The organism is Paenibacillus sp. D9 (genome assembly GCF_001188365.1).
Lineage (GTDB): Bacteria > Bacillota > Bacilli > Paenibacillales > Paenibacillaceae > Paenibacillus_O > Paenibacillus_O humicus.
Genome location: NZ_JZEJ01000001.1, coordinates 4541912 through 4595126, shown reverse-complemented (window position 1 = coordinate 4595126; position 53215 = coordinate 4541912). Strand labels below are relative to the sequence as shown.

At 59.5% G+C, this 53215-nt stretch carries 46 protein-coding genes; 11 read left to right on the top strand and 35 right to left on the bottom strand.

All coding sequences use genetic code 11. From position 1 onward, the window contains the following. The 3 genes from VE23_RS20610 to VE23_RS20600 all read right to left on the bottom strand — a co-directional run. The coding region (locus VE23_RS20610) for an ABC transporter permease subunit (protein ID WP_232317007.1) at positions 1-627 on the bottom strand (627 nt) is incomplete at its 3' end. Between the two features lie 167 nt (positions 628-794). Beyond that, a complete protein-coding gene (locus VE23_RS20605; RefSeq protein WP_049868950.1) occupies positions 795-3245 on the bottom strand; it encodes a helix-turn-helix domain-containing protein in 2451 nt (816 codons plus the stop codon). Between the two features lie 747 nt (positions 3246-3992). Then, complete coding sequence (locus VE23_RS20600; RefSeq protein WP_048746058.1) at positions 3993-4259, bottom strand: hypothetical protein; 267 nt, start codon at positions 4257-4259, stop codon at positions 3993-3995. 195 nt (positions 4260-4454) lie between these two features. Here VE23_RS20600 and VE23_RS20595 point away from each other — a divergent pair, with 195 nt between their 5' ends. Beyond that, positions 4455-5534: a copper amine oxidase N-terminal domain-containing protein gene (locus VE23_RS20595; protein ID WP_049868949.1), complete on the top strand. Its 1080-nt coding sequence runs from the start codon at positions 4455-4457 to the stop codon at positions 5532-5534. Positions 5535-6225: 691 nt separating this feature from the next. Here the strand turns inward: VE23_RS20595 and VE23_RS20585 are convergent. The 6 genes from VE23_RS20585 to VE23_RS20565 all read right to left on the bottom strand — a co-directional run bounded on the left by VE23_RS20585 (position 6226) and on the right by VE23_RS20565 (position 16360). Continuing rightward, positions 6226-9240: a glycosyl hydrolase gene (locus VE23_RS20585; protein WP_049868947.1), complete on the bottom strand. Its 3015-nt coding sequence runs from the start codon at positions 9238-9240 to the stop codon at positions 6226-6228. Then, complete coding sequence (locus tag VE23_RS26690) at positions 9161-9553, bottom strand: hypothetical protein (protein WP_127509161.1); 393 nt, start codon at positions 9551-9553, stop codon at positions 9161-9163. The genes VE23_RS20585 and VE23_RS26690 overlap by 80 nt, the downstream gene beginning before the upstream one ends. After that, the gene (locus VE23_RS20580; RefSeq protein WP_021879996.1) at positions 9550-10764 is read right to left on the bottom strand and encodes an ATP-binding response regulator; all 1215 of its coding nucleotides are present in this window, start codon (positions 10762-10764) and stop codon (positions 9550-9552) included. The genes VE23_RS26690 and VE23_RS20580 overlap by 4 nt, the downstream gene beginning before the upstream one ends. A 27-nt stretch (positions 10765-10791) precedes the next feature. Then, positions 10792-14313, bottom strand: coding sequence for a response regulator (locus VE23_RS20575; RefSeq protein WP_232317006.1), 3522 nt, complete (start codon positions 14311-14313; stop codon positions 10792-10794). A 492-nt stretch (positions 14314-14805) separates the two neighbouring features. Further along, positions 14806-15918, bottom strand: a complete 1113-nt coding sequence (locus VE23_RS20570) for an NADH:flavin oxidoreductase (RefSeq protein WP_048746054.1) — start codon at positions 15916-15918, stop codon at positions 14806-14808. A 109-nt stretch (positions 15919-16027) separates the two neighbouring features. After that, positions 16028-16360, bottom strand: coding sequence for an ArsR/SmtB family transcription factor (locus VE23_RS20565; RefSeq protein WP_048746052.1), 333 nt, complete (start codon positions 16358-16360; stop codon positions 16028-16030). A gap of 281 nt (positions 16361-16641) precedes the next feature. Here VE23_RS20565 and VE23_RS20560 point away from each other — a divergent pair, with 281 nt between their 5' ends. Continuing rightward, complete coding sequence (locus tag VE23_RS20560; protein WP_048746050.1) at positions 16642-16881, top strand: hypothetical protein; 240 nt, start codon at positions 16642-16644, stop codon at positions 16879-16881. A 1-nt stretch (position 16882) separates the two neighbouring features. On the opposite strand, the gene msrA is transcribed toward VE23_RS20560, so the two are convergent. The 4 genes from msrA to VE23_RS20540 all read right to left on the bottom strand — a co-directional run bounded on the left by msrA (position 16883) and on the right by VE23_RS20540 (position 20406). Continuing rightward, on the bottom strand, positions 16883-17938 hold the full coding sequence (msrA, locus tag VE23_RS20555) for a peptide-methionine (S)-S-oxide reductase MsrA (protein WP_269746001.1): 1056 nt from the start codon (positions 17936-17938) through the stop codon (positions 16883-16885). Between the two features lie 60 nt (positions 17939-17998). Further along, a complete protein-coding gene (locus VE23_RS20550; protein WP_049868945.1) occupies positions 17999-19615 on the bottom strand; it encodes a gamma-glutamyltransferase family protein in 1617 nt (538 codons plus the stop codon). 114 nt (positions 19616-19729) lie between these two features. Continuing rightward, on the bottom strand, positions 19730-19924 hold the full coding sequence (locus tag VE23_RS20545; RefSeq protein ID WP_048746048.1) for a hypothetical protein: 195 nt from the start codon (positions 19922-19924) through the stop codon (positions 19730-19732). Between the two features lie 5 nt (positions 19925-19929). Beyond that, complete coding sequence (locus VE23_RS20540) at positions 19930-20406, bottom strand: DUF6843 domain-containing protein (RefSeq protein WP_049868944.1); 477 nt, start codon at positions 20404-20406, stop codon at positions 19930-19932. Between the two features lie 519 nt (positions 20407-20925). Between VE23_RS20540 and VE23_RS20535 the strand changes: the two genes are divergently transcribed. Further along, a complete protein-coding gene (locus tag VE23_RS20535; protein WP_049868943.1) occupies positions 20926-22701 on the top strand; it encodes a proline--tRNA ligase in 1776 nt (591 codons plus the stop codon). Positions 22702-22831: 130 nt separating this feature from the next. On the opposite strand, the gene VE23_RS20530 is transcribed toward VE23_RS20535, so the two are convergent. The 5 genes from VE23_RS20530 to VE23_RS20515 all read right to left on the bottom strand — a co-directional run bounded on the left by VE23_RS20530 (position 22832) and on the right by VE23_RS20515 (position 28029). Further along, positions 22832-23272 carry a GNAT family N-acetyltransferase gene (locus VE23_RS20530; protein WP_049868942.1) on the bottom strand — a complete coding sequence of 147 codons (441 nt, stop codon included), beginning with the start codon at positions 23270-23272 and terminating at the stop codon, positions 22832-22834. A gap of 118 nt (positions 23273-23390) precedes the next feature. Then, positions 23391-23639, bottom strand: a complete 249-nt coding sequence (locus tag VE23_RS26090; RefSeq protein WP_084781605.1) for a GNAT family N-acetyltransferase — start codon at positions 23637-23639, stop codon at positions 23391-23393. A gap of 498 nt (positions 23640-24137) precedes the next feature. After that, positions 24138-24716: a TMEM175 family protein gene (locus VE23_RS20525; protein ID WP_048746044.1), complete on the bottom strand. Its 579-nt coding sequence runs from the start codon at positions 24714-24716 to the stop codon at positions 24138-24140. A gap of 471 nt (positions 24717-25187) precedes the next feature. After that, on the bottom strand, positions 25188-26558 hold the full coding sequence (locus tag VE23_RS20520) for a (Fe-S)-binding protein (RefSeq protein ID WP_048746077.1): 1371 nt from the start codon (positions 26556-26558) through the stop codon (positions 25188-25190). Positions 26559-26613: 55 nt separating this feature from the next. Next, positions 26614-28029, bottom strand: coding sequence for an FAD-linked oxidase C-terminal domain-containing protein (locus tag VE23_RS20515; RefSeq protein WP_048746076.1), 1416 nt, complete (start codon positions 28027-28029; stop codon positions 26614-26616). Positions 28030-28189: 160 nt separating this feature from the next. On the opposite strand from VE23_RS20515, the gene VE23_RS20510 reads away from it, so the two are divergent. Continuing rightward, positions 28190-28900: a FadR/GntR family transcriptional regulator gene (locus VE23_RS20510; protein WP_048746043.1), complete on the top strand. Its 711-nt coding sequence runs from the start codon at positions 28190-28192 to the stop codon at positions 28898-28900. 546 nt (positions 28901-29446) lie between these two features. Here the strand turns inward: VE23_RS20510 and VE23_RS27665 are convergent. Continuing rightward, on the bottom strand, positions 29447-29713 hold the full coding sequence (locus tag VE23_RS27665; protein ID WP_021880997.1) for an ATP-binding cassette domain-containing protein: 267 nt from the start codon (positions 29711-29713) through the stop codon (positions 29447-29449). Positions 29714-29978: 265 nt separating this feature from the next. Here VE23_RS27665 and VE23_RS20505 point away from each other — a divergent pair, with 265 nt between their 5' ends. Both VE23_RS20505 and VE23_RS20500 read left to right on the top strand, forming a co-directional pair. Beyond that, a complete protein-coding gene (locus VE23_RS20505; protein ID WP_048746041.1) occupies positions 29979-30437 on the top strand; it encodes an RrF2 family transcriptional regulator in 459 nt (152 codons plus the stop codon). A gap of 305 nt (positions 30438-30742) precedes the next feature. Next, complete coding sequence (locus tag VE23_RS20500; protein ID WP_048746074.1) at positions 30743-31657, top strand: NAD(P)/FAD-dependent oxidoreductase; 915 nt, start codon at positions 30743-30745, stop codon at positions 31655-31657. A gap of 138 nt (positions 31658-31795) precedes the next feature. On the opposite strand, the gene VE23_RS20495 is transcribed toward VE23_RS20500, so the two are convergent. From VE23_RS20495 to VE23_RS20480, 4 genes are all read right to left on the bottom strand, one after another. Beyond that, complete coding sequence (locus tag VE23_RS20495) at positions 31796-32773, bottom strand: ring-cleaving dioxygenase (protein WP_021881720.1); 978 nt, start codon at positions 32771-32773, stop codon at positions 31796-31798. A gap of 93 nt (positions 32774-32866) precedes the next feature. Then, positions 32867-33481: an alpha/beta hydrolase gene (locus VE23_RS20490; protein WP_198156234.1), complete on the bottom strand. Its 615-nt coding sequence runs from the start codon at positions 33479-33481 to the stop codon at positions 32867-32869. Positions 33482-33489: 8 nt separating this feature from the next. Next, positions 33490-34434: a ring-cleaving dioxygenase gene (locus tag VE23_RS20485; protein WP_021881722.1), complete on the bottom strand. Its 945-nt coding sequence runs from the start codon at positions 34432-34434 to the stop codon at positions 33490-33492. Positions 34435-34529: 95 nt separating this feature from the next. Then, the gene (locus tag VE23_RS20480) at positions 34530-34982 is read right to left on the bottom strand and encodes a MarR family winged helix-turn-helix transcriptional regulator (protein WP_174806384.1); all 453 of its coding nucleotides are present in this window, start codon (positions 34980-34982) and stop codon (positions 34530-34532) included. 1059 nt (positions 34983-36041) lie between these two features. Here VE23_RS20480 and VE23_RS26080 point away from each other — a divergent pair. Beyond that, entirely contained in the window at positions 36042-36188 is a 147-nt protein-coding gene (locus tag VE23_RS26080) for a hypothetical protein (protein ID WP_157054011.1), read from the top strand. 3 nt (positions 36189-36191) lie between these two features. Here the strand turns inward: VE23_RS26080 and VE23_RS20475 are convergent, their stop codons facing one another. Continuing rightward, positions 36192-37172 carry a C40 family peptidase gene (locus VE23_RS20475; protein WP_083436388.1) on the bottom strand — a complete coding sequence of 327 codons (981 nt, stop codon included), beginning with the start codon at positions 37170-37172 and terminating at the stop codon, positions 36192-36194. A gap of 254 nt (positions 37173-37426) precedes the next feature. On the opposite strand from VE23_RS20475, the gene VE23_RS20470 reads away from it, so the two are divergent. Both VE23_RS20470 and VE23_RS20465 read left to right on the top strand, forming a co-directional pair. Next, positions 37427-37801: a VOC family protein gene (locus tag VE23_RS20470; protein ID WP_021881717.1), complete on the top strand. Its 375-nt coding sequence runs from the start codon at positions 37427-37429 to the stop codon at positions 37799-37801. 137 nt (positions 37802-37938) lie between these two features. Continuing rightward, the gene (locus VE23_RS20465; RefSeq protein WP_021881716.1) at positions 37939-38124 is read left to right on the top strand and encodes a hypothetical protein; all 186 of its coding nucleotides are present in this window, start codon (positions 37939-37941) and stop codon (positions 38122-38124) included. 136 nt (positions 38125-38260) lie between these two features. Here VE23_RS20465 and VE23_RS20460 read toward each other — a convergent pair whose 3' ends face one another. The 4 genes from VE23_RS20460 to VE23_RS20440 all read right to left on the bottom strand — a co-directional run bounded on the left by VE23_RS20460 (position 38261) and on the right by VE23_RS20440 (position 43279). Beyond that, positions 38261-39802 carry a solute symporter family protein gene (locus VE23_RS20460; protein WP_021881715.1) on the bottom strand — a complete coding sequence of 514 codons (1542 nt, stop codon included), beginning with the start codon at positions 39800-39802 and terminating at the stop codon, positions 38261-38263. Next, positions 39799-40140 carry a DUF485 domain-containing protein gene (locus VE23_RS20455; protein WP_021881714.1) on the bottom strand — a complete coding sequence of 114 codons (342 nt, stop codon included), beginning with the start codon at positions 40138-40140 and terminating at the stop codon, positions 39799-39801. Before VE23_RS20455 ends, VE23_RS20460 begins: the two co-directional genes overlap by 4 nt. A gap of 326 nt (positions 40141-40466) precedes the next feature. After that, the gene (locus VE23_RS20445) at positions 40467-41453 is read right to left on the bottom strand and encodes a LytR/AlgR family response regulator transcription factor (protein WP_049868939.1); all 987 of its coding nucleotides are present in this window, start codon (positions 41451-41453) and stop codon (positions 40467-40469) included. Next, entirely contained in the window at positions 41450-43279 is a 1830-nt protein-coding gene (locus tag VE23_RS20440) for a LytS/YhcK type 5TM receptor domain-containing protein (RefSeq protein ID WP_049868938.1), read from the bottom strand. Before VE23_RS20440 ends, VE23_RS20445 begins: the two co-directional genes overlap by 4 nt. A 236-nt stretch (positions 43280-43515) precedes the next feature. On the opposite strand from VE23_RS20440, the gene VE23_RS20435 reads away from it, so the two are divergent. Then, complete coding sequence (locus VE23_RS20435; RefSeq protein WP_049868936.1) at positions 43516-43923, top strand: VOC family protein; 408 nt, start codon at positions 43516-43518, stop codon at positions 43921-43923. A gap of 130 nt (positions 43924-44053) precedes the next feature. On the opposite strand, the gene VE23_RS20430 is transcribed toward VE23_RS20435, so the two are convergent. From VE23_RS20430 to VE23_RS20420, 4 genes are all read right to left on the bottom strand, one after another. Next, a complete protein-coding gene (locus VE23_RS20430) occupies positions 44054-44449 on the bottom strand; it encodes an MmcQ/YjbR family DNA-binding protein (RefSeq protein WP_049868935.1) in 396 nt (131 codons plus the stop codon). Between the two features lie 34 nt (positions 44450-44483). Then, on the bottom strand, positions 44484-44627 hold the full coding sequence (locus VE23_RS26685) for a hypothetical protein (RefSeq protein WP_232317004.1): 144 nt from the start codon (positions 44625-44627) through the stop codon (positions 44484-44486). A gap of 192 nt (positions 44628-44819) precedes the next feature. Continuing rightward, the gene (locus VE23_RS20425; protein ID WP_232317080.1) at positions 44820-48251 is read right to left on the bottom strand and encodes an OmpL47-type beta-barrel domain-containing protein; all 3432 of its coding nucleotides are present in this window, start codon (positions 48249-48251) and stop codon (positions 44820-44822) included. Positions 48252-48541: 290 nt separating this feature from the next. Beyond that, positions 48542-48925 (bottom strand): VOC family protein, encoded by a 384-nt coding sequence (locus VE23_RS20420; RefSeq protein ID WP_232317079.1) that lies wholly within the window; start codon positions 48923-48925, stop codon positions 48542-48544. A 260-nt stretch (positions 48926-49185) separates the two neighbouring features. Between VE23_RS20420 and VE23_RS20415 the strand changes: the two genes are divergently transcribed. Next, positions 49186-49626, top strand: a complete 441-nt coding sequence (locus tag VE23_RS20415) for a VOC family protein (RefSeq protein ID WP_049868931.1) — start codon at positions 49186-49188, stop codon at positions 49624-49626. Positions 49627-49765: 139 nt separating this feature from the next. Here the strand turns inward: VE23_RS20415 and VE23_RS20410 are convergent, their stop codons facing one another. The 3 genes from VE23_RS20410 to VE23_RS20400 form a co-directional block, all read right to left on the bottom strand. After that, positions 49766-50053, bottom strand: coding sequence for a hypothetical protein (locus VE23_RS20410; protein ID WP_127509221.1), 288 nt, complete (start codon positions 50051-50053; stop codon positions 49766-49768). 289 nt (positions 50054-50342) lie between these two features. After that, on the bottom strand, positions 50343-51107 hold the full coding sequence (locus VE23_RS20405) for an SDR family oxidoreductase (RefSeq protein ID WP_049868929.1): 765 nt from the start codon (positions 51105-51107) through the stop codon (positions 50343-50345). A 295-nt stretch (positions 51108-51402) separates the two neighbouring features. Beyond that, a partial coding sequence (locus VE23_RS20400) for an ABC transporter ATP-binding protein (RefSeq protein ID WP_157054093.1) occupies positions 51403-53215 on the bottom strand: 1813 nt, incomplete at its 5' end.

Sequence of the window (53215 nt, the reverse complement as noted above, 5' to 3'; positions counted from 1 at the left end):
CCGGCTCGCGCCATCCATCTTGGCCGCTTCATACAGCGTCGGATCGATGCCCGAGATGGCGGCCAGGTACAGAATCGTGCCCCAGCCGATCTTCTGCCAGATCTCGGAGCCGACATAGATCGTCCGGAACCAGCCCGGCTCGCCGAGGAACATGATCGGCTCCAGGCCGAACAGCCGCTCCAGCGCATGGTTGACGACCCCGGTCGACGGAGACAGGAAGGTGACGAGGATGCCGGCGATGACGACGGTCGACAGAAAATGCGGCATGTAGCTGATGCTCTGCACGAGCCGCTTGAACCAGGTGATGCGGATTTCATGGAACAGGATCGCCAGAAGGATCGGAGCGGGAAAATGGAAGAGCAAATCGTACACATTGAGCAGGACCGTGTTGCGGATCAGCTTCCAGGCATCCGGCGTTACATAGAAAAACTCGACGAAATGCTTGAATCCGACGAACTTGCTGCCGAGAATGCCTTTGCCGACGGAGTAGTCCTGGAAGGCGATGATGATGCCGTACATGGGGACGTATTTGAAAATGATGTAATACAGGATGCCGGGAAGCATCAGCAGGTAAAGCGCCCGGTGCTTCCTCAGAACCGGCAGCAGCCGGCGGCCGCTCGTCAACATGACCACCTCCTCGTGGATTCCGGAAGATGGCTCCACTATACGAAGTGGATCGCGGTGTCGTAAAGCATGCATCCTTGCGGCTTGTAGCCGTTTTCGCAGCGCCTGTCAGGACGGGAATCGGCAGCGTTGGCGGCGCAAAAAAGGACCCTTGGGGAAAAAACGGACCCTCAGGCGCCCGGGCGGGCGCCGGGGCGGGAGGAGCGGTATTGCGCGGGCGTGACGCCCTCGTATTTGCGGAATACGCGAATGAAGGAATGGCGTCCCCAATAACCGACCTTGCCCGCGATGTCGTCGATGCGCAGGTCGGTGGACAGCAGCAGCTCCTTCGCTTTCTTCAATCGGTACATCGCCAGATACTCCACATACTTCTCCCCGACCTCTTCCTTGAACAAGCGGCTGAAATGGCCGGCGGACATGTTCATCTGGCAGGCGAAATAATCGAGAGAGAGCTCCTCGTCGTAATGCTCGTGGATATAGTCCAGCACGGCGGCGAACTTCTTGGCCTTGCGATCCTCGCACGGTTTGGGGAAAAGCACTCCGTGGATAAGCGCGAAGCATTTGCGGAGCTCATCTCCGGTCATGCAGCGGCCCAGCTGCTCGTAGAGGCCCGCATGGACATGACCGGCATCGTCCCGTTCGGACGACGAGACGCGGATCCAGGCGTTGAGCAGATCGGCGCAGAGCGACTTCATCCGCACGGCCGGCATTCCCCGGAGTGCTCCTTCGCTGATCACAGAGTAGGCGGCTTCGAGCAGCCCGTCGTAGTTCTTGCTGCCGCACAGGTTCGTCACCCGGTTGAGCTCCTTGACGGGAAGGAAGGCCCGCGCGGCCACGGCCGATTGCTGGCTTCCGGGTTTCGGGACCGCGCAAATCTCCACATCCGTGCCGAGACTCCTCTGCTGCAGAGACTCGATTGCCTGCCTGCAGGAAGCCGGCAGCTCCTCGGCCGTCTCCGCATCGCTGCCGACGCCGATCGTCGCGGTGTAATACGCGGCATGATGCAGGAGCGCAGCCCGGATTCTGCCGGCGCATTCGGCCGGAGAAATTCCTCCGGGAGCGGATTCGGCGACGCATGCCAGCAACCCGGATGGAAGCTGGGCGAGCCGAATCGGGGGAGGCAGAAGCTCCATGATCCGTTCCTTCAGCTCCTTCATGAGAATATGGCGCGACTGCCCGGAGAGCGGCATCTCCGGATAGGCTCCGTAATGAATCTCGATGCAGAACACGGTCATGGCCTTCCCCGAGTCTCTGCGTGGCAACAGGCCCAGTTCCTCGGCATCTTCCGCCGGAGCTCTTCCTTCGCCAAGCAGCAGCCGAGCCAGAAGATGCTCGCGCAGCATCGGCAGCAAGCCGTCCACCCGCTTGGACAGCTGCCGGTTCTCCGAGACGATCAGCCGGGAGTAGTCCCGGATGGCATCGAGCTCGCTCCCTCTCGCCAGCCGCCAGCGGCTCGCCGGCTCCAAGGCTCGCTGCAGGCCGAAGCTTTCCCGGATTTCCCGGATCGGCCGGTAGCTCCTCCTGCTCAGATGGTAGGATGCCAGGCCGCCCACGACGAGGAAGAACAGCAGGAACGCCCAGCTGACGATCCGGATTGCGGTGACCGGCTTCATAAGCGCCGGCATGTCCACTACGCTCAGGTAGGCAAAGCCGTTGTCCAGCTTGGAAGGAACGAGGGCTATGCCTTTGTCCTCGGCCGTGCGGAAGGAGGAGCCGGGCATATCGGCAGAGACCGCGCCCGGCAGAGCCTCCGTGGCGGCGGGTTCTGATCGCGCCTGAGAGGCGGTTCCTGACAGAGCCTCCAAGGCAGCGGTTGCTGATAGCGCCTGCAAGGAGGAGACGGATTCTGACCTTGCCAGCGCCGAGAAGGAGCCCGGAAAGACAAGGGAGGACAGCCTGGCAGCCTCGCCGCGGTCCAGACCGCTTTGGCCGATGACCTCCCCTTCACGGTTCAGCAGCATCGTTCCCGCCGCCCAAGGCTCCGGGATGCGCAGCAGCTCGCCGAATGCCCGCTGATTGAGCTGGACGACCAGATAGGCTTCAGGCGAGTCGGTGTTGAAAGGATAGCTGATGACCGCGGACAGCTGCTCCGTGCCGGTTAGGACAAAGTCGAGCATCTTGCGTCCTTTTAGCCCCGCGGCCAGCTCGTGCCGCATCCCGTCGCTCAGCGGGTATCGCATGGTGAAATAATAGGACTTTCCGGTATAGGCATCGGGATCGATCACCATGTCTTCCTTGGTCATATACAGATAGACGCGGGAAGCGAGCGGATCGGCCTCCAGCTTGCCGAGCTGCTGCCTCAGGGAATGAATCATCTCGGAGCGCTCACGGTCCTCCAAGGAACCGCCGGCGGTCCGGAGCAGTCCGGACAGTCCGGAGCCGGACAGCATGCCGAGCATGCTGGCGCGCAGCGATTGGAAAGAAGCGTCCGTTTGATCGGATACGCGGGACACCATGACATCGCTCAGCTTGCGGGCGTCGTTCTCGATCAGGCGTACCGCCAGCACCTGGGCAAGCGCGCAGGCCGCGATGGCCGGAACGAGGATGAGCGCGAAGTAGCTGGCGAAGTACCTTCGGAACAACGAGATGCGGAACGAATGCTTGCCGGGAGAGGATGCCATAGCCTATACCACCTTTTTGGAAGGGTAGGTACCGCCTGTAACAGGATTTGGAAAAGGACAGCGGGCGGATCGATGACTGATGATTGATCAAGGACGGAGGAATTCGTATGGAGAGAACACGATGGGAAAATTTATTTCCATACTAACACAATTTACTAAAATTTTATTTTATTTCTTTCTTATTAGAACCGGGTTGACGGTCTCGGCAGCAATTGAACTCGCAGATCTTGCCGCTTTCCTCTTTCCTTCTTCCTCTCGCGCGATAAAGGTAGGGTGCATGAAAGCGCCTGGCAGCTTCCTGATGCTTGCCGTTGCAAGTCAAGCGGTTGCCGCTTTCCGTCGAGAACGGACTGCCCCCAACTTTGTTTGCTGCGCGACAGTTCTACGTTCTCACCGGAGCTGTTTTGGAACGTGGCACTCTAGCTAATTTATCGATAAAAAGTATGGATATATCGCTCTATTTACCGGAAATCGGACATACGTTCCGTTATTTATTCTCAAAAGTCCCTTTTCGCCATGTATCGGACCTACGATCCGTTATTTCGTATTTTTTATCATGAATGCAATAGGAATTGATAGAATAAGAGATCCTATGTCCGTTTCGCATCCCAAAAACGGTTTTTCCTCCAAATAGCGAATCCTATGTCCGATAACTCCTGGCCTGTATCATCCCTATACCAAAAAACCACCTCGAATGGAGGCGGTCATGGCATGAGGCATGATGGACGGTTTCGGCGCTGCGGATCGTTATTTTGAATTGACGAACCCCATCATCCCAGGGAACGCCAGGCAAATAAGTCCGATAACGAAGCCTGTCAGGCTCACAAAGGATACCGATGCCAAGTCAGCCCACACGGAACGCAGCGGAACCAGCCATGCATAGGCTAATGCCAGGTATCCGATGAAAGCGGCCAAGACAAGCGCCAGCGGAGAGCAGCCCATGGCAAACAGCAGAATCGTTCCGGCAAGGACAATCACGTGGAAAGCGAACGACAACCAAATATTGCGCCTCATAGTTCCCCCTCCGCTTCAATAATTCCCTGTTAAAGGAAGCGGTTCCAATTTATCATGAAACCTGGGTTCCACCCAAGAACTCTTTCGGAAAAAGCTGCTTCCATCTGTAACTTTTTCCTGACAGTCCCCGTCAGAGGAGGATGAAAAGGGCGGCCTGTCGCCGCCGAACCATGACATGACAGGAGAGATGCACCTATGAAAAAACATCCTAAAGGCAAGAAAGCCCTGCTGTCCGCAGCCATTCTGTCCCTTACCGCCGCTTCGGTCATTCCCATGGCCTCTGCCGCAGCTGCCTCCGAACCTGCCACGGCGGTTCCGATCAACGCTCCGATCAGTTCCCCGCAGCCTGAAGAACAGCAGCCCGTCGCTGCCTTCGCGCCCGTGACCGGCAAGGTCAAGGAAATCGCCGACTTCGGCAAGACGGGGGACAAGCTGGTCACGGTCGTGAGCGAAGGAGACTCCATCACCAACTTCGTCGTCAGCAAGAACACCTACTCGTCCGGAACCGATCTGGTGAAGAGCGGCGCCGAACTGACCGTTTTCTACGATACCCGCAAGCCGGCCATCATGATCTATCCGCCGCAGTTCCCGGCCGAGGTCATCGTTCCCGCAGCCGATGGCGCTTCCTCCTGGAAGGTGGATCAGTTCACCACGAGCAAGGAAGGCGCTGAAGGCCTGCTCAGTCTGGACAAGATGCTCCTGATCCGTCCGTCCGACCAGACGAAAATCATCCTTGAAGACGGAACGCCGTTCACCGGCGAGCTGTCCGGCCGCTCCCTCGCGGTCAAATACGGCATCAGCACGAAGAGCATCCCTGCCCAGGCTGCGCCGGAAGAGATCGTCGTCCTCTTTGAGGAAGCCGTGCCTCCGATCGGTCAAGCGCCCGGAGACGGCGCAGAGCCGGTAGCTCCTATCGACGTGACCGACAAAACCATCATAGTTGAAGGCAAGATCCTGAAGGGATCTGCCGCCTACACGGACGCCAAAGGCACGGTAATGGTTCCGCTGCGTCCGATCGCCGAAGCGCTCAAGTACAAGCTTACCTGGGACGCCAAAACCAAATCGACCCTAATCGGTCCGGGAAGCAGCCTCCAGATCGGCAAAGATTATTACGTCTACAACCGCACCGCTCCGATTGTGCTCGGAACGGCTCCGGCTCTCGTGAAGGGAAGCACGTACGTGCCGCTGTCCTACTTCACGGAAGTGCTCCGCATGAGCAACGCTTATGTATTTGAGGACACGATTGTCATCGACAACGGCGAAAAGATGCAATAACACAAGCTCAACAAAACTTATCCGCTTTTGTTCATTCCGGTTTAAAGGATGTCGTGGCACACACTTTGGCGGAGCAATCGAATGCAGGTAAGACTTTAAGAGGGATGCCCCAGTCAGGTAAAGAGTGGCTGGAGGCCCCCCTCTTTTTTCGTTTGCTTATTCCACTAGCTCGACATGCGACTTGAGCGTGAGTTAGACGGCTTATTCCGGCTTGGCATGCACTTGAGCAGCGAATAAGACGATTTTTTCGGCTTATTCCGGCTGGGCATGCGCTTGAGCAGCGAATAAGACGATTTTTTCGGCTTATTCCGGCTCGGCATGCGCTTGAGCAGCGAATAAGACGACTTTTTCGGCTTATTCAGGCTCGGCATGCGCTTGAGCAGCGAATAAGACGATTTTTTCGGCTTATTCCGGCTCGGCATGCGCATGAGCAGCGAATAAGACGACTTTTTCGGCTTATTCCGGCTCGGCATGCGCTTGAGCAGCGAATAAGACGATTTTTTCGGCTTATTCCGGCTCGGCATGCGCTTGAGCAGCGAATAAGACGGCTTTTTCCGCCAACTCTACCTTAGCCATCAAAAGGAAAGAGGAGGCGTCGGTTACGACGACCTCCTCTTTCCCACTCTCTTGAACGCATTCTCATTCTCGCTGCGGAACCCATTCAAAAGGATCCGCTAAAGGAACCACCGCCTCAATGCGTATACGTGTAATGAGCCGAATCGTATTGCGGTCCCGACTTCTCATAGGTGAACCACAGCTCGATCGACTGGCCTGCGGCCAACCCCTGGATCGTATGCGTCCAGTTGGTTCCGCTTTGAACCATGCGCACGTTCTGCTGGTTGGCTCCATTGATCGTGTAATGGACATCGACGTAAGCCGCCGCCGTCTTGGGAGCGAACACAAGCGCTTCCGACGTGCCCGACTTGGTCACTGTCGCGGTATAATCGGCGGCAGTGTAAGTCAGCACGTTGCTTGCAGAAGCAAACTGCAGCCAGTTGATATTGAACTGCGGACCGCTGATGTAGACGCGGAGCGTCTGGGGACCCGCTGCCAGCTGCACCTGCGCCGAGACGGTCGTCCAGGTCTGCCAGCCGCCCGTATTCGGCACCGTTACCGTAGCGAGCGTCGTGCTGCCGGAGCGCAGCTGGAATTGTCCCGTTGCATTCGGACTCGCCACCCTTGCCTGCAGCGTATACGTTCCCGCCTGGGCGACGTTGACGCTGTAATCCATCCAGTCGCCGGTATCCAGGTAGCCGACGTTCAACCCGCCGCCGGTATCCGTTGTCGCCTCCGTCTGCACGCCGCTCATGGAAGCGTAGCTCTCGGCTTCGATCTTGCCCGGAATCGCTCCCGCCGACGGAGCAGGCGTCGGGGTCGGGGTCGGGGTCGGGGTCGGCGTCGGGGTCGGTGTTGGGGTCGGTGTTGGGGTCGGCGTCGGCGTTGGGGTCGGCGTCGTTCCGCCGGCCCCTTCCGTCGCCGAGCCGTTCGCCGGCACCGACATCGTCTTGCCGTCGGAGAAGGTGACGGTAATTGCGGAGCTGCCTGCATTATAAGCTGTATAAGTGCGGACGCCGTTTTTCACGAAGACGGCGTAGAGCGGCGTATTCGCCGTCACGGTGCGGTCCTGGACGCCTATCGCATCCAGATTGTAGATCCAGTGGTACGCGAACGCCTTGGAGTTGCCCGCCTCGGCCGAGAGGGCGTTGCCGCGCGCGTTCCAGAAGCTTTTCGCTTCCGCCGGATTCGAGATTGCTCTGTACATATAGATCAAGTCTTCCCACGCGTCAAAGTTCGTGCCGCCATTCTCGGATACAAGCGCATTGTAGTTCTTGGCGGCGTAATCCGGGTACTGGGTCAGATAGAGCGATGCTCCCGTGAACGGCAGCCAGTTGATGCCGTGCACTTCCTCCGGGTTGCCGGTCCACCAGGTGCCGTCGCCTACCGTCTTGCCGCCCCAGACCATGCTCGCGGTAGAGCGGGTGAAGCCGGCCGGGCGGTTGCTGCCCGTGACGTCGAACCAGTATTCATTGATTGCGTTCATCTCGGTCGTGTACAGGGAGATGCCTGTATCGCGGATTGCGGTGTCTCCCGTCGCTTGTCCCCACAGAATCATGCCCGCCCAGGCGTTCATGCCCTCGGAGGAGGATTCGTTGTTGTTGCCGTCCCCGAACCGGGCATGGCCGGAAGCCCACGAATGGCCGGCATAAGGATCGAAGTTGCGCAGGTAAGGGAACATCGTGTCCGTGCGGCTGCTGCTGGCGATGTCGCGGATCAGCAGGTTGACCATCGGACCCCAGGCGGAAGCCCAGGCTTTGTCCGTCCTGGCGATTTCCGCAGCGGCTTTGATGAAGTAACCGTAATGGAAATGGTGGTCGTTGAGCTCATTGTTGGAGCCGTAGCTGGCCGGATAGCCGATGACGGTGCCCCAGTTGCGGTTGTAATAGAAGACATTGCCGCTCTTGAGGTTGCCGGCGGCGTCGCTGGACTTGAACCAGCCCTGGAGAATGGTCTTGATCGAGCTGCGGAACTTGTTCGCCGCCGTCGTGTCGCCGATCTGGTCGGCGATCGGAGCGAGCGAGGCCAGCTTGCCGAGCGTCTTGCCGACCCAGTAGGTGTCGGCGTCGCCGCTGTACGTCTCTGCCTCCGCCTGGTCCACATACTGCTGGAGCAGCGCGCGGTCATAGGAGCCTTTGTCCGGCAGGGAAGGCAGCACGCCGTTGAAATTCATGACGGTCTGGAAAGAGCTCCCTTCCCCCGTCTTCATGAGGCCGCGCACCGAATTGTACGTGTAGGAGAGCAGCGGGCTCGAGCTGTTCTTCCATTGATGCGGATAGAGGGCAAAAATCGTGCCCGTCTGCGTGCCCTGCTTGGCCTGCGTCGTGAAGGTGAAGGTCGACGTCACCTTGCTTGTCGAAGCGTTGTAGGCATACGACACCTGGGTTCCCGTCACATGCGAGTAGGCATACTGGGCGTATTTGTTCAGAGTCGCCTGCGTATTGTCCGGAAGGACGGCAACGGAGAAATACGTGCTGCCGTTGTTCGTCAGCGTTTTGCCGCCGATGCCGCTCCAGGTGCTGCCGCTCGCGCCGAACAGCCCGTAATGCGCGCCTGCCACCGTTATGCCTAGCACCGGAGTGCTTGCGCTGCCGGACCAGATCGTCGGAGCGTCGTAAAAGTCCACCTTCGGACTGCCGCCCGCATACGTAAAGTACACGTAAGGAGAACCGTGCCCGTACGTAACGTTCATTTCGTTCGCGCCGCTCTTGTATTGAGCCTTCACGAACCAGTCGCTGAAGCCGTCGACCTTGGCGTCGGGGAAGCTCGAGACGGCCGTATGCCCGACCGTGAAGTCATGGATATCGTTGATCCAGCCGCAGACGCAGCTGGAGTTCGCCGTAATCCGGTTGCCCGGATAATAGATGCGGATGCCTCCGGAGCCGTTTTTCATCGCCAGCGGATGCGGATATTGGGCTTCGGAATACGTATCCCAAGCCAGGTTGCTCCACCAGTCATTGGTAGGCATCGCTCCCGTGACGTTGGCCGTCTTGTAGATGTTGGACTGGGTGTCGACCGCTCCGGCCGGCAGCACCGTGGAATAAGAGCCGGAGCCGAGCGCGACTTCGCCGTTATAGGCTGTAGCTCTGCCCGCCGGCAGCAGGGACAGAATAAGGGCCAGCATGAGCAGGCCCGCCGTCATTTTCTTCATTTTGTTCCTCCTCGACTTTTGATAACGCTTTCATAAAACCGATTCGTCTTTCCAGCTCCTTTCCCATCCATGCATTCATACAGGGGACGACCCCGTATGTGATCATCGTACCAACACAATACCGGCCGATAAAGGCACCTTTTTTCGGGTTTATTCCCTTTTTTTCACATTCTCGGCGAAAATGAAAAAAGACGGCTTTTGCCGCCTGCCGGTCCTTGCTGTCGTCCGGATCGGAATCGTCCCGAAAAAAAGAACCAGCCCCTGGCAGCACGGGCCAAGGGCTTGTCCATTCTTTTGCAGAACCGGTCTTCAAGCGGAAACGGAAGGCCGGCCGCCGGCCGGCAGAGCGGCGATCATCGTAAAGATGAACATGGTGCCGTCCCCGACCTGGGAGGTCGCATAGATGGTTCCGCCCATCAGCTCGACCAAAGTCTTGCAGATGGACAGGCCGAGACCGGTCCCTTCCTGCTTGGAAGCGAACGGCGTCTGAAGCTGGATGAACGGCTGGAACAGCTCGTCCATCTTTTCCTGGGGAATGCCGATTCCCGAATCCTCCACGACGAACTCGAGCTGAACGGTTTCCTCCGTCTCGTCTCTCTTGTTCACGTAGATCTTGACGCCGCCCGATTCGGTGAACTTGATCGCGTTGCCGATCAGGTTGATCAGTATTTGCCGCAGACGGTTCGAATCGCCTTCCAGCACCGCAGGAACAGACGGATCCAGATAGGATTCGAGGCTCAGGTTTTTTTCCAGAGCGAGCCCCTTGAATAGATCAAGCGTTTCTCCCAGGCATTCCTCCACCTCGAACGGCCGGTAGTCCAGCTCCATCTTGCCGGATTCCATCTTGGAATAATCCAGGATCTGATTGACGACGGACAGCAGCCCTCGCCCGCTCTTATGGATAATCTCGGCCGTGCGGCGGTCCTGAGGCTTGAGCTCCGCCTCCAGCAGCATCTCGGACATGGAAAGGATGCCGTTCATCGGTGTCCGGATCTCATGGCTGATCATGGAGAGGAACCCGGACTTGATCCGCAGCGCGACTTCCGCCTTTTCCTTCAGTTCCATCAGCGCCCGGTTGCTCGCCTCCAGCTCGGCCGTCCGCTGCTGCAGCTGGTCGCTCTTGATCTGGAGCTCCTTGCGCGCTTTGTACAGGCTCACGAAGCCGTCGATCTTGCTGCGCAGGATGTCGGGCTGGAACGGCTTGGTCAAGTAATCGATGGCGCCGGCCGAATAGGCTTTCATGTAATCCTGCAGCTCCGAGGTGAGCGATGTGAGGAAGATGATCGGAATATCCTGCGATTTCTTTCTCATCTTGATGCGCCGGGCCGTCTCGAATCCGTTCATGTCCGGCATGAGCACGTCCATGATGATCAGCGCGACCTCGTTCTCCAGCAAGGCTTTGAGCGCAAGCATGCCGGAAGCCGCTCCCAGAAGCTGATAAGGCTTGTCGGCCAACAGCGCCGCAATCGACGTATATTCGTCCGGACGGTCGTCCACAAGCAGAATGTTAACGGGATAATCCATCCCAGCCCCACCTGTCTTTCGTTGTCGTTAGTTGATCAGCCAAGTCTTGAGCATCGTGACCAGCTGGGTTGTGTTGATCGGCTTGGGAATATAATCGGATGCTCCCGCATCCAGGCATTTGATCCGGTCCTCTTCCATGGCCCGCGCCGTCAGCGCGATGATGACCAGGCTGTCGTAGGCCGGAATGGCGCGAATCGCCCTCATCGTCTCATAGCCGTCCATCTCCGGCATCATGATGTCCATGAAGACGAGATCGACATCCTCCATCCTCTGCAGCATGGCGAGAGCTTCCTTGCCGTTCTGGGCGAACTGGATATCCATGTTGTAGCCCTCCAGCACGCTGGACAAGGCAAAAATATTTCTCATGTCGTCGTCGACGAGCAGAATGCGCCTTCCCTCGAAAGCAGCCTCCGGATTATGCAGCTTCTCGATGATGCGCTGCTTGTCCGGCGGCAGGTCCGCCGTGCGGCGGTGCAGGTAGAGGGCGGTCTCGTCGTACAGCCGCTCCATCGACCTGACGTTCTTGATGACGATGCTCTCGGCATAATGCTTGAGCTTCAGCTCATCCTGCTTGCCGAGCTCCTTGCCGGTGTAAATCGTCACGGGCAGCGTCTGCAGCTTGCGGTTGGTCTTCACCTGCTCCAGCAGGTCGAAGCCCGATATGTCGGCAAGGCCCAGATCCAGCACCATGCAGTCGAAATGCTGGACGGCCAGCTGCTCCATCGCTTCCCGGCCCGTGCCGACCGCGGTGATCCGGACGTCGGGATGGTCGATGTAGGCGACCAGGCTTTTGCGCAGATCGACATTGTCCTCGACGATCAGCAGGTTTTTGACCCGGCGCCGGATGTACGACTCGATGTCCAGAAATGCGGCTTCCAGCTCCTCCGGCCCGTTCGGCTTCTTCCAGAAGGAAAGCGCCCCGAGGCTGAGCGTCTGCTGGTCGCGGTCCTCCGTCGAGATGACGTGAACGGGAATATGCCTCAGCTCCGGCCGGCTCTTCAGCCTGCTTATAATCGACCATCCGTCCAGGACAGGAAGATCGGTGTCGAGCAGAATGGCGTCCGGCTTGTAGGCATGGGCGAGCGCGAGGCCCTGGTCCCCCTGGAAGGCGACGATCGCCTTGAAGCCGCGCCGCCGGGCGATCTGCAGCAGGATGGCCGCGAAGTCGGCATCATCTTCAATGATCAGGAGCACCGTATCGCCTTGCTGCAGATCGTCGCGGTCGTCCTCCATCTCGGAAAATTGCAGCAGCTTCGGATTGGAGATGGAAATGTCCGGAACGAACGATTCCATGAACTTGCCTTGGCCGGACCTCTCCGATTCGGATGCGATCGAGATCGGCTCCGCTTCCTTGCTTGCGGCGGCTTCCGGCAGTCTGGCCGGAATAATCAGGCTGAAGGTGCTTCCTTGTCCGTCCATGGAGGAAGCCTCGATCCGCCCCCCTAGCAGGCCCGCCAGCTCTCGGCTGATCGTCAGGCCAAGGCCCGTGCCGCCGTACTTGCGGCTCGTCGTTCCGTCCGCCTGCTGGAAGGCCTCGAAGATGGCCTCCAGCTTGGACGCGGGAATCCCGATCCCCGTATCCGCGACGGCGAATACGATTTCTTCCGGCCCGGCTCCCGGCGATGCCGGACTGCCGGAACCGATATGAAGAGAAACGGAGCCTTCCTCCGTGAATTTGAGGGCATTGGACAGCAGGTTGCGGATGATCTGCTGAACCCGGTGCCCATCCGTCAGAATCGAAGCCGGCAGGCTGCGGTCCATCCGGATGTCGAAGGCGATTGATTTCTTCTGCGCCTGCAGCTCGAAAGTGCGGTACAGCTGGTCGGCGATGCCGTGAAGCTCGGTCGCTTCGATGACAGGAGTCATCTTGCCGGTCTCCAGCTTGGCCAGATCGAGAATTTCGTCGATCAGCTGCAGGAGATCCTTGCCGGACGAGTAGATCGTATGAACATATTCCAGCTGCTTGGTCTGCAGATTGCCTTCCTTGTTCTCCGCCAATATTTGCGACAGGATGAGGAGGCTGTTGAGCGGCGTGCGCAGCTCGTGGGAGACGTTGGCCAGAAATTCCGATTTGTGCTGGGCGGCCAGATAGATTTCGTCCGCCTGGGCTTTGATTTCGATCTTTTGGCTTTCGGTCAGTTCCATCTGCTCTTGCAGCGAATGATTGAACATTTCAAGCTCCTCGGCTTGAACCTTGAGCTCGTCGGTCTGGGCCTGCAGCTCCTCCGACTGGGCCTGCAGCTCGTCGGTCTGAGCCTGCAGCTCTTCCGTCTGGGCCTGCAGCTCCTCGGACTGAAGCTGAAGCTCCCGCTTTTGGCGCTCCGTCAGCTCCATCTGCTCCCTGAGCCCTTCGTTCGACAGGCGAAGCTCTTCCGCCTGATCCTTCAGTTCGTCGGCCTGACGCTCGATCTCCTCCTTCTGGCGAAGCGCCATCTCGCCGGCTTCCTTCAACTGCTCCGTCTGCACACGCAGCTCTTCCGCCTGCAGCCGCAGCTGCTCGGCCTGCGCCTGCTCCTCCAGAAACTGAATCTCGATCTGCTCCTTCTGCCTGGCCGTCGTTTCCGTCTCTAGCCGCAGCTGGTCATTGGACTGCTCCAGCTGAATTGACTGGAGATGAAGCTCGTCCGCCTGGGCCTTGAGCTCCTCCGTCTGAGCCTGCAGCTCCTCCGTCTGATGCTGCAGCTCTTCCGTCTGGGCTTGCAGCTCTTCCGTCTGGGCTTGCAGCTCCTCCGTCTGGGCTTCAAGCTCTTTCTTCTGGTTCTGCGTTTCGCGCAGCAGCTCGTCGATCTTCGCCACATCCGCCAGCGTATTGATCAGCACGCCCATATTGTGGCTGACGCGGTCGATCAGCTGCCGCTCCTTGCCGGCGAATTCCCGGAACGAGGCCAGCTCCAGGACAGCGACGGTCTCCCCCTCGTAAAGAAGGGGAACGACCAGCAGGCTGGAAGGCACGGCGGCTCCCAGAGCCGACTGGATGCGGATATACCCATCGGGAATATGCCGCAGCTCCAGCGGAGCCTTGTCCAAAGCGCATTGCCCCACCAGGCCCTGCCCCGGCTGAATCGGCTCCCGCGGCAGCTCGCCGGCATCATGGGCATAACCGGCGGCGAAATGATACTTCGCGTCGCGTCCGACATACATGGAGCCGTAGCTTGCATCGACAGCTGCAGCCAGCTTGCGGATGAAAATCCGACAAGCCGCCTCCACCTCGATAGACCCTTGCAGCAGAATGGCCATCTCCGAGACGCTTGCATTGATCCATGCCTGCTCCTCCGCCTCCAGCCGCATGGAGCGTTCCTGCTCCGTCTTGTTGAACAGGGTGTCCGCCAGGGAGCGGAACGTCGCGGCCAGGGAGCGGAACTCGCCGGCTGCCTCTGCCGGACCGGCCTCCTCCACCTTCTCGCCTTCCTCCATTCTCTTCGCGATGCCGGCGATCTGCGCCATGCCGCTCCGCAAGCTGCGGACTGCTCCTATAGAAATGAAGCCGACAGCGGCAATGCCGGCTGCCCCAAGCGCCGTAGAAACGATCGCCCAGGATGAGTCCAACATGACCCACGACAAAGCTACAAAATAAGTTAGAAGTAGAATAGAAACGGCAACGCCTGTCCAAATTTTCTTCTGAATGTTCATCTATTCACCTCTGACGGATTAGTCCACTGGAATCAATTCATTATACTTCTCCTCGTATTCGTTTGATAGGCGCAGATAGGGAAGCCAATAAAAAACCTCTTTCCGGCAGCAGCCGGATTGCCTAAAAAAAGGCGGAAAACCGGTCCTCAATCTCCAATGGAAACGATGGAAAAGGGGGGCAAGTTGCGCGGGAGCACGGAGAAATCAGCTGCCGAAAGCAGAATTCCGGTCTGCCTGAGCGTTCATGTCCGGCCATTCCGGCATGGAAGCGGCCGGCCGGCGGGAAGCCGTCACGGTCGACAAATGGCCGGCGGAAAAAGAGTCCGAAAAGGATAAAAAGCTTCATCCCGCCGATGCGGGATGAAGCTTCTTTGAATTTTTATGACTGCGGAATGGTTCTTCTGCAGGCCTTTAGCTGAGCGAACCCAAAGCTTCCTTCGTGAACGTCTGCAGCTCATCCGTGCGGCCGCCGCGAATTTTCTCCGCCCATGCCGGATCTCCCAGCAGCGCGCGGCCGACGGCGACAAGGTCGAACTCACCCTTCTCGAAGCGCTCGATCAGGCTGTCGATTCCTTGCGCCTCCCCGCCTTTGCCTTCAGCGAACAGGCTGGTGAACTCGGAGTCGAGGCCGACAGAGCCGACCGTAATCGTAGGCTTGCCGGTAATTTTCTTGGTCCAGCCCGCCAGGTTCAGGTCGGAGCCTTCGAACTCCGGCTCCCAGAAGCGGCGCGTGGAGCAGTGGAAGATATCGACGCCGGCAGCGGACAGCGGGGCGAGGAACTTCTCGAGATCCTCCGGAGTCGGAGCGAGCTTGGCCGCATAGTCCACCGGCTTCCACTGCGAGAAGCGGAACACGATCGGGAAGTCAGGACCGACCGCCGCGCGGACCGCCTCGATGACTTCGACCGCGAAGCGGGTGCGTCCGACCATATCGCCGCCGTATTCGTCGGTGCGCTTGTTCGTCGTCTCCCAGAAGAACTGGTCGATCAGATAGCCGTGCGCTCCATGGATCTCCACGCCGTCAAAGCCGATGCGCTTGGCGTCGGCGGCCGCTTGGGCGTAGCCTTGCACAAGCCCGCGGATTTCTTCCGTCGTCAGCGGCTCCGACACGGGCTGGCCGGTGAGGCTGAGGCCGGAAGGGCCGATCGGGGCAGCGTCGGACTCCGGGAACTTCTCCCTCTCGCGGGCGGTGCCCACATGCCAGATTTGCGGAATGATCCTGCCGCCGGCTTCATGCACCTCGCGGACGACGCGCTCCCAGCCTGCCAGCGCTTCCTCCCCATAGAAGTGGGGCACGTCGCGGTCGGCGGCGGCCGCCGGATGGTTGATGACCGTTCCTTCGGTGATGATCAAGCCGACGCTGTGCTCGGCACGGCGACGGTAATAACCGGCCACGTCAGGGCCGGGAACGCCTTTCGGCGAGAAGCCGCGGGTCATAGGGGCCATTACGATCCGCGTATCTAGGTTCAGCTTGCCGCCTTCGAAAGGCTGGAAAAGCGCTGCTGCGGTTTTGGACAGAGTCATCTTGGTCTCTCCTCCTGTGTGATGCGGTATAGGATGCCTTATATATCTACAATCATGAATATATAGATTAACTCGATGAAATGCAAGCCCTGTGCCGAGCTTGAGCGCTTCAGTTCTCTTTACCCTGAAGATCCGACGCGAAACCGGCCAGGAAATTCTCGATTCCCTGCTCGTTGCGCCTGTAGTACGTCCATTGGCCGTAACGGCGAGATTCCAGCAGACCCGCCTTTTGCATGGAGGACAGATAAGAGGAGATGACGGACTGGGTCAGCCCGGCCTTTTCCTGGATGCTGCCTACGCAGACGCTGCCCGGAAATTCATTCTGAACCTCGCAGGGCTGGGCGCTGAACTGCTTCTCAGGCTCCCTGAGCCAGCAGAGAATATTCAGGCGAGTCTCGTTGGAGAGAGCTTTCAGCACGGCAAGCTTATCGTCTTGGTTCATCGCTCACACCCATTTCTACCCGGTAGTTTGCCTCTATTATAACAGAAGAATACGCCGAAGAAGAATGAACCTTCCTTGCGATCCCATCGTCGCTTTGCCGGACTGCCACGACCCATGAGAAAAATGATAACCACATTAGTATTTATTCAGACTGCGCTTGTCGCTTGCTTCGCCGTGCTAAAATTTGACGGGCGGAGGGGCTGCCATCATTCGCCAATTCCGCAAGGCCAGGCCTGTCCATGCAAGCCGGCCTTATATTCGCTAAGGGGGAATTCCCGTTTATGAGATCCATCGATGAACTTGAACATACAGCACGTGTGCATACGGTTATTGAAGTGGTAAAGGAGGTGCTGGACGATTCCGTCCTGACCGACGACTTCATCGCCGGGCTGAAGCGTCTGAGCTTCGACGAGCTGGGCAAATTCGTGCTTCGCCTTGTCATGACACGCACGCTCGACCAGGCTTGGGCTCCGCATCTTCAGGAAAAGGCCGGAGAGGGCAGTCCTTTGAACTACGCCTGATTCAAGAGCCCCGGCTCCACAGCGCGGGGCGGCCGGCGTAACCTTGCGAGGCCAGCTCTTCCTTGGGAATGAACCGAAGCGCGGCGGAGAAGATCCGGTAATGCCCTCCCTGCCTGCTGCCCGTTTCGCCGAGCAGGTGGCCGAGACAAGCTCCGCTCAGCCTTGCCTTGAGCCGGATCCGGGGCGGCGGCGTCGACAGATCCGCTTCGCGCCGCAGCAGCCCTTCGTGCAAAGGCCTGCGGAATGCCGGCCAGCCATCCCCTGCGTCGAATTGATCCATCGTCGAAAATAAAGGATCGCCTCCGACGGCATCGACATAGATGCCGTCTTCCTTGTTGTTCCAATACGGATTGTCATACGGAGGCTCCTGCGCGCCATGGCGGACGACCTCGTACTGCAGCGGGCTGAGCCGTCTTCGCAGCTCCCCGTCGGGCAGCAGGGCAGGCCAATGCTTGGCGGCATGCTCGTCTCTCCCCGAGGCCTGCCGGTACAGCCGGTAATGGCCGAAGCTCTTGCGGTGGTAATTCTGATGCTCCTCTTCCGCCGGATAGAAAGGGCCGGCCGGCACGATTTCCGTCACGATCCGGCCCTTGAAGCGGCGGCTCGACTGCAGCTCCCGGCGGGATGCCTCGGCGAGCCGCCGCTGCGCGCCGTCATGATAGAAAATCGCCGTCCGGTACGAGGCGCCCCGGTCCTGGAACTGGCCGCCCGCGTCGGTCGGATCGATCTGCTGCCAGAAGATGTCCAGCAGCCGTTCATACGGGAACAGATCCGGGTCGTATACGATCCGGACCGCTTCCGCATGCCCGGTCGTCTCCGAAGCGACGGCATCGTAGGTCGGATGGTCCGCATGCCCGCCGGTGTAGCCCGACAGGATCGACTCGATGCCGGGCAGATCCTCGAATGGCTGCACCATGCACCAGAAGCAGCCGCCCGCGAAGGTCGCCTGCTTGAGGCCGGATGCAGGGACAGAGGCGGTTGTGCTCTTCCTCTCCGTACATGCGGCTTCGTCGCCTCCCTGGCTGCCGACGGCTTCCGGCTTTCCTTCTTGGCTCAACGCTCTTGCCCCCCTCTTGATCCGTCTAGCGCCGCTTATACGGCATGACTCCGGTACGGGCTACCAGCCCGCCACGGTGCCGTCGGTGCGGAAATCGGTGCCTCCGCACAGCACGCCGCTTGCCGGATCGCGCAGGATGATCTGCCCCCGGCCGAAGGAGCCGAAGCCGGACTCCAGCGTGATCCGGTGGCCCATCCGCTCCAGCGCCTGGGCGGCCGCCAGCGGGAAATGCGGCTCCAGGGAAACCGACAGATCCTTATGCCACTGCCAGCGCGGCGTGTCGAGCGCGGCCTGCGGATGCAGGGCGAAGTCGACCATGTTCATGACGGCCTGGACATGGCCCTGCGGCTGCATGTAGCCGCCCATGACGCCGAACGGTCCGACCGCCTCCCCGCCGCGGGTCAGGAAGCCCGGGATGATCGTATGGTACGTTTTTTTACCGGGCTGAAGCGCGTTGGCATGGGCAGGATCCAGCGAGAAGTCGCTGCCGCGGTTCTGCAGCGCGATGCCGGTTCCCGGCACGACGAGGCCGGAGCCGAAGCCCATGTAGTTGCTCTGGATGAAGGAAACCATATTGCCTTCGGCGTCGGCGGCCGCCAGATAGACGGTGCCTCCCGAGGACGGCTCGCCCGCCTCCGGCATCCGAGCCTGCGGACCGATCATTCCCCGGCGCAGATCCCCGTAGGAAGCCGACAGCAGATCCTGGACCGTGATATTCATATGGGCCGGATCGGTAATGAACTTGAGGCCGTCGGCAAATGCGAGCTTCGTCGCCTCGATCTGGCGGTGCAGAGCCCCCGGAGCGAGCAGGCTGTCCGGAGCGAACTCCATTCCGCCCAAAATGTTGAGCGCCAGCAGCGCGATTAGCCCCTGGCCGTTCGGCGGAATTTCCCACACCTCGTAGCCGCGGTAGTTCACATGGATGGGGTCCACCCATTCCGGCCGGAATGCGGCGAGATCCTCCGCGGTCAGAAATCCGCCTTCGCCGCGCACATAAGCTGCAATGGCTTCCGCGAGCTCTCCGCGATAAAAGCTGTCGGCGCCCGACTCGCCGATCGAGGCCAACGCCCAGGCATGTCCAGGCGAGCGCCACAGCTCGCCCGCCGCCGGAGTCCTGCCGCCCGGAGCGAACGTATCGTACCAGGAGCGGGCTGTATTCTGAGGCAGCCTCTCCCGGTAGATGCGGGCGGCGCGCTCCCAGTAATAAGCCGCGGTCGGGGACACCGGGAAGCCTTCCTCCGCGTAGCGGATCGCAGGCTCCAGCGCCTCGATCAGCGGCAGCTTGCCGAAGCGGCGCGACAGCTCGCCCCATGCGGCCGGCGCTCCCGGCACGGTAACGGGGATGGCGCCGAACTTCGGCATCTCCGAGTGGCCCCGCTCCTTCACGGCGTCGATGGAGATCGAAGCCGGAGCCGGGCCGCTGCTGTTCAGGCCATGCAGGCGGCCTTCCGTCCACACCAGGGCGAAGGCGTCGCCGCCGATGCCGTTGGAGCAAGGCTCCACGACCGTCAGCGCCGCAGCTGCCGCGATCGCGGCGTCGATGGCGTTGCCGCCCTTTTTCAATATATCGAGGCCGGCCTGAGCGGCGAGCGGCTGCGAGGTGGCGACCATTCCATTGCGCGAGTACGTGGGAAGACGATAGGAAGGATGCGGATGATAGAGCGGATCGAAGGTCATGGCGATGGGTAAGCCTCCTGGGTGGAATGCAAGATGTTCGGCTGCAAAGCCGATTTTCTACGTGTGCAGTCGTTAATGCGGTTGGCTGGGGGGCGTGTCCCCTTGATGTTCAGGCTAATGCCCGTAATTGTGAATATCGTCGGAACCGGCTAGCAGAACGGCCGCCAGCAGCGCCAGGATCGAAAACAGGATCAGCATCATCCCCAACCCTTTTCCACTCCAGCTTCCGAATTTCCTTCTACGGACGAATAAAAGCCCGACACCGGCGACGAAAACCGGGACGGCTACCCAGGCAAAGGATGCATCCATTCCGCTCACGGCCTCCTCCATGCTTCGGCACGCGGCGATTCGCTTGTCCGCTGCTCGTACTGTTCTTCCGTTCCGACGTAGAAGTCGACGACTGTGGGCAGCTCGACCTGCTCCCCGCCCGCTTCCGAACGAGAGCCTCCATGTGTTCCCCCGCCGTTGACGAGTGCAACCCCGGCTGGAGCGGGCTTGACGCTGCCGTCGGCAGCCCTGTAATAAAGCTTCACGCTTCCAGGCTTCATCGGGCTGGATGTCCGCAGCCATCCGGTCGAGTCGATGGGATAGACGTAGTCCCCGTCCTTGCGTTCCAGAGGCGCGCTGCCCTGCTGGCCGAAGACGACGACCACCCAGCCTGCATACCCTTCCGGAACGATGTAGCGATTTCCGGAAGCGGGCTTGAACAGGAGCAGGTACAGGAGCAATAAGACCGATAACACCGTCAGCGCCCCCAGCAGGGACCTGTTTTTCTTCAAGCTGCTGCTCATGCCGCGGCATCCTTTCCGTTTCAAGCGTTATTTCATCGATTAGTTGTTAGACGCCTTGACCGCCATAGTTGTTTCGGCTTCAATTTGCCGCGCATGGCTTCCGCGTTCCCGCGTTCTCTTCTTGACCTTGCAACCGGTTTCCGATATGGTGGAAAAAACCCGATATCCGCATCTGCTGTGACCAAGGCCAGCATGCCCCGCCGTTCGCCGTCCAGAGAGGAAACCCCCAGGCTGCAAGGTTTCCCGCATCGAACCCCGGCATCCCCACCTTGCGAGCTGCATCCGTGCCTGTCCGCAGGCCCGGCGCCGGCTTCCTGCCGTTATCCGTCTCAAGGGCTTCCTGCCGCCAGTCCGGCCGGAGCCGAACTCAGGGTGGTACCGCGACGCATTCGTCCCTGGACGAATGGGTCTTATTTGTTTTATGCGGTCCATTCATCCGTTGACGAATGCGTCTTATTTGTTTTATCCGGCCCATTCATCCTTTGACGAATAGGTACATCACCCAAGGAGGGGTATTTCATGCTTCAAAGCAAGCTGCTTCTGTCCACCCTGCGCGACACTCCCGGCGAAGCCGAGGCTGCCAGCCACCGGCTGCTGCTGCGGGCAGGCTTCATCCGGCAGACCGCCGCCGGCATCTACTCTTATTTGCCGCTGGGACGCAAAGTTCTCCGCAAGGCCGAGCAGATCATCCGGGAGGAAATGGAAAAGGCCGGCGCCCAGGAGGTTCTTCTGCCCGCGCTGCAGCCGGCGGAGCTGTGGCGGGAGTCCGGCCGTTATGACGCTTACGGTCCGGAGCTGATGCGCATGCGCGACCGCCATGACCGGGAGTTCGCGCTCGGTCCGACGCATGAGGAGGTCGTCACCTCTCTCGTGCGGGATGAGGTATCCTCATATCGGAGGCTTCCGCTGACGGTCTATCAGATTCAGACCAAGTTCCGGGACGAGCGCCGCCCCCGGTTCGGACTGCTGCGCGGGAGGGAGTTCCTGATGAAGGATGCCTATTCCTTCGATACGACCCAAGAGGGGCTGGACCATTCCTATCAAACAATGTTCGAGGCGTACAACCGGATCTTCAGCCGTCTCGGCTTGACCTTCCGCCCCGTCGAAGCCGATGCCGGAACGATCGGCGGCGACGGAGGCACGCATGAATTCATGGCTCTTGCCTCCATCGGAGAGGATACGATCGCTTCCTGCACCTGCTGCGGGTATGCCGCCAATCTCGAGAAAGCCAAGCCAGGACGGAAGTCGGCGAACGATGCGGAGCCGGGCCGTCTATTCGGGAACGACAGCAGCCACAAGGATGAACCGGCACCCGCGGCCCTTGCCTCGGAGCCCGAAAAAATCCATACGCCCGGCGTTCGAACGATCGGACAGCTGACCGCGTTTCTGGAGCTGCCTCCCTCGCAGATTCTCAAAACCGTGCTGTTCGAGGCCGACGGAAGCATCGTAGCCGTCGTCGTCCGCGGCGACCATGAGATCAACGAGCTCAAGGTCAAGAATTTCCTTGGAGCGGATTCCATCTCGCTTGCCGAGGCTGACGAGGTCATGATGACGACGGGCGCTCCCGTAGGATTCGCCGGTCCTCTCGGACTGGATATTCCCGTCTATGCCGACCATGACGCGGCTGCTGTAACGGACGGAGTCGCCGGCGCGAACGAAGAGGACTTCCATATCCGCGGCGTTCATGCGGGAAGGCATCTAAGGGCAGCGGTTGTCGGCGATTTCCGCAACGCGCAGGCAGGCGACCTTTGCCCGAAATGCCGGGAAGGCGCGCTCCTGTTCCATCGCGGCATCGAGATCGGCCAAGTATTCAAGCTCGGCACAAAATACAGCGAGAAGCTGGGGGCTACCTTCCTCGACGCCGACGGCAAAACGCATCCGATGATCATGGGCTGCTATGGCATCGGCGTCTCGCGCCTTCTGTCCGCAGCGGTGGAGCAATCCCATGACGAGAACGGCATTGTGTGGCCGGCGGCGCTGGCTCCGTTCCACGTCCATGTCATTCCGGTGTCGGTCAAGGACGAAGTCCAGATGGCTCTCGCGCACAAGCTGCGCCTCCGCTTGGAGGAGGCCGGCGCGGAGGTGCTCGTCGACGACCGCGACGAGCGGCCCGGCGTCAAGTTCAAGGATGCCGATCTCATCGGCATTCCGGCACGCATCGTCGTCGGCCGCGATGCGGCGGACGGCAGGGTGGAGTTTGTCCGGCGCGGCAGCGCGGACAAGGCAAGCCTGGCCGCGGAAGAAGCGGCGCAGCGGGTGCTGGAGATGGTGCAAGCCCTGCGGACTGGAAGCTAGTTCCGGGAGTTGGCCGCTTCCAGCCTGACCGGCTGGCAGACATCTGGACCGAATCGATCCCGAAACAAGAACAAGACGACAAAGGACAAACGAAAAAAGGCAGCCGTCAAGGTCTGCCTTTTTGCCGTGCCTACAGCTTTTTGACCAGGAAGTAATAGGAGCTGCCCGGAGGATAGTCCTCGATCTCGCCTACGACCTCGTATCCGTACCTCTCGTAGAACTCTCTCGCCTGGAAAGAGAATGTCGTCACCTTCGATCTGACCGCTCCCATCTGCCTGGCCAGCTCCTCGGCTTGAGCGAGCAGCCCTGAGCCGGTTCCTCGACCCCTGAATTCCTCCTCCAGCCAGAAATACCCGATCTCCAGCCATCCCCAGAGCACCTGGGCAGTCAGCCCGCCTCTCCAGCTCCCTTCGTCGTCCTTGAGCATGATATGCAGCGGCTGAATGGCCCCTTCCTTCCTCTTCTCCCGATGATGGAAGGATTGCTCGTTGTTGAACTCCTTCAGCTTGGCGGTCAGAAAGTCATAGAACTCCGGGTTCCCAGCCAGCGAAATTTCCGTTCGGCATTCCATTTTTTGATCCTCCTTGGACGAATAGCAGCTCCTAAATACACTCGTTCAGAGATAGGTTAAACGTACAAATCTACTATTTAGAGATAGTAAAGGCAATAGACTTGAGAACATGCTAGCTTCAAATATTTATTGACATGCAGTTCTTCCCTTCAGCAATACCAAGACTTTCATCCATCGGGTTAGCCATATCAGACGAATGCAGCAGGATTTTTCTTATTCCTTGTATCTTCAAATCTTCTGCCGCTTCATGAACAAGCTTGGATCCTATGCCTTGGCGACGGTAGACTGGGACTGTGAAGACATTCGTCATATACGCAACCAATCCGGAAGGATTTTGAAATCGGCGAATCGGCATAAGCAAAAACATGCTGTCGATACAACCACTCCATCATCAGCAGCAACCCATGATATCGGCTGGAACCGCTTTTCGAAACAGCATGATTGACTTCCTCCCTGTTCAAAATTTTTCGATCAGCTGCTGCCACAGAAACGGCCATGCAATCGTGTATATAATCTGTACTTATAACATCTAGTATTAATACCGTATGTTTATCAATGAGCTTAAATCTAAGATTTCTACATTGTGCATCTCCGCATATGCCGAATGCATAAAACGTGATCCGGTTCACAGCGTGTGGTGCATCAGCATGAAAAGAAGCCACAAGCAATAGGCTGCGGCTTAGATGTTTTATAATCGGCGAATGGGACGGTGAAACGCGGCATGCCGGAAGATTGCGTGCGCCAGGCCGTCGCCCTTTCCACAAAATGCAAGGGAATGCAGCCGAAGAGCACGATCAGAAGTTGCAGGGGAGACATGGTCGCCCGAGCAGCGCTGAGAAGAGGGTAAGGAGGGCAGGCTTTTTACTTACTGGCCTCTAAGCACATGCTCGATACGCTTATCGGGTACGAACCAGATCACCGCAACGAGTACGAAGAAGATGCCGGATATCCAAGGACTGGCATACGCGGTCAAGACCGCTATCAAGTAGAGCAAGGGAGATAATTTCCCCTTCCAGTCTCTGCCCATCGCCATGATGAAGGAGAGATCGCCGGAATGCTGGTTAATAATGGCGCGCTGAAGCAGCCAGTACGAGAGCGCCGCTAGGAGAAGAATAGTACCGTACAGTGCGGTTGGGGTGGCGGCAAAATGGCTTTCCCCCATCCAGGCTGTCGTGAAAGGCACAAGGGATAGCCAGAATAGAAGCAGCAAGTTGAGCCACATCAAACGTCCGTTCATCGTTCTTACCATATGAAGCAAATGATGATGATTGTTCCAGTAAATGCCGATGTAGATGAAACTGAAGATGTAGCTGAGGAATTTAGGACCAAGTTCGATCAGAGCAGACCAGTCATGGCCTTCCGGCAATTTAAATTCCAGTACCATGATCGTAATGATGATCGCCAAAACGCCATCGCTGAACGCTTCCATCCGATTCGCTTTCAGAATATCTCCTCCTTTTTCTCTCCTCTCGCTTTTGGGAGAGCTTTTATTACTCTACATTAATTAAATGGCTTTAACCCGCTCCACTTCTTCTGGCGTACGATGACCGTGTGCACATTGTACGGATGAGACGTTGGCGTGATCCGCTCATCTAGGACACCTGAAATAGCGGGTTTGGTTTATGATCCCGCTCCCTCTATTCTTGTGTCCATTTTAATTTAACCGCAAGATTTGAACCCTCGCAAGCAAAGCGGCTGAAGCCCGCCGCGATACCTTATGACTGCAAATGAGCTGGATGCAATTCAAGCTCCTTCAAGGCGAACGAGGAGCATCCTCGGCCCCTTACTCTCCATGCGTTTTTGAGGGCTTCATTTCTCCCTGTGCGTCCGTGGAACTTTAAACAAGCCCGCTTCCGACTAGTCGGAAGCGGGCTATCTGTCGGTACCTGCCTTTATGCAAGACTACCTCCGTGCCTTAAAGCCATCCTTGCTTCCCTGCCGCAGAGAGGCTTGCCGGCTCTCCCATGCGCTCGTGCAGGAAATCGACGACATGCATGACCTTCATCGCAGCCGGGTCCCCGTGCTTCTGCACCCCGAGCTTCATCTGCAGCAGGCAGCCGGGATTGCTCGTGAGCAGATAGGCCGCGCCGGTAGCGTTGGCATGCTCCATCTTGTGCTCCAGAATCTGCCCCGCCATCTCCGGCTGCGTGACGTTGTAGATGCCCGCAGAGCCGCAGCAGCGGTCGGCTTCCTTCATCTCGGCGAAGGAGGCGCCAGCAACCTGGCGGATCAGCTGCCTCGGTGCTCCCGAGGATCTCATTCCGTTGCGGAGATGGCAGGAGTCCTGGTAAGTGACACGTACGCTGCCGCTCTGCTCCGTAAAGGCCGGCAGCCTGTCGCTGCTGAGCAGCAGCTGGCTGACATCGACGACGCGGGAAGCGAACTCGACGGCCAGCTCTGCATACTGCTCATCTCCATGCATCAGATGGCCGTATTCCGCCAGCTGCGCGCCGCAGCCGCCGGCGTTGGAGACGATATGCTGGATGCCCGCATCCCGGAAGGCGTCCAGGTTGGACCGGGCAAGCCCTCTCGCCTGATCCAGCTCTCCGCTGTGAGCATGCAAGGCTCCGCAGCACACCTGATTGTCCGGGATGACGACCTCGAAGCCGGCCTCAGCCAACAGCTCCGCCGTGCGGACATTCGTCTCGCTGAACAGCACGTCCATGATGCAGCCCCGGAAAAGGGCGACGCGTGCGATCGGCTCGCCCTTGGCTGGAACGACCGTGCCGATGCGGTCTACGACGCCTTTCCCGGAAGCATCGGGAAGAATCTGCTCCATCTCCCGCATGGCCGCCGGGAACAGCTTCATGATGCCCGTTCCGCGAGCCACCTGCCGGAGACCGGATTTCTGATAGAAGGAGAGCGAGCGTCCGAGCCACTTCAAGCGGGAGCGATGCGGCAGCACATCCTTGAAGAACAGCCTCCGAGCGCCCTTCGCCGGCAGGCTGTGCTGCGCGTGGTCCTCGATCGCGTCCCTGGCTTGCTCCAGCAGCTGCCCGTATTTGACGTCGGCAGGACAGGCGGGCTCGCAAGCCCGGCAGCCCAGACAATGGTTCATCTGCTCGGCGAACGCCTTGTCGGGCTCCATGATGCCGTCGGCGACGGCCTTCATGAGCGCGATCCGGCCGCGGGGCGACTCCGGCTCCAGCCCCGTCTCGCGGAATGTCGGACAAGCAGGCAGGCAGAAGCCGCAGCGCATGCAGTTGGTCAGCTGGTCGTAGTCCAGCTTGGCCAGCACCGTTCTCGACACCGGATTGGCATGCCGCACATCCGGCTTGCCGAGCAGGCTTCCCGGTCCCGAATGCGGCTGTACCGCCAATCCGAGGCCTCCATGGATTCCATCAGCCACGGTCGATCACCACCCTTTTGCGAGTTTCTCCGGCGAACATCTTGCCGGGATTGAGCAGATGATGCGGGTCGAACGCATCCTTGATGCCTTTCATGACGGCGATGCCGCTCGCCCCGACCTTCCATTCCAGGAACGGCGCCTTCACGGCCCCGACCCCATGCTCGCCGGTAATGGTGCCGCCAAGCTCGATGGCCGCTTCAAATATTTCCGCGAAAGCCTGTTCGACCCGGTGGACCTCCTCCGTGTCCCTGGCGTCGGTCGTTGCGGTCGGGTGAAGATTGCCGTCTCCCGCATGCCCGAAGGTTGCGATGGACACGCCGTACTTGTCCGCGATCTCCCGGATGCGCAGCACCATGTCCGCGATGCGGGAGCGGGGAACGGTCGCATCCTCGAGAATCGTCGTCGGACGCAGCCTTGCCAGCGCCGTGAACGCGCTGCGCCTTGCCGCAACTAGCTTTTCCGCCTCCTCGCGAGTCTGGGCGACTTCGACCCGGTCGGCCTTCTCGGCTTCGCAGATGAGCCTTATGGCTTCCATATCCCGCTCGACCGCCTCGGGATCGCCGTCCTGCTCGATCAGCAGAATCGCTTCCATATCCCGCGGCAATCCCAGATGGGCGAAATCGTCGACGACCCGGATCGTCGGGTTGTCGAGAATTTCCAGCGTTGCCGGGATGATCTTATTCTCGATGATCCGAGAGACGGTCCGGGCTGCGCCGTACAGGTCCTTGTACATCGCGAGCATCGTCTTTTTGCCGGCGGGCGGAGGCACGAGCTTCAAGGTCGCTTCCGTAATGATGGCCAGCGTGCCCTCCGAGCCGACGAGCAGCTTCGTCAAATCGTAGCCGGCCACATCCTTCATGAGCTTGCCGCCGGTGCGAAGAATTTCTCCATTGGCCAGGACCGCTTCGAGACCGAGCACGTAATCCTTGGTCGTTCCGTATTTCAGCCCGCGCAGGCCGCCCGAGCACTCGCTGATGTTGCCGCCGATCGTCGAGATCTTCATGCTGCTCGGATCCGGCGGGTAGAACAGCCCGAGCGATTCGATATGCTCGGTGAACGCGGCGGTGATCATGCCCGGCTGCACCGTTGCCGTCAGATTGTCCATGTCGACCTCCAGCAGCCGGTTCATCCGGTGCATGACCATGACGATGCCGCCCTGCAAGGGGACCGTGCCTCCGCACAGGTTGGAGCCCGAGCCTCGAGACACGACCGGTACGCGGTACTCTGCAAGAACCTTCATGATCCCGGACACCTGAGCGGTCGAGTCCGGATAAATGACGCCGTCCGGCAAGCTCTGGAGCATGGGCGTGCCGTCATAGGAATGAGCGACTCTCGCCTCCGGATCGTCCCTGAAATGCTTCTCTCCTACGATATCCCGCAGCCGTCTCGCCATGGCCGGATCCAGCATGATCATTTCCCCTTCCCATCTGTAGAAAGCTTACGTTCACCCGCGCAGACATACGGATATGCCCTTTAGATCATCAGGTCATCTGATGACTTTGGAACTCATTATATGCTATACTGATTTCATTGTATAGAATGTTTTTGGGATGCCACGGGAGGTCGCGATGAAAATCACCCAAGCCAAAGGCCATGAGCTTGTAGCCGAACATATGCTGGAACAGATCCGCTCGGGCGCCTGGGAGCCCGGACAGCGGCTGCCCTCCGTCGTGGAGCTGGCGGAATCGTACGGCGTCGGCCGTTCCACGGTCCGCGAGGCGGCCAGCGCGCTCAAGGCGACCGGCTGGCTGGATGTGCGCCAGGGCGGCGGCACTTTCGTCAAGTCGGTATTACCCAGTGATCCCAAGCAAGGCGCGGACCAGATGTTCCACAATGCGGGCTCCTTGACCGAGCTGCTGGAAGTTCGCAAGGTGCTGGAGATCGGGGCTGTGTCGCTCGCCTCCGCAAGGCGCGCGCCGGACGATTTGGCGCGGCTGCGCGAGATTCTCGCATCGATGGAGAGCAGCCTCGAGGCCGGCGACACCGAGGCCGGCGAGCGCGCCGACACCGAGTTCCACATGGCGATCGTAGCCGCCTCGGGCAATACCCTGCTCGCGCAGATGATGGAATCCCTCGCCGAGCGCTTCGCGTCTTCCATTTCCCAAACCCGCGAGCTGTGGTTCTACCGCGAGAGGGGCACCGCCCAGCGGCTGCTCGGCGAGCACCGGCGCATCTATGATGCCATAGAGGCCGGAGACGCCAAGCTTGCGGAGCATGTGCTCGGCGAGCATCTGAACAAGGTCATCGATGTGCTGAAGGGCATCAAGGGCCGGCTTTGAGACTCTCGGCTCGGACATAGACTTTTCTGGCAGCAAATAGGGAATCAGCAGCTTTGCAATTCTGGCAGCTCGAGCCAGCAGCTTTGCAGCTATGGCAGCTTGAGCCCCTATTTCTCTGAAGCTGATCGGCGCGAACCGCCTGTTGCCGCTGCGGCTCGTCCGATTCCTCCCATCTACTTATAAGACACTGTCTGGCGCAGACCTCTCTGCCTATTGCCTCTGCGGCTCGTCCGATCCTGCAAATCAACAATAGACTCGCATCCCATCGGCTAGAAAGAATAAAACGGCACCCTTATACAGCTGCTATCGGACATACGATCCGTTATTTGGCCGCTGTAAAGCCAATTTCACCTTTATCGGACATACGTTCCGTTATTTGGCCGCTGTAAAGCCAATTTCACCTTTATCGGACATACGTTCCGTTATTCCACTCCGCATTATTTTTATCTCAATAAAAATTCACAAATAACGGATCCTATGTCCGATAATCAACCAATTCCTATGAATTCCCTCAAATAGCGGATCCTATGTCCGATACACCTGTTGTCAGAGGCGATTGTAGAACAAATTGAATTGCTGGAACTCGAAGCCGATCCGACGCCTGCGGAAGACGGTCCTTTCCTCTTCCTCCATGTCGAACAGGAATTTCGCCTCCGCGATGACTTGTCCTCCAGAAGGAATGTCCAAGCCCCCGAGCATGCGAAGCAGTGTCGACTTGCCGCTGCCGGATCTCCCGACAAGCCGACAATGGCGACGACTCCCCCTCGGCCGCTTCCATGGAAACTCCGTCCGGCGCCCCTGATTGGGCTCCACCCCGTATATTTTCTTCAGTTCGATCTTGTTCTGAGCTGTGCCATCTTCTATTCACTCCAATAGGATGAAATCAAATCCCCCCGATGATAGCCCTCTCTTCTTACATTCTCGTGACAGCACATCCGCCCGCGGCAGAAACGGAGGACCGTCCGTTGCTGATCGCCGGGCCTATTCGTATAGTCCGCTTGCATCCGGAACGGCCTTGCCCTATTATAGACATAAGATATCCATAATAATGAACGCTTCACGCAAGGAGACACCGCGCATGCAATTTTCCAAAAGCACAGGATACGCCCTTCACACTCTCATCCACTTGGCCCAGGCGGAACGCGGCCGGTATGTAGGAATCAAGGAGCTGGCTTCCAAGCAAGGATTGCCGGAGAGCTATTTGTCCAAGATCATGTCCAAGCTTCGTCAGGACGGCATCGTCCGCGCCGTTACGGGAGCAAGCGGCGGCTACGAGCTCGCGCGCCCCGGGAGCGAGATTACGTTCTACGATGTCATCTCCGTGGTGGAGGGGCGGCAGCAGATGTATGAATGCCATGCCGCCAACGAGCATCAGCACGAGCTGTTTGCCGAAGCCGACGCCTCCGGATGCGAGTGCCTGGTAAAAAAGGTCATGGACGGCGCCGAGCGCCAGATGCTGGACTATCTGAAGCAGCATACGATCCAGGGAGTTCTGGATGCGGCCTCCTTCTCTTGCAGCCCAGAGCACCGTGCCTGAACAAGCATGCGGCATCATGAAGATATGGGATTGGCAGGCGTCGAACCGGCCGGGGTGAAAAAGCTGCAAACTGCGGGGACCGGGCTGCAGGTGCAGAAGCGGCGGGCTGCGAGTGAAGAGAGCTGCAAACTGCGGGGACCAGGCTGCTGAGGCTGCAAACTGCGGGGACCAGGCTGCAGGTGCTGAGGCTGCGGGCTTCGAGGGCCGGGCTGCAGGTTCAGAGGCTGCGGGGACCGGGCATCAAGCCGAGAGGCTTCTTGCGCCGTTATTATGGATATAAAAGATCCAGAAAGGTTGGGATGAACATGGCAGAACGATTGGACAGCATCATTATCGGAGGCGGGCCGGCAGGCATGAGCGCCGCTCTCGTCCTGGGCAGAGCCCGCAGAAATGTGCTCGTGATCGACGAGGAGCGCCCGCGCAACCGGGTCACCCATGCAACCCACGGATTTTTGACTCGCGACGGCATCAGTCCCGGGGAGTTCAGAAGGGTCGCAAGGGAGCAGATCGCAGCTTACCCGTCGGTCCGCTTCATCCGCGATCAAGCGGTTGAGATTGCGGGAAGCGACGGCGACTTCCGGTTGACGACTCTTAGCGGCGAGAGCTACCGGAGCAAAAAGCTGCTGTTCGCCTCAGGCAAGAAGGATCTGCCTATGAATATTCCCGGGCTTGAAGATGTGTACGGCCGCAGCGCTTTCGTCTGCCCCTTTTGCGACGGCTGGGAGCTGCGGGACAAACCGCTCGCGCTGATCGTCAATGGCCCTCACGCGCTCCACTTCGCCAAGCTTGTGTCGGGCTGGTCGCGTCATATCGCCATCTGCACGAATGGACCGGATGAACAGGTCGATGAACAGCGGGAGCAGCTGGCCGCGCGCGGAATTCCTTTGTATGCTTCCCCTATTAGGCAAATTGAATCCAGCGATGGCATCGTTACGAATGTCCTTCTGGAGGACGGCACCTCCGTGCCGTGCAGCGGAATCTTCTTCGCTTCCAAGCTCGCGCCGGGATCCGATCTGCCCGTCGCGCTCGGCTGCATCAACAACGATCAGGGAGTGCTGGACGTGGACGCACGGGGCAAAACAAACATCCCGGGCGTATTCGGGGCCGGAGACGCGGCCACGCCGATGAATCAAGCTATTGTCGCCGCCTCGATGGGCTCTGTCGCAGCCGCAGGCATCGTGTCCGAGCTCGCAGAAGAGGATTGGACTAACCGGATTTAAGCGAGCCTGCCGGCTCGTCTGCGCCGCTTATCGGCAAAAATCGGGGAAAAGGAACAACCCGCGTCGCCGGACAATGCCAAAAAGGGTTCCCGGGCAGAAATCTGCTCTTGGGAACCCTAATCTGTTTTTCCTTGCACATTACCGCTTCGTATCGATCGGCTTCAAATTCGCCTCGATCTGCTCCCGCCGCCCCTCGAGAAACGGCGGCAGCGCCAGCGTTTCGCCGAGCTCGGACAGCTCCTCGTCGGTATCGAAGCCCGGTCCGTCCGTCGCCAGCTCGAACAGGATTCCGTTCGGCTCCCGGAAGTAGAGCGAGCGGAAGTAGAAGCGGTCCACGAAGCCGGAGTTCGGGAAGCCGGCGCTCTGGATGCGGCCCACCCAGGCCCGCAGCTCCTCCTCGTCCTCGACGCGGAAAGCGACATGGTGGACGCCGCCGCGGCCAAGCCGCTCGGGCTCCAGATCATAGCGCTCCTCCACATGCACCTCCGCCCCGCTGCCGCCCTCGCCCGTCTCCAGCACGATGACGTCTGGCTGGCCTTCCTCGTAAGCAGGGAAAGAGCCTTTGCGGCGGAAGCCCATCAGCTCCGTCAGCACGGCGACAGTCGGCTGCGCGTTGGCGACCGTGAGCTGTACCGGGCCGAGCCCGGTAATGCCGTATTCCTGCGGAACAGGGCTCAGCTCCCATGGCGTGCCTGCGGCGACTCCGGCTCCGTGCTCGTCGGAGACGAGCACCAGCCGCTGCCCTTCCGGGTCGCGGAATGCCAGCGTGGCGCGGCCGGCGCGATCCCGCACCTCGTCGCGGTCGACGCCATGCTCATCGAGGCGCTTCGCCCAGTACTCCAGCGCCTCGTCGCTGCGCACCCGCAACGACAAGGACGAGATGCTGCTTGTGCCGGGACGGTTCCTGCCTGCCATCGGCATCTCGAAGAACGTCAGCTCCGTTCCCGGATTTCCCTTTTCATCCCCGTAGAACAGATGGTACATGCTGGTGTCGTCTTGATTGACGGTCTTCTTGACCAGCCTCATGCCAAGCACCCGAGTATAAAAATCATAGTTCAGCGACGCCTTGGCGGTAAAAGCGGAAAAATGATGTAGGCCTTTCAATGCTGCAGCCATCGTCGTTACCTCCTTCTATGGAAACCAAACCGATCCTCATCCGTTCGAACACCGAAAAGTATTCAGCCACATGAATAATTGATCTGCTCCAGCTCAGCCTTGGCGGAAATGCTTGGCGAACCATGCCGCCGCCGCTTCAACCTCGGTGCCCGTCAGCTGGTGGCCGTAATTCTCCCAGTGAAGGCCGACGTCGGCTCCGGCTTCCGCGAGCAGCGACTTCAGCTCCTCCGTTTCATGCGGCGGACAGATCCGGTCGTTCGTGCCGGCTCCGATGAACACCGGCAGCCCGTTCAGCTCCGGCAGCTTCAAACCTCGGCGCGGAACCATCGGATGATGGAGCGCCGCTCCGCGGAAGGAAACGGCCTCATGGAAGATCAGGCTGGCTGCGATGTTCGCTCCGTTGGAATAGCCCACGGCAATCATATTGGATCGGTCGAGTCCGTACTTGGCGGCTGCCTCGTCCAGGAAATCCCTCAGCTCGCCCGTGCGGCGCACAAGATCCTCCTCGTCGAAGATGCCCTCCGCCAGCCGCCGGAAGAAGCGGGGCATCCCGTTCTCCAGCACGCTGCCGCGAACCGACAGCACGGCCGACTCCGGAGAGATCAGCTCCGCCAGCGGCAGCAGATCATGCTCCGTGCCTCCTGTTCCATGGAACAATACCAGCGTCGGGGCGTCTTGGCTGCGGCCTTCCTTATAGAAATGGACCATGCTCATGATTATTCCTCCCCCAGGCTGCGAACCGTGATCGGCAGCAAGCCGGCTTCGATCTGCTCCCGGTGAGGCTCGTACCAGTCCGGCAGCATCAGCTTGGCGCCGAGCTGGTCCTCCGCCTCGTCCACCGCGAATCCCGGCGGATCGGTCGCGATCTCGAACAGGATGCCGCCGCTTTCCCTGAAGTACACCGCGTTGAAATACTGGCGGTCGATGACCGGCGTCGGCTGGAAGCCTCCGGCCGCCGCAGCCGCTCTCCACTGCTCGTGCTCGGCGAAGTCCTTCGCGCGCCAGGCGATATGATGCACCGTTCCCGCGCCGCCGCTGCCATATTCGACATCCTCGAGCGGCACGTCGACGACGTTGCCGAGCTCGCCTTCGCCGATGAAACGGGCGAAGCCGTCCGACTCGCCGGCAGCCTTGAGGCCGAGCGTGTCGGTCAGAGCCCGGCGCGTCGCGGCCGAATTCGTGCTGTACAGAAGCGCTCCGCCAAAGCCCTTTACGGCTTTGTCCGACGGCACGCCGCCAAAGCTCCAGCTGTTCTCGGCTCCTTGCTCGCGCTCGACGATTTCCAGCAGCATGCCTTCGCGGTCCGCGAATTGCAGCAGCTCTTCTCCGAAGCGGACGGCCTTCGCCGTCTCGACGCCGAAGCGGGTCAGCCGCTCTTCCCAGAACGCCATCGAGCCGGGAGGCACCGCCAAAGTCGTGATGCCGACCTGGCCGCCGCCGACGCGGCCTTTGCGCGAGCCCGGATGAGGGAAGAAGGTCAGGATCGTGCCGGGGCTGCCATGCTCGTCTCCGAAGTAGAGGTGGTACACTTCAGGAGCGTCGAAGTTGATCGTTTTCTTGACCATGCGAAGGCCGAGCACGCCGGCGTAGAAGTCTACGATTCCTTGCGGATCGGTAGCGAAAGCGGTGATATGGTGGATGCCCTTGGTTGCGAGTGTCATCGTAAGTTCCTCCCGATTATCTTAAAGTTAAAGTATTTGACCTGCGAAGGCTGTTTATTCACTGTGAAAGGCGATTTTCCGAAGGGGGCGGGATTCTATCCCTTCTCCGCCCCGCGTCCGAGCTTCTTCAGCAAAGATGCCGCCAGCTCCTTCTCCTCCGGATCGAGTCCGGCCGTCAACGAGTGGATCAGCGAGGCATGCTGAGGAAAAATGGAATCGAACAGCCGCCTTCCCTGCTCGGTCAGCTCGGCGAACGTCACTCTTCGGTCATCCTCGCATGGGATGCGCTTCAGCAGCTCCTTCTTCTCCAGCTTGTCGATGTTGTAGGTCACGCTGCCGCTCGTCACGAGAATTTTCTCCCCGATCTGCTGCAGAGGCACGCGCCCCTTCGTGTACAACACTTCCAGCACGGTGAATTCGGATGGCGACAAGCCGTATTTCTTCATATCCTTGATCGCCAGATCCATGATCGTCCGGTAGGCCTTGGACAGGACGACGAACAGCTTGAGCGATGCCGCCTGATCATCTGGTTCCCTCGTCGCTTCCATCATGTTCATCGCCCCTTAAATGTCTTTAATTTAATTATCTTTAATTAAAGATAAATCATTTCGAAGTCGTTGTCAACCGCTTTCCGCGGACTTATTTTGAACGACGCTTCAATCTCTTCTGCTCCCCAAACACATAGGCTGCTTCCGCCTGCACTTGGAATAGGGGAACGGCAATTCCCGAAGGATTTCATTGCGGAAATACACTCCGGCTGCAGGGGAAACCGTCCTTTGAAACAGCTCGTTATTGTCGGTTTGGCTGGCGAGACTAGAGCATGAATTTTCAAGGCCGATTAGATGGACGCGGAGGCGCTGGGCAATCCGGGCAATCGGACATAGGTTCCGTTATTACAACGAAATGACGGATTTTCGGTCATTATCGGACATAGGATCCGTTATTTGCGAATTTTTATTTGGATAGCGGTAGCTAAAGGGAGAATAACGGATCGTATGTCCGGTAGAAAGCCTATTGGCCGAGATTCGACGAAATAGCGGATCGTATGTCCGATAGCCATTTTTGCAACCTTTTGAAGCCATAATCCGCTTAAGTCCGAGCCTCATGAAGCTGGGAAAAAGGTACCGCAAGTCTTTTTCCGACTCAAAAAAGAGAAACCCGCTGAGATAGGCGTTTGGGCTTGTTTCAACCCCAATAAGAAAGCTGCGAGCCGCATGAGAGCATGAGCGAAGTGAAGGCCGTCAACAGGACAAATACCCGCAAGGCCTATTCAGCCGCCGGGACTGCCGAAGCAGCCGCCTGCCAGGCCCATCGACGACAAGGAAAATCCACGCCGATGTCGTTCAGTCCCATTGAAATCAAAAACAGCAAGACAGGCTTGAGGCCGATATCAAACCAAATTTGTTCGAACAAAAAAAAGGGAACCGCAGCGACAAAAGGCGCGGTTCCGTACTTGTGTTTAATACTTCAACCCTGTCGACGCTGCTTCACATGATATCCGCAGTGCTTCCGCATCCGAGCATGAAGCCAGGAAAGCCTGTTTATAGCCGGCTGTCTGTTGGCATCGGACGTTATTTCCCGTCCGCAATCGGAGCCTGACACGGACCGTGTCACGAAATCACCGCATGCGGCCTTCCCTGTTCCAGCTGCCTTACCTGTTCCAGCTGCCTTACCTGTTCCAGCGGCCTTACCTGTTCCAGCGGCCTTCTCTGTTCCAGCGGCCTTCCAGCGGCCCTCCTGTTCAGCGGCCCTGACGTCTAGCTGCTCAACACGCGCTTGCCGAACAGGAACCGACCTTTCCAATAGTCGTTGAAGTCGTCCACGACGACGCCCGGATCCCCGTAAGTTTGGACAATCTTCCCGTTGCCTGCATAGATGCCGACATGTCCGACCACCTTGTTGCTGTCGTAGCGCCCCGGCGTGTAAAAGAACATCAAGTCGCCGGGCTGAAGCTCGGACTCGCTGACGGTCCGCCCCATTTGGGATTGCTCCCGCGATGTGCGGGGCAGCTCGACGCCGAACTTGCCATAGACGTATTGGGTGAAGGAAGAGCAATCGAACTTCTTCGTAGAGGCATAGCTGCCCGCGCCGAAATCATACGGGGTGCCGAGGAAACGCTTGGCCAGCTTCAGCAGCTCCTGCGCGCTTCCCGTGGAGAACGGCAGCAGGGAGCCGCCGCTGCGGAGGCCGGTCGGATCCGTCATCTGCATGGTGATGCCTCTTTGCGTATTGGCCTTCGGAGAATCCTGAAGCGGAGCGACGGTCAGCTCCCTCGTCTTGGCGTTCCAGCGGACCGGCGTCTCGAGCAGCGTCGTCAGCGAATCCGATGAAATGCAGGGCTGGCCGCCGATCGAGCGCGGAGCATCCGGCAAATCGACCGTCCGGCTGCCGGATACCGCATTGACGTCGCCCATCCGAACCTTGTAGGCCGCGTCCGTATCTCCGATCGCATAACCGTCGCGCATGGAATGCACCTTCATGTTGACGGCGCGTGCGGCATGCTCCAGCGGAATCCATACCTTGCCGTCCGCTTCCGTCATCGGGACTTGGTAGACGCTTTGCTTGCCTACCTTGATCGTCCCGGCGCCCAGCTGCTGCTGCATGTTCTGCATGCGCATGTTCAAATCATTGTAAGGCCTCTCTCCTGCCGTGCCGCAGCCTCCTGCCAAGCTGGCCGCAGCGGCCAGCACGAAGGCCGGCTTCAAGCTTTTTCGCAGCCATTTTCTTTGTGCCATCATGTCCACTCCCTATGCTCTGGAATGCAGCCGCAGCTCCGACCGTCGATCCGGTCAACGCTGCGGCTCCGATCTGTTCTTAGAGTGGATTCGGGAGTTGGAATTATACGCAGAGAGATGGAATTTTTATGAAATAGAGGTAGACTAAATTTGAATGATAAAAAATGGTTTCACTATTTGAAGCTAAAACGCCCTACTCAAGCTGGATTCCCGCTTTCTCTTTCATTCCATTCCTTTGTTAAGGAGGCCAACCTTTCATGGGGTACTCATTTCACGGCATTGATCATGCGCAGCTTGCCGCTCCAGCCGGCAGAGAAGCCGAAGCACGCGCCTTTTACGGGGGTGTGCTGGGATGGCCCGAGCTGCCCAAGCCTGCTGCCCTGCAGAGCCGGGGCGGCGTCTGGTTTCAGTGCGGAACGCATCAGGTCCATATCGGCGTGCAAAAGGATTTCGTTCCCGCCGCGAAAGCCCATCCCGCCTTCGGCGTGAGCGGGCTGGATGCCTTGCGGCTTCGGTTGGAGGAAAGCGGAATCTCCGTCCAAGAGGACGAGATGCGCGCCGAAGAAGGAATCGGACGCTTCTATTGCAGCGATCCCTTCGGCAATCGGCTGGAGTTCATGGAAAGGCTCTGATTACCTTCTCCATCTCCGAACGGCTCTGCCTTCAAGCGGGAAGGTGCGGAGCGAAATTCGGGCTGGCTTGATATTTTCGGAAGCCGAAAACCGTCCTATCTAAAAAGAATCTTCATCAAGGATCGAGGTGAAAGCTCATGGGACTCCTGCTCCTCCTTTGCTTCACGGGAACGGCAGCAGGCACGGCGGCCGCGGCCAAGCTGCTCGGAAAGATTCCCGGAATCCCCAAAGCGGCTTCAATCGGCTTATCGATCGTGCTGTCAGGCGTCTTCTTTTGCAGCTGGCTGGCCAACTTCCTCCGCTCGTTTACGCCGATGCCTTAAGCTTCCGCCATTCCGCCATTCTCAAGCGAGGATGGATCTCTGCCTGATCATCTTCCAATCACATCCAGCCCGCGACTATGAAAAAGCCGCCTTCTCCATCGTTGATGGAGAAGGCGGCTTGCTTCGCGTTCCAAGCCTATGAGGTCGGAAGATCCGATATGCCCGTATTGGCTTTGACCAGCACCTCGTCGTACTTGGCTGCGTTCGTCTTGGACGAGAGGAACGTTCCGAGGAACGCGCCGATGAAGCCGAGCGGGATGGAGATGATGCCGGGGTTCGTCAGGTCGATGAGCGGTGTACCGACGAGAATGGCTTTGCCTGCGACGGGGTTCCAGACGTTCGGGCTGATCATGACGAGGAACAGGGCCGAGATCAGGCCGGTCAGCATGCCCGTTATGGCTCCCGCTGTATTGAACCGCTTCCAGAATACCGTGAACAGGATGACCGGCAGATTCGCGCTTGCCGCGACGGCGAAGGCCAGCGAGACGAGGAAGGCGACATTGAGCTTCTGGGCGAAGAGAGCCAGGACGATGGAGACGACCGCGACGCCGACGGAAGCCAGCTTGGCCATGCGCACCTGATCCTTTTCCTTGGCCTGGCCTTTGCGCAGGATATGATTGTAGAAGTCATGGGAGAAGGCCGAGGCGGCCGACAGGACCAGTCCGGCCACGACCGCCAGGATCGTAGCGAAGGCGACGGCGGATATGAAGGCGAACAGGAACTCTCCGCCGAGCGCCTTGGCCAGCAGCGGAGCGGCCATGTTGCCGGCGGCGTTGGCCTTCACGATCGTCTCCTCGCCGACGAAGGCGGCTGCGCCGAAGCCGAGGAACAGCGTCATGATGTAGAAGATGCCGATGATCCATGTCGCCGTCACGACGGATTTGCGAGCGGTCGGAGCGTCCTTGACCGTGAAGAAGCGGATCAGGATATGCGGCAGGCCGGCTGTGCCGAGCACAAGCGCCAGATTGAGCGAGATCGTGTCGAGGCCGTTCTTGAACTTGTTGCCGGGGTTCAGGAACGCCTCCTTCAGGCCTGTTGCGCTCTTCATCTCCGTGAACATGTGGCCGATGTTGAAGTCGAACTTGGCGAATACGATCAGGGAGATGATCAGCGTTCCCGCCATGAGCAGGACGCATTTGATAATCTGCACCCAGCTCGTCGCCGTCATGCCGCCGAAGACGACGTATACGGTCATCAGCACGCCGACGATCAGGACCGAGGTGGTGTAATCCAGGCTCGGAATCAGCAGGGCGATCAGGCCGCCGGCGCCTACGAGCTGGGCGATCATGTAGAAGATAGAGATGACGATGGAGTTCAGCGCCGCCACGCCGCGAATTTGCGGCTGATTGAAGCGCGCGGCGATCATGTCGGCCATCGTATAACGGCCCAGGTTGCGCAAAGGCTCCGCGACGAGATAGAGCACGACCAGATAGGCGACGAGGAAGCCGATGCTGTAGAAGAAGCCGTCGAAGCCGAACAGCGCGATCATGCCGGCGATGCCGAGGAAGGAAGCGGCCGACATGTAGTCGCCGGCGATGGCCAGTCCGTTCTGCCAGCCGGTCAAGCCGCCGCCGGCGGTGTAGAATTCGCTCGCGGTCTTCGATTTTTTGGAAGCGTAATAAGTGATGACCAGAGTGCCGAGAACAATGAGCAGGAACAGCAGGAACGCCGTGTTCATGAAGTTTTCCGCCCTTTCTCATGGGCCTGGCCGCTGCTCGCGACCTCGGCCTTGATGCCATCGACCATCTCGTCGAACTTGGCCGCCTTGCGGCTGTAGACGGTGCAAAGCGTCCAGGTCATGATGAACTGCGCCGTTCCGAGCAGCCATGCCCAGGAGACCGGTCCGAGCGCGGGCTCGTTGAGCACCTTGGAGTAGGAGGTCAGGATGGGCAGGGTAAAGTAGAAAGCGAGGAAAAAGAGGGTCATCGGGAGCAGGAATTGCTTTTTCTTCCGCAACAAGGCACGAAACGAATCCGAACGGGCTACGTCGCTGTAGGTCAGCGGAGCTTTGGCCACTTGGCATCCTCCTCTTATGAAAACGCTTTATTCCTACTATACACGCCAGCTCTCCGCCTCCGGAGCTTTGTGTCGCGAAATGTTGATTCCGCCTCCTGAATGGATGAAATGCGGTTGCGAACGGTCGGTTGCCGAAGTCAGTGGATAAGCGGCCGCAATCCCGCTCGGGCAGCCCGGAACGACGAACTCCATGGAATCGAACAAAAAGCTCCGCTTCCGATGCGGAAGCAGAGCGCAGGCCTTGCTGGAAGTCCCAACTCCGGCTCTCGCCGGCCGGCGCCGGCATGGAGCTTTTCCGCCGTTCCAGGCCCAATGCCGAGCTGCGATCATCCGCCTTCCTCCAGCAGCCGCAGCATTTCCTTGGCGGCGGAACGGGATACCGGGATGCGGATCTCCTCCGCATGCTTGAGCACCGCGTTGTAGGCTCCGTTGAACCAGGGCTGGATTTCCCGGATATAGTCCAGGTTGACGAGGTAGCTCCGGTGCGGCCGAAAAAAACCGGCACCGAGGCGCTCCTCCAGCTCCTGCAGCGTCTGGCGAGCGGTATACTCGTTCCCGTCCGCCATCCGGATCCGGGTCAGCTTCTCTTCCTTGACGGCGAACAGCAGGGAGCGGCCGTCGAGCACGACCATCTTCCCCCCGTCCTCGATCAGCAGACGGATCCGCCGCGAGGCAGCAGGACCAGAGGATGCCGGAAGCGGCATAGGCGCTGCGGATGCGGCAGTCCCGGCTGGCGTTCCTGCCCCGGCCTGCCCGCTCTCCGCCCCGGCGGAACCGGCGGCCGGACCCATTCCGCCATGCCTGGCGTCCTCACCAGCCGCAGGAAAAGCAGTTGCAGCCGCGGCCGGCTTCCTTCCCGAATCCGCAGCGGGAACGGCTGCATGTCCCGCTTCCGCCGCGGATGCGCCGGCCTCTCCCCCTCCCGCCGGCTGCTCAGTCATGCCCTTCTGCTTGCGCTCGCGCAGCCGCCGCAGCGCCTGCCGAAGCCTCTCCTCATCGTAGGGCTTCAACAAATAATCCACCGCCTCGACTCCGAACGCATCGACCGCATAGTGGTCGTATGCCGTCGTGAAGACGAAGAGCGGCGGATTGCCGGCCTCCATCAGGGCGCGAGCCGCTTGCAGGCCGGTCATTTCCGGCATTTCCACATCGAGGAAGACGGCATCCGGGCGCCGGGCAAGGACGGCCTCCATCGCTTCCTTGCCGCTGCAGGCCGGCTCCAGCAGCTCCAGATCAGGCTCCTTGGAAAGCATGTATACAAGCTCCTCGCGGGCCAGCCTCTCATCCTCGGCGATCAGCACGGTCAGCTTCATCCGATTCTCCTTTCCAGCGGCAAGCGGAAGGCCACCCGGCATCCGCCCGCAGGCAAATTCTCATAGACCAGGGCGGATTCGGCCCCGAAAAGCCGTATCAGCCTCTGATTCACGTTGTAGACGCCGAGGCCGTTGCCCCTCGGATCGGCGGTCTGCAAAGGGGCCGCGCCGAGCTTGGACAGCGCCGTCCTGTCGATGCCGCTGCCGTTGTCCTCCACGGCAATGGACAGGCAGCCCGGCTCCCGCCGAAGCGTCACCTTGACGATTCCGCCGCTTCTGACGCTGCGCAATCCGTGCTGGATGCTGTTCTCCACGAGCGGCTGCAGCGTCGAAGGCGGAATCTGGATTCCCGCCTCATCCGGACAGACGTCGCATTCCAGCCTCATCTGGTCCCCGAAGCGAACCCGCAATATATTAAGGTAGATTCCAAGCTGCTCGAGCTCCTGCTCCAGCGGAATCAGCGGCGATTGGGCGGTCCGCAGGCTCGCTCTCATGAATTGGGCCAGCTGATAGGTGAGCCCCTTGGCCGCTTCCGGCTGCGTGCGGATGAGCGTGACGATCGAATTCAGCGTGTTGAAGAGGAAATGGGGATGGATCTGCGCCTGCAGAGCACGCAGCTCCGCTTCCTTCGTCAGCACCTCCAGCTCTGCCGCCCGCGCCAGCGTCAGCTGGCTTGAGATCAGCCGGCTGAGTCCCGCGGCGAACTCCTCCTCCACCCTGCGGATGAGACGGCGGTTGCGGTAATACAGCTGCAGCATGCCGACCGTCCGCCCCGACTGCTGATAAGGAATCAGGATGACGGCGCCAGGCTCGCGGGCAGCGAGCCGCTTCAACCCGTCCTTGCGGAGGGAGCCCGGAATGACCGCTCTCCCGCGCTTCGATGCCAGCGCCCGCAAGGCGGATTCGTCCTCCTCCTGACGCAGCTCGGCGACGACCGTGCTCCCTGTGCGGACAGCCTGCACGCATAACGGCGAGCCGGTCGGATGCAGCGGCTCGAACCTGCGGGAGCCGGAACCGGTGTAAGCAAGAATCGAAGCCGTATCCGCCACGGCGACGGCATCGGCCGGCAGCGCCAGCGCAAGCACGCGGGCAGCGGCAGACGCCCTCTCCACCGTGAGCTCCTGCTCCAGATGAGGCAGCACCGTTCCCGCAACGGCGAGCGCGCGCTGCGTCTCCAGCGCGCCTGACCGCTCCTGCTCCTTCAGCGCGACCTGGATCATCGCGACGAAGAGGGCGATGCCAAGGCTGCTCGACAGCACCATCGGCATGCCGATGCTGTTGACGAGAGCGACCGCCTCGGGCGAGGAGGTCGTATAGATGAGGATGACGCCCATCTGCAGAATGGGTGCGAATACGCCGATGAAAAAGGCTTTTATCGGAGCGATGATCCTCTCTTCGTAGAAGAAACGGGCGACAAGTCCCGCCAGGAGGCCGATCAGCGGCGTGGAGACCAGGTAGGCGCCGCCAGCCAGCCCTCCGAGCGCCGCAGCATGCAGCCCGGCGATCAGCCCCGCTCCGGCGCCGACGTAGGCGCCGCCGAGCAGGCCGGCCAGCACGACCCCGATCAGAGCCGAGTGGGCCAGCAGCTGGCCGGGCTCAAGCCGGCTGATCCAGAAAGCGGCCTGCATGCCGTCCGTGCCGGCGACGACGCCGGAGTATGTGCCGGCAATGCCGATAAGTCCGAACATCAGCGTGAACAGCAGGCCTGTCCGGATCGTTACCGCTCGATCCAGCAGCATGCGGAAGAGCGGAAGCCGAGTCATGATGAACATGACGATCAGCAGCATGCCCATCCGCTCGATGAGCACCCGGGTATAGGGCTCCATGGCTCCACTCCTTCGCTCCGGCAAGTTTGACAGCGCTATCAAGAACAAAATGGGAGTTGAGTCCATTTTATCCCGCCCCGCAATTATTTGCCTAGTTATTTTGTGCATGGAGGTTGATGAACACAAAAAGTGGAATCCTATCTATAGCAATCCGTGAGAAGCCGGAACGAAGCCGTTCAGGTACACTGTATTCATGAGCAAAAAATCATGAGCGAAAACGAGAGAGGATGAGCAGAATGGCCAAGCTGTACCCTTACCTGCATTCGGAGGACGCGAGAGCGCAAGCGGAATTCTATACGGAGGCTCTTGGAGGCGAAATCCTGTCCGTCATGACTTACGGCGAGATGCCGGGCGCCAAGGACGAAAGCCTCAAGGACAAGGTGCTTCATCTGGCGCTCGTCGCCGCAGGCGTGACGATCTTCCTGTCGGACTCGTTCCGCCCCGTCCATCCCGGCACCAACCTCAATCTGTCGCTTGAATTTGCCGACGAGGAAGAGGCCCGCAAAGCCTTCGCCAATCTGGCGGAAGGCGGAACGATCGGACATCCGCTGGAACCGGCTTTCTGGGGAACTCTTTTCGGTCAAGTGACGGACAAATACGGCGTTCTCTGGATGATTACGACCGAGGCCTCTCAGGCAGGCTGATCCATGCGGAGCTTTTTTCTCCCTTAAAAAGCCCGGGATCCCCCCGGGCTTTTTCCGCTTGTGTCGGCCTATTGATTCTATGGATCGATTGCGAGGCTCCTATAAGCGAGGCTCCTATGAGGCCGGGTAGTCAGCTTTCCCGCCCGCCGCCCGGCATGTCCCGCTTCATGCTTCCGGCGAGCTCCGCCCGCACCCGCTTGGGGAGCTTGGCCACCACGAGCTGATAGCTTTCCTGCAGCATCTGCCGGACGGTATCGCCGGGAACTTTTCCATTGAGCACGACCGTGTTCCAGTGCCGCTTGTTCATATGGTATCCCGGAAGCACCGCATCCGGGTAGCTTTCCCGCTGCAGCCAGGCTTCTTCCGGATCGGTCTTCAGGTTCACGCTCTCCCATTCGGCATGCCGTCCGAAGAGGGCGAACATCTTGTCCTTCACGTACAGCACCTGCATATCAGGGTCGAAAGGGGTTTTCACGCTGGCTCCCGGGTAGCCGAGGCCAAGCTCGATCAGCTTTTCATGGTTCATTGCGTTTTCCTCCCCTGTCCAGTCGTTCTCGCGTTCATTCCCCTACGGTGGCTTCCGCCTCGATCTGTATCAGAAGCCGCGGATCGATCAGCGCCTTCACGACAACCATCGCCGCAGCCGGCTGCACGTTCCGGAAGAACTCCCCGTAGGCCGTTTGCTTCATTATACGCGCAGCCATGCTCCGCTCCAATCCCAGCGCCGGGTTAGCCCGGACTGCGCGGCGTGGCATGCCCGCCGTTGCCGCTGAGCACCGGAGTCCCCGGAGCTCCTGGGCGGAAGCAGCGCCCTCGGCTGGCCTCGGAACAAAAAAAGATCCCCGGAGGGATCTGGAGAAATTCTGTTGCATGAGAAGCCGGCCGAAGCGGCATCTTCACCTGTTGACCGTTACGGTAATCGTCTCGCTGGAAGCGGCTCCCGCTGCGTTGACGAACTCCGCCCGGTACACATATGTGCCTTTGGGACGTCCGGAAATGTCCGTGAAGGCCGACTGGGCCGCCGGCGTCGCCGCTTTCAGCGCCTGGGCATCGATCAGCGTGCCGTTCTCATACAGGCGGTACTCGGCTGCGTTCGTTCCCCACCACATGTTGGCGGTCACACGGTAGATTCCGTCGCCGTCCCAGTTGTCATGGGAGAGCACCGGCTTGCCGGGATTCGCGTCGGTCACCTGGACGGTCAGCGGAGCGCTGCGCGCCGTTCCCTTGGCATTGATCAGCTCGGCCGTATAGACATACGTGCCGTTGGACTTGCCGGCAATTTCCGTCGCCGCCGTCTGGGCGGATGGGGATGCATCCGTCAGCACGACAGTCCGGATCAGCTTGCCGTTCTCGTACAGCTTGTAAATGCTGCCGTTGTTGCCCCACCACATGTTCATCGTCACCTTGTAGCTGCCGTCGCGCAGCCCGTTGACATGCCCGTTGTTGTCGCTGAGCACGGGCGTTCCGGGTACTCCCTTGGCGGAAGCGGCGCCCTCGGTCACGTTGAAGGCGGTCGTCTGCTCCGCCGTATTGCCGGCGGCGTCCTTCACGATATAACGTACGGAATGCGCGCCAAGACCCAGATCGGCAGCGAGCAGCGGCGTCCCGCTGGCGAGCGCTTGTCCGTCCAGCAGCAGCTCGGAGGAGACGATGCCGGAGAGGGCATCCGAAGCCTGCAGCTCGAACTTCAGCGTATCCGTGAAGGCCGCATCGGCGACAGGGCCTCCCGATTGCGTCAGAACGGCGCTCGGCACGGTCTTGTCGAGGTGTACGGCCAGCTCTTGAGCCGCTTCCCTGTTGCCGGCGGCGTCGATGGAATAATAACGCAGTGTATTCGTGCCTTCGCTCGACAGAAGAACTGGAGCCGAATAGGTCGTCTCAGCGCCTCCGTTGAGGCTGTACAACGTCTTCAGGCTGCCGGGCCGGTCGTCCGCCGCTTCGAGAACGACCGTCACGTCTCCCTGATGCCAGCCTGCGGCATTGGGCTCGGCGGACAGCGAAGCCGTCGTCGCCGGCGCGGCCGTATCGGCCGGCAGGGCGATATCCTGAGGCCCGCGCAGCTTCAGCTGGTAGCTGCCCTTGAACACGGAGGAGATGCCCTGCAGCAGCACGCGGTCACCCTCATGGTACGGGAAGCTGTCCTGGCTCAGGCCGGTCCGGACATCAGCCCGCACGCGTACGGAAGCTCCGTCCTTCACGGCATCGAATTCAAACGAGCCCGTAGGGGCGGCGGCCGCCAGATTGGCGATTGTCGCTTCGCCGACAGCGATCAGAGTGCCCTGGTTGGCTGCCGTCACGGTGTCGGCCGCGGCGGCCGAAGGCAGCTCCTGCGTTCCTGTCTTTACGATGGAGTCGGGGTTGATCAGCTCCAGCTCGCTGTTGTAGACGGCCGTCTCCGCCGTCAGCTCCACGACGTCGCCGGCGTGAAAGCCGGGCTCGCTCTGGAACACGTAAATGCCTGCCGTCCCATCCTGCAAGTAGAAGGATTCTCCGCCGCCGTATATGCCCGGCTCGCTGACGATGACGCCTTCAACGGAAACGACGCTGCCGGATGGCAGCGTCCTTGCGTCCGACAGCGTTACTTTGGCCGGCTTGGGAGTCGGCGTAGCGGTCGGGGTTGGCGTCTTCGTCGGAGCCGGCGTCGCTGTCGGCGCCGGAGTCGGCGTCGGCAGCGGCTCGGGCTGGACATTCCCGAGCGTGACCGCGACGGTCTTGAGATTGGTGCTGTTCTGGCGCAAGCGCAGATTCGCCGCTCCTGTGGAGCCGGACTTGATGCGGACGCTGAGCACCTTGGTGGCGCTGCCCGCGCTGTCCGTCGTCAGGCTGAACGCGGAGCTGTATGCATACGCGCTCGGCCAGGTCCCGTCATCGTTCTGCACCTGGGCGATCTGCGTGCCGCTGGCCGTCAGATAGATGCCCAGCGAATAACCGCTTAGCGTGCTGCTCGGCGTCAGGCCGCTAGCGTTCACGCGGATCTGGAATTCGCTGCCGTTGTTTGGAAGCGTCGCCTGCGAGACGAAGTCGTAGCCGACCGTGCCGGGCGCCGGAGTAGGCGTAGGCGTCGTGCTCGGCGTCGGTGTCGGGGATACGGTCGACGTCGGCGTCGGCGTCGGGCTGCTCTTCACCCCGTAGGACCCTGCGCGGAACGTGGTGGAATCATACCATTTGTAGCCGGCGTTCGGAGCTGCCCATGGCTCGGCCTGCGGCTCCGTGGAGGTCGCCGGATTCTCGATGGCGAGCAGCGGCGTCGGGCTGTCCAGCTTCAGGCCGGATACCTGGGACAAGCTCGTATAGCTTTCGGAAGCGGCAAGCCAGTTCACGAGGTTGACGAGCAGCTTGCCGTCATCCACTTCCTTGAAGCCGTCGTAGGTCGTTTTCTTCGCTCCGGTATCCTCTCTCAGATACTTCGGCGTCGCATCCTCGACCGGCGAAGAGTCGCCGATGAACGCGGCTTTGCCCGCGCCTTTTTTGGAGACGGCCACATATGGGCCTTCTTCGATGCCTCCGCCGTTGTAGACGCCCTGGTCGACGGCGCTGCCCCACTTGGCGCTCGTTTTGGGCAGATAGACGATGCCTTTGGCTTTCTCCGGGTCAATGATCGCCAGCGTGGAGCCGGCATGCATCGCTACCGAGGATACTCCTTGGGTGATTCCGAACGCCTGGTCCGGCGCCACGATATTGTTCGCGTTGATATCTCCGAGCGCGTTGTAGCGGAAGCGCACGCCGAAGTTGTCCGCCAGCCAGTCGGAGCTCTGAACGCCCTGCATGGCCGGAGATGCGGCTTCCTCTGCGCTCATCCCCTTCGCAGGGTTGTCCCATGCTCCGCGGCGGTAGCCGTTGAACGATTCGCTGCCGTCCCAGCGGTTCTTGTTGCGGTCGGCATTGTAGTGGTCGCCGATGAAGAAGATGCTGCCGCCGTTCTGGACGTACTGGGCCATGGCCGCCTGCTCGCTCGTTTTGAACGGAACGTTGGCCTCGGCGGTAACAAAGACGTTATAAGGGCTTAAATCCGCCAGGGTAATCGGGGTGGACTTGCGGAGCTCCTGGACATCGAAGCCGGCTGTCGCGAGCGCGTTGCCGAAGTCCGAGAAGCCTCCGTCGATGACCCAGTCCGCCGCGCCGGCCGTCTGGGCATGCGTATTGTCGAACAAGACCTTCTTCCCTGCATTGCCGTTGACGACCTTGGCCTTGATGAACGGCGCTGGATCCGCGGGTCCCTCGGCATGCGCCTGGCCCCCGCCCCAAGCCGTCAGCTGGGTCGGCACCAGCACAGCGGCGGCAAGCGCCGCATGCAGCAATCTTCTCTTCCATACCGAATTCGTCCTCATCATTATCCCCTTTCCGGTTGAGCCGGAATATCCTGTTAATCTCCCGGCAGAAATAGAATATATCAGGAAAATGTTTTCGGATAGTCATTTGTCAGCTAAATTTTATTGTTACTCAGATAAATTTCTGTAAACATTTGAATAAGCATCGGTTTGCATGGCTCCATTTTCACCTTTATTGCGGACAGCAAAAAAACCGCTCTCCCGAGCGGTCCAGGCGTCCAGCGCAAATTTCATGAAGCGCAAACCAGATCCAGTTGTGCCAAATCAGACGCCGGCTCGCCTCGCCTCCGTCAGTCCGGGGCCACGACCTCGACCTTGATCCGGTCCGGGTCCTCGCAGAACAAGGCGTAATGCCCTTCTCCTCCGCCATAAGGATAGCGGTCTGAATAGAGCATGACCGTCCCCCGGGAAGCCAGTTCTGCCGCAAGGCAGTCGACCTGTTCGCGGGACGAGGCGTGGAAGGCCACATGGTTCATTCCTACCTTGCGCCTGTGGTAGGCCGGGTCGCGGTGCTTCTCCTCCACCTGCACCAGAACGAGGTAGAACCTGTCTTTTTTCCAGCTTCGTCCCTGCTTCCAGCGCTGATAGGGCTCGTAGCCCAGCTCTCCAAGCAGCCAGCCCCAAAATCCGGCCGAAGCCTCCAAATCGGATACATACAATTCCAAGTGATGCAGCATGGTCTCTCCCGGCTTTCTAGTAGGATTGGATAGGATCTGCCATGTCGGCCAAAGAGCCTGCCCTCATGACGCCGAATGCAAAAAAAGGCCGGCCGTCGCAGCCATGCCGGCATCCTGCTTGGAACGGCAAGGCCGGGCAACGCACCCGCAGCCGGACCCCACGGATTGCCGCCTGCGGAATCATAGCAATCCATGAGAAACAGCACCCTGGCAAAGAAGATATACTACAGTCAAATCCACTGATGAGGTGATCAAAGATGTCTCTTGCATCAAGCATGATCTTTGTCAATCTTCCCGTAAAGGACCTGGACAAGTCAATGGCATTCTTCCGTGAAGTCGGCTTCGCCTTCAACCTGGACATGACAAACAGCGACGCCGCCTGCATGATCGTAAGCGAGCAGATTTTCGTCATGCTGCTGACGGAGCCCTTCTTCGCCAAGTTCGTCAACAAAGAGATCGCGGATGCTTCCCGCACCGCAGAGGCGATCATCTCCATTACGGCGGACAGCCGGGCCAAGGTGGACGAGATCTACGAGACCGCCCTGAAAGCCGGCGCCAAAGCGACGGTCGATGCCTCCGATCACGGCTTCATGTATACCCGAAGCTTCGAGGATGTCGACGGCCATCTATGGGAAGTATTCCATATGGATATGGCCGCCATGGCTGAGCAGGGCCAGCAAGCCGAGCCGACTGCCTAAGCGAAGCATGGACCGCTGCTTGGAAAAAAGCAGCTGCAGGAATTTCAAACGAAAAATGATCAAGCTTTCTCTTCTCCGCATAAATAAAAAAGACGGTCCGGGACGTTCTCTTTTCCCGGGTCGTCTTTTCTGCGTTTGACTAAATGGATTGAATCGAATCCCGTTCCTCCAGCACCGGCCGGTATGCTTCCAGAACCGTCTTCGCTTCCTCTTCAGCTCCGAGCTTCATCGATTCGTCCAGGGCGTGAGCCAGCTCCATCTGCAGCTTGGCCACCTTGGTGACCCTTTGCGCTTCAAGCAGCTCAAGCAGATCCGGCATGATGTCCTCCGCCGTCACCGGCTCCGGCTTCCTGCCCAGCCTCTTCAGCCATAGGCTTCGGCCGTCGGTCATCAGAATACTATCGTCCAATAGTCTGTATTCACGCATCGCTGCTCGCCTCCTCTTTCTTCTTACCCATCCAACGACCGGTTTGCCGCAAAGGTTCCTATATTTTTCTATTTTTCCATTCTAAAGGCTGGATTCCCTCTTTCTCGTCTCATTTCCGTCTCATTTTCTTTTCTTTCTGCCGATCATTCCCTTTTCCGGCTCTCAGCCAAGCAAGAAAACACCCCCTCGCCGCAGTCATCGGCTTCACACTTAAGGTTCGTATCCTTTGTCTAGGGGGGCTTCTTGATTCCCATACGGCTTTAGGAAAAAGCTAGTTGTCGAGGATCCTTTACAAATGAGATCCGCCGCTTGCATCGATCCATTGACCGGTTACCCAACGGCTGTCCGATGAGGCGAGAAAGGCGGCGATATCCGCCACATCCTCCGGCTCCCCCCATCTGTTGAAGGTGGAGAGGCCAGCGGCGGATTTCTGTCCGAGGGGATCCTGCAAAGTGCCCGCATTCATTTCCGTATTTATAATGCCCTGCTGGATAGCGTTCACCGTAATATTGCGATGCCCCAGCTGCTTGGCCAAGACGCGGGTAAGCGTGTCGACTGCGCCCTTGGATACGCTGTAGGTGAAAACACTGGGAGAGGCTGCGCGTGTAACAAATGAAGAGAGATTGATGATGCGTCCTCCGTCTTTCAGGCGCAGCAATGCTTGCTGAGTCACAAACAGCGGAGCTTTGACATTGATGTTCATGACTTCATCAAACGATTGCTCCGTCGTTTCGTCTAGGGATACCATCTGGCCGATACCCGCATTATTGACAAGAATATCAAACCGATTATCGCCCGTACGTTTCCGCAGGGCCTCATCCGATTTCGCAAATAAGCCGTGAATGCCGTCAAGGGTGCTTAAGTCGGCGCCGATCGTAAATGCTTCGCCTGCATTTTGTACGATCTTATCCACGACTTCCTCCGCTTCATTGCGCCTCCTGCCGTAATGCACGGCAATGATTGCGCCCTCCTGCGCCAGACGCAACGCGATGCCGCGGCCGATTCCCCTGCTTGCGCCGGTTACCAAAGCGATCTTTCCTCTCAACCTGCTCATGCTTTCATCTCCTTATTTGGCTTGCCTGTTAAGTTATATCAGAGCGTAACGATTGCAATGTTGCTCTTTCATTCGGAAACAGCCTCAGCCGGTGCAGGGTCGCAACGCATAGTCTTAAACTAAAAATGAGCACCCGTTAGGGCACTCATTTTGGCGGAGCCGTCTTGTTTCAACCTATCCCTGAAGACGTCGATTGGTTAAATCCGCTGCTCCATCGCTTCGGTCGACGGGGGGCAAATTCAGCTTCTGGATCTGCGTGATTTTGCGTCATTTGAGCCTTGAGTTTCATGGCTAGTCAACGCTGCTGCAAGGCAGCCACAGGATCCTCCTGCGCGCCTCCCGGAATTCCCTTGCTGGAGCTGTACAGCTCGCTGTAGAAGCCGCCGCGGCGCAGCAGCTCCTCATGAGTGCCCTGTTCCTCCAGCCGTCCGTCCTTGAGCACCAGAATCTTGTCCGCGCTGCGGATCGTCCCAAGCCGGTGAGCGATGACGAAGCTTGTCCGGCCCTTCATGAGCCGCTGCAGCCCTTCTTGAATTTTGATCTCGGTCACCGTATCGATGCTGCTCGTCGCCTCGTCGAGAACAAGCATGGACGGGTTCGCGAGAATCGCCCTCGCGATGGCGAGCAGCTGCTTCTGCCCGCTGCTGATGCCGCTGCCATCCGCGCTCAGCATTTTGCCGTAGCCGTCCTTAAGCCGCATGATGAAGGAATGGGCGTTGGCCAGCTTGGCCGCCTCCTCCACCTCCTCGTCGGTCGCGCCAAGCCTTCCGTACCGGATGTTCTCCCGTATCGTTCCTTCGAACAGGAACGAGTCCTGCAGCACGAAAGCCATGCGGGAGCGCAGGCTGTCCCGGCGGATGCCGGCCAAATCCTTGCCGTCGAGCGTAATCCGGCCGGAGGTCGGCTCGTAGAAGCGCGAGAGCAGGCTGATGACCGTCGTTTTGCCCGCTCCCGTAGGACCTACAAGGGCGATCATCTCGCCGGGGCGGGCCTCAAAGTCGATGCCTGTCAACGTCTCGCGGCCTTCCTCGTAGTCGAAGGATACATGCTCGAAGCGCACCGCCCCTTCGACGTGATCCAGCCGCTCGGCCTTGCTGTACTCCCGCTCCTCCGGCTCCTCGTCGAGCACCTCGAAAACGCGCTCCGCGCCTGCGATCGCTGACAGCAGCGTATTCCACTGGTTCGCCAGGTCGTTGAGCGGACGGGTGAACTGACGCGCATACTCGGCGAACACGATGATCGTGCCGACCGTAATGGCGCCGCGCACGGCCAGAATCCCGCCGATTCCCGCCACGATCGCGAAGCTCAGGTTGTTCAGGCTGTTCATGACCTTGGGAATGAAGCCCGAGATCGTCTGTGCCCAGAACCCCGACAGCTGGATCCGCTCGTTGAGCTCGCGGAACGCATCCTTGACCTGCTCCTCGCGGGAGAAGGCCGTAATGACGCGCTGGCCGGATAGTGTCTCCTCGATATAGCCGTTCAGCTCGCCGAGATTGCGCTGGCGGGCCTTGAATAGCGGGCCGGTCCGCTTCGTAATCCATCGCATGCCGACCACCATCAGCGGCACGACGATGAAGGTCAGCAGCGTCAGCAGCGGACTGAGCCACAGCATGACGCTCACCGTTCCGACCAGCGTCAGCACGCTGGAGAAGATCTGGATCGCGGAGCTGTTGAGGGTGGAGCTGACATTTTCGATATCGTTCGTCAGGCGGCTCATGATTTCGCCCTGCTGACGCTTCCCGTAGAACGGAATGGGCAGCCGGTGCAGGTGGGCGAACAGGTCGCTGCGCAGCCGGTACACCGTCTCCTGGGCAATCGTGATCATCCACACATTATGGGTCCAGGACGTCACCGAAGAGAGCGCGTAGACGATGCCGAGCCCGGCGAGGAACAATCCCCATCCATCGGTCTGGCTGCCTTCCTTGAGATAAAGGTCGACGGCGCTCCCGATCATGTACGGACCGAGCAAGGCAAGCGCGGAGCTGACCGCGACGAGCACGAGCACGATCGTCAGCTTGACCTTGCGCTTCGCCAGATACCCCCACACCCGCCTCAGCGTGCCGGTCCAGTCCTTGGCTTTCGCCTTCGGCTTTCCGCCGCGGGGGGCC

Coding starts and splice junctions, on each gene's coding strand:
- VE23_RS20500 (WP_048746074.1), top strand. CDS start 30,743: ATGGCAGAACGATTGGACAGCATCATTATCGGAGGCGGGCCGGCAGGC.
- VE23_RS26090 (WP_084781605.1), bottom strand. CDS start 23,639: ATGTTTTTGCTTATGCCGATTCGCCGATTTCAAAATCCTTCCGGATTG.
- VE23_RS20575 (WP_232317006.1), bottom strand. CDS start 14,313: ATGTTGGACTCATCCTGGGCGATCGTTTCTACGGCGCTTGGGGCAGCC.
- VE23_RS26685 (WP_232317004.1), bottom strand. CDS start 44,627: ATGGCTGCGCGTATAATGAAGCAAACGGCCTACGGGGAGTTCTTCCGG.
- VE23_RS20485 (WP_021881722.1), bottom strand. CDS start 34,434: ATGACACTCGCAACCAAGGGCATCCACCATATCACCGCTTTCGCTACC.
- VE23_RS20540 (WP_049868944.1), bottom strand. CDS start 20,406: ATGAGCAGCAGCTTGAAGAAAAACAGGTCCCTGCTGGGGGCGCTGACG.
- VE23_RS20435 (WP_049868936.1), top strand. CDS start 43,516: ATGGCCAAGCTGTACCCTTACCTGCATTCGGAGGACGCGAGAGCGCAA.
- VE23_RS20440 (WP_049868938.1), bottom strand. CDS start 43,279: ATGGAGCCCTATACCCGGGTGCTCATCGAGCGGATGGGCATGCTGCTG.
- VE23_RS20415 (WP_049868931.1), top strand. CDS start 49,186: ATGTCTCTTGCATCAAGCATGATCTTTGTCAATCTTCCCGTAAAGGAC.
- VE23_RS20585 (WP_049868947.1), bottom strand. CDS start 9,240: ATGAAGAAAATGACGGCGGGCCTGCTCATGCTGGCCCTTATTCTGTCC.
- VE23_RS20475 (WP_083436388.1), bottom strand. CDS start 37,172: ATGATGGCACAAAGAAAATGGCTGCGAAAAAGCTTGAAGCCGGCCTTC.
- VE23_RS20465 (WP_021881716.1), top strand. CDS start 37,939: ATGGGACTCCTGCTCCTCCTTTGCTTCACGGGAACGGCAGCAGGCACG.
- VE23_RS20580 (WP_021879996.1), bottom strand. CDS start 10,764: ATGGATTATCCCGTTAACATTCTGCTTGTGGACGACCGTCCGGACGAA.
- VE23_RS20460 (WP_021881715.1), bottom strand. CDS start 39,802: ATGAACACGGCGTTCCTGCTGTTCCTGCTCATTGTTCTCGGCACTCTG.
- VE23_RS20510 (WP_048746043.1), top strand. CDS start 28,190: ATGAAAATCACCCAAGCCAAAGGCCATGAGCTTGTAGCCGAACATATG.
- VE23_RS20430 (WP_049868935.1), bottom strand. CDS start 44,449: ATGAACCATGAAAAGCTGATCGAGCTTGGCCTCGGCTACCCGGGAGCC.
- VE23_RS20605 (WP_049868950.1), bottom strand. CDS start 3,245: ATGGCATCCTCTCCCGGCAAGCATTCGTTCCGCATCTCGTTGTTCCGA.
- VE23_RS20505 (WP_048746041.1), top strand. CDS start 29,979: ATGCAATTTTCCAAAAGCACAGGATACGCCCTTCACACTCTCATCCAC.
- VE23_RS20405 (WP_049868929.1), bottom strand. CDS start 51,107: ATGAGCAGGTTGAGAGGAAAGATCGCTTTGGTAACCGGCGCAAGCAGG.
- VE23_RS20565 (WP_048746052.1), bottom strand. CDS start 16,360: ATGAACCAAGACGATAAGCTTGCCGTGCTGAAAGCTCTCTCCAACGAG.
- VE23_RS20425 (WP_232317080.1), bottom strand. CDS start 48,251: ATGAGGACGAATTCGGTATGGAAGAGAAGATTGCTGCATGCGGCGCTT.
- VE23_RS20515 (WP_048746076.1), bottom strand. CDS start 28,029: ATGCTGGATCCGGCCATGGCGAGACGGCTGCGGGATATCGTAGGAGAG.
- VE23_RS20535 (WP_049868943.1), top strand. CDS start 20,926: ATGCTTCAAAGCAAGCTGCTTCTGTCCACCCTGCGCGACACTCCCGGC.
- VE23_RS20550 (WP_049868945.1), bottom strand. CDS start 19,615: ATGACCTTCGATCCGCTCTATCATCCGCATCCTTCCTATCGTCTTCCC.
- VE23_RS20410 (WP_127509221.1), bottom strand. CDS start 50,053: ATGCGTGAATACAGACTATTGGACGATAGTATTCTGATGACCGACGGC.
- VE23_RS20600 (WP_048746058.1), bottom strand. CDS start 4,259: ATGAGGCGCAATATTTGGTTGTCGTTCGCTTTCCACGTGATTGTCCTT.
- VE23_RS20530 (WP_049868942.1), bottom strand. CDS start 23,272: ATGGAATGCCGAACGGAAATTTCGCTGGCTGGGAACCCGGAGTTCTAT.
- VE23_RS20445 (WP_049868939.1), bottom strand. CDS start 41,453: ATGAAGCTGACCGTGCTGATCGCCGAGGATGAGAGGCTGGCCCGCGAG.
- VE23_RS20470 (WP_021881717.1), top strand. CDS start 37,427: ATGGGGTACTCATTTCACGGCATTGATCATGCGCAGCTTGCCGCTCCA.
- VE23_RS20495 (WP_021881720.1), bottom strand. CDS start 32,773: ATGGCTGCAGCATTGAAAGGCCTACATCATTTTTCCGCTTTTACCGCC.
- VE23_RS20480 (WP_174806384.1), bottom strand. CDS start 34,982: ATGGAAGCGACGAGGGAACCAGATGATCAGGCGGCATCGCTCAAGCTG.
- VE23_RS20595 (WP_049868949.1), top strand. CDS start 4,455: ATGAAAAAACATCCTAAAGGCAAGAAAGCCCTGCTGTCCGCAGCCATT.
- VE23_RS20545 (WP_048746048.1), bottom strand. CDS start 19,924: ATGGATGCATCCTTTGCCTGGGTAGCCGTCCCGGTTTTCGTCGCCGGT.
- VE23_RS20570 (WP_048746054.1), bottom strand. CDS start 15,918: ATGACTCTGTCCAAAACCGCAGCAGCGCTTTTCCAGCCTTTCGAAGGC.
- VE23_RS20560 (WP_048746050.1), top strand. CDS start 16,642: ATGAGATCCATCGATGAACTTGAACATACAGCACGTGTGCATACGGTT.
- VE23_RS20490 (WP_198156234.1), bottom strand. CDS start 33,481: ATGGTCCATTTCTATAAGGAAGGCCGCAGCCAAGACGCCCCGACGCTG.